Below are 55979 nucleotides of genomic sequence, written 5' to 3' on the forward strand. Positions count from 1 at the left end.
GGCGCCTCGTGGCCGCCCCGCTGCCGGCGCGGCCGCCGGCAGCGCTCCCCGGCCCGCCGCTGCTCTCGCTGCGCGGGCTGTGCCGGCGCCCGGGCGGCGGCGGGGCGCTGCATGGCGTTTCGCTCGATCTTGCCGCCGGGGAATGCCTCGGCCTCACGGGGGAGAGCGGGGCGGGCAAGACCACCCTCGCCCGCGTGATCGCCCGGCTCGCCGATGCCGGGGCCGGCGAGATCCGCCTCGACGGTACCGATATCGGCCGCTGCCCGGCGCGGCGGTTTCACGCCCATCCGGCGCGCGGCGCGGTGCAGCTGGTGTTCCAGGACCCGCTCGACAGTCTCACCCCGCGCCGCCCTGTGGCGCAGGCCATCGCCGAGCCGCTGCGCCGGCTCTCCGGGCTGCGCGGCGCGGCGCTGGAGGCGCGGGTGGCGGCGCTCGCCGAGGCGGTGCAGCTTGCGCCCGCGCTGCTCGGGCGCCTGCCGCACCAGCTCTCGGGCGGGCAGCGCGCCCGGGCCGGGCTCGCCCGCGCCCTCGCGCCGGGGCCCCGGCTGCTGGTGCTCGACGAGCCCACGGCCGCGCTCGACAGCCATGTCCGGGCAGACGTGCTCGCCCTGCTCGCCCGGCTGCGCGCCGAGCGCGGCCTCACCTGCGTGCTGGTGAGCCACGATCTCGCGGTGATCCGGGCGCTGAGTGACCGGGTGGCGGTGATGCAGGCCGGGCGCATTGTCGAGGACGCCCCGGCGGAGCGGTTTTTCACCGCGCCGGAGCACCCGCACAGCCGGGCCCTGCTTGACGCCTCCGCGCTGTAGGGCCGGTGCGCCGGCCCCGGGGTGGGTGCTGCCACGCGCGTGGAGGGCGATGGATACCGAAGCCCCTGCGCACCACTGCATCATCTCGCCCCCGGCACCTGCGCCAGGCACGGAGGGCCGCGCCCGACCCTTGGGTGGGCGCGGCGCCGCTCGTGGTCAGCGGTTTATCTCAAAAGCTCCGGACGCGGGCTGTGCGGCGCAAGGCATCGCCGTCGCGCCCTCCCGGGGGGAGGGTCGGGCGCGGCCCGGGCTGGTCGCCCGGGCGCAAGGCTGGGGCCGGGCGCGCTTCGGGGCTCGCGACGGCCTCGCTCAGCGCAGGCGTGGCGGTTTCGAGGGGTCCATGCCGGGGGCGGCGCCGGGGATGGGCTTCAGCTCGGGCTCGGCGGGCGGCGCGGGGATCTCGAAGCCGATGCCATGGCGGCGGAAGGCGGCCAGCACCGGGGCGGCCTCGTCGAGGAACAGGATGTCGAGCACGGCGGTGTCCGGGCCTGAAAGCCGGTGCGTCTCGGCCAGTGCCTCGGCCACGGCGGCGCGCGCCGGCTCCGGCACGCCGGTGAGGGCAAGCACCGGAGCCTCGGCGCCACCGGGATAGACCGCGTTCGCGAGCCAGGCGCCGCCCACGATGCCGGCGAGCCCCGCGAGGCGTTCGTCGAGCGCCAGCACCCGCGCCTCGATCACCTTCGGGCGGCCGATGCGCTCGGGCGCGAGGCTCTCCTCGTCGAGGCCCGCGCCGAGCACCTCGCCCATCCAGCCCAGCGCCTCGGGCGGCAGCAGGATGGAAGAGGGCGCCACGCCGAGGTTCAGCCCCAGCGTCACCGCGCGCTGGGCGAGCAGGGCCGCCAGCCTGCGGCCGGAGAGCGCGGCATAGGGGGTGGGCGCGTCGACGAATCCGGCCATGCGGTCTTCCGTGTCGAAGGCGAGCGCCACGTCGCCCTCGGCCGTGGGCAGGATCATCGGGCTGAGGCTGGTGGCGCCGTCGGCCGGCTCCTCGTCGAGCAGCAGGAACAGCTCGGCCCCCGCCAGCCGCTCGTAGAAGCGCATCCGCGCCGCCACGTCCTCCGGGGCGGCCTCCATCGCCGCATGCGCCGCATCGAGTGCCGTCTGCCGCTCCGCGCTCATCGCCTGCCTCATCGCCTGTGGGACCGCACGCCGCGGCCGCTTCCCCGCCGGGATGACCCATTCCGCCGCCGGGAGCAACCCCCCTGCCCCCCGGCTGCGCGGGCGCCCGCAGCGGCCGGCGCCCGCGCAGCCGGGCGACAGCGGACGCGGCGGGGGCTTCCCGCGCGGTGGGCCCTGCCCGTCAGTCCCCGGCCTGTTCCAGCACCCAGTCCGCCACGTCCGCATGCACGGTGGCCGCGTCGAGGTCGCGCAGCAGCATGTGCCAGCCATCGGACATGAAGGCGAAGCGCTTCTCGCCCGGCAGCGCCGCGTAGGCGGCGCGCACGGGGTCTTCCGGCACCACTTCGTCATGGGCGCCGTAGACCATAAGCGTGGGCAGCGGGCTGGTGGGGGCGGCGGCGACTGCGCGGTCCATCAGCCGCACGAGCCCCATGAAATCCCGGCTGGCCGGGGCGTGGATGACGAGCGGGTCGGCGGCGAGGGCCTGGAGCATGGGGATGTTGTCGGAAGGCTGGATGCGCACCACGCCGTCACCGGTCCAGCGCTTGTCGGGCACCAGCTGCTCGACGATCCAGGCCGAGGCGCGGTAGGGCAGCGGCAGCGTGCTCCCGCCCCAGACGGCGGGCGCGAGCAGCACGAGGCCCGAAGCCTCCGGCAGCCGCCCCTCGCCCGCCGCCGCCAGCGCCACGCCGCCGCCCATGGAATGGCCGAGCACGAAGAGCGGCAGGCCGGGGTGGCGGGCGGCCACGGCGCGGGCCACCTCGGCGAGGTCGTCGATCAGGGCGCCGGGGCCGGGCCACTCACCGTGGTCGGCGTTGTGGCCGAAGCCGCGCTGGTCATAGGCATAGAGCTCGAGGCCGCGCGCCGCCCAGGCGGGCCCGGCCTGGGCGAAGGTGGAGGCGGCATAGTCGCCATAGCCGTGCAGCCCGAGGACGACCGCCCGCGGCGCGCCCTCCGCCGGCCAGTGGACCAGCGGCAGGGCCACGCCCTCGGCCTCCACCCGCTCGCCCGAGAGCCGCACCGGGCCGAGGGGGCCGGCCTCGGGCGGCGGCGCGCAGCCTGCCAACAGCGCCAGCAGGGCGGCCACCTTCAGGGCAACAGCCGGGAAATCTCGCCACGCAGCCACGGCACCACCTCCTCCTCGAACCAGGGGTTACGCTTCAGCCAACCCGTGTTGCGCCAGGATGGATGCGGCAACGGCAGAAGGTGCGGCAACCGGGCGCGCCAGTCCGCCACCGTCTCGGTGACCGGGCGGCGGCGACCCAGGTGCCAGGCCTGCGCATGCCCGCCGATCAGCAGCGTGAGCTGCACCTGCGGCATCACCGCGAGCGCCCGCGCCCGCCAGGTGGCCGCACAGATGGCGGGCGGCGGCAGGTCGGCGCCGCGGGCGTCGTAGCCGGGAAAGCACAGGCCCATGGGCAGGATGGCGAAGCGCGATCGGTCGTAGAAGGCGGCACGGTCCACCCCCAGCCAGCTGCGCAGCCGGTCGCCGGAGGCATCGTCGAAGGGCAGGCCCGAGGCATGCACCCGCGCGCCCGGCGCCTGGCCCGCGATCAGCACAGGCGCGGTGGCGGAGAGATGCGCCACCGGGCGGGGCGCATGCCGGGTGCGCGTGGCGGCAAAGCGCTCCGCGCAGATGCGGCAGGCGGCGATCTCCGCGCCGAGGCTCTCCACCGTGTCGCTCATGCAGCCCCGCCGAGGGCGCAGGCGGCGCGCAGGGTGACATCGGCCTCCACCGGCCCGGAGGTGACGGCGATGGCGCCGGAGGGAAAGCGGAAGGCGGCGAGCGTGCTGCCCGGGCCCCCACCCCCGTGCCCCTCGACAAGAACCGGGCCGCGGCCCGCATCGAGCGTGCCGGCCATCAGCCCCAGCCCGTAGGCGGGAGTGACCCAGGGCGGCGGTACCGCCATCTCCACCCGCGTGCCGTCGCGCATGGCGGCGAGGGAGGCGGGGCCGATCAGCCGGCCGTCAAAGAGCGCGCCCAGCGCCTGCGCCGCCTCCCCCACCGGGCCGATGAGCGTGCCGTGATAGACCCAGCCGGGGTGATAGGCCTGCCCGCCGGGAAAGGCGGTGCGCGCCATGTCCTGCCGGGTTTCGGCCAGCCGTGCGGTAAGGCCCAGCGGCGCGAAGAGCTCCGCCAGCAGGGTGCCGAGGCCCTTCCCCTCCGCGGCCTCGAGGTGCCGGCGCAGCAGCAGGTAGCCGACGTTGGAATAGGCGAAGGGCGCGGGCGCCGGCCCGGCGGGAGGGAGGCGCGCGAGCATCTCCTCGGCCGTCCAGGGCTCCTCGTTCGCGGCCACGGCGGCGGAATAGGCGGGCAGGCCGTAGTAATCCGGCAGGCCGGCGCGATGGGCGAGGATCTGGCGCGGGGTCGCGGCGTGGCCCGGCAGCGGCGCGTCGAGCGAAAGCCGCCCGGCTTCGGCCGCGCGCAGCACCAGCACGGCGATGAAGGTCTTGGTGAGGCTCCACCACGGCACCGGGCTGTCGGCCGCAAGCCCTTCGCCCGTGCAGCCGCGGCGCAGCGCGCCGTCCGGGCTGCGCAGGGCCCGGATAAGGCCGTCGGCCAGCGCTGTCACCGCTCGACCTCGAAACAGGCGGAGCGCTTCTCGGCCAGCAGGGTTTCCGCGCCGCGGGCGATGCTGTTGGCCCGGCGCTGCACGAAATCGGTGGCGCGGGCGGCGGAGCGGCCCTTCGGGTCGGGCAGGATGGCGGCGATGCGCGCCGCCTGGCCGAGGCTGAGCCCCACGGCGGAAGTGTCGAAGTAGCGCTGCGCCGCGGCCTCCACGCCGAAGACGCCCTCGTCCATCTCGGCGATGTTGAGATACACCTCCATGATGCGCGCCTTGGGCCAGGTGAGCTCGATGAGCACGGTGAAGCCCGCCTCCAGCCCCTTGCGCAGCCAGCTGCGCCCCTGCCAGAGGAAGGCGTTCTTCGCCACCTGCTGGGAGATGGTGGAGGCGCCGCGCAGCCGCGAGGTGTCGGCCATCGCATCGCGGATGGCGTCGAGGTCGAAACCCCAATGGGCGCAGAAATGCGCGTCCTCCGCGGCGGCGGCGGCGCGCGGCATCCAGGGGCTCATCTCCTCGAGGCTCACCCAGTCGCGGCGGATCTCGCCCAGCCGCACCCATTCCGAAACCTGGTAGGGTGTCACCGGCGGGTTCACGAAACGGTAGAGCAGCACCCAGAGCAGGCAGAGCACCGCGAGGCGGAGCGCCCAGCGGAAGGCGAAGCGCAGCACGAAGCGCAGCGGCCGGGGCAGGCGCAGGCGAAGCCGGGAGCGCTTCATCCGGCCGTCCCGCACCCGGGCAGGCAGTGGCCGGCACCCCCGGACAGGGGCGCCGGCCGGAACGTCATGTCGGCGTCACGCGCTGCGGGCCACGCCGGCATCCGAGAGCGGATGCGCGAGCCGGGCCAGCATCTCGCGCGGGCAGACCTGGCGGAACTTCGGCAGGGCGATGTCCCAGTTGCGCAGCATCTCCGCGCCGCGGGGCGAACCGGTCTCGGCCACGTGCTCCTCCACCAGGGCGCGAAGCACGCCTTCCCAGTGCTGGGAGGCAACGGGCTGGACGACGATGGTCTCGGCATTGATGCGGTCCTCGAAGCTGTCGTCCTCGTCATAGACGAAGGCCATGCCGCCTGTCATCCCGGCGCCGAAATTGTCGCCGGTCCGACCGAGGATCACCGTCATGCCGCCGGTCATGTACTCGCAGCCGTTCGAGCCGCAGCCCTCCACCACCACGGTCGCACCCGAGTTGCGCACGCAGAAGCGCTCGCCCGCCCGGCCGGAGGCAAACAGCCGCCCCGCCGTGGCGCCGTAGAGCACCGTGTTGCCGATGATCGTGTTCTCATGCTGCACCAGCGGGCTGCCCAGCGGCGGGCGCACCACGATGATGCCGCCCGAGAGCCCCTTGCCCACGTAGTCGTTCGCATCCCCCGACACCTCGATCTTGAGGCCGGGTGCGGCGAAGGCACCGAGCGACTGGCCGCAGGAGCCGGAGAGCTTCACGGTCAGGTGGTCGGGCTGCAACGGCGAGTTCCGCATGCCGAACTTGCGCACGATATGGCTCGAGACCCGGGTGCCGATGGTGCGATGCGTGTTCTGCACGGCGTAGGAGAGCTGCATCTTCTCCCCGTCCTTGAAGAACGGCTTCGCGTCATCGACGATCTGGGCGTCCAGCGTGTCGGGCACGACGTTGCGCGGACGCGAACGGTCATACACGTGCTGGCCGTCGTCGATCTTGATCAGCATCGGGTTGAGGTCGAGATCGTCGAGATGCTCGGCGCCCCGGCTCACCTGCGCGAGAAGGTCGGCGCGGCCGATCACCTCGTCGAGCGAGCGCGCGCCGAGCTGGGCCAGCAGTTCGCGCACCTCCTGGGCGTAGAAGGTGATGAGGTTCACCACCTTCTCGGCCGTGCCGGTGAACTTCTTGCGCAGCGCCTCGTCCTGCACGCAGACGCCGACCGGGCAGGTGTTGGACTGGCACTGGCGCACCATGATGCAGCCCATGGCGATGAGCGCCGCGGTGCCGATGCCGTACTCTTCCGCGCCCATCATCGCCGCGATGACGATGTCGCGGCCGGTGCGCAGCCCGCCATCGGTGCGCAGGGTCACCCGCTCGCGCAGGTTGTTCATCGCCAGCACCTGATGCGCCTCGGTGAGGCCCATCTCCCAGGGCAGGCCGGCGTACTTGATCGAGGTCTGCGGGCTGGCACCCGTGCCGCCGTTATGGCCCGAGATCAGGATGACATCGGCCTTCGCCTTCGCCACGCCGGCCGCGATGGTGCCGACGCCCGAGGAGCTCACCAGCTTCACGCAGACCTTGGCATCCGGGTTGATCTGCTTGAGGTCGTAGATGAGCTGCGCGAGGTCCTCGATCGAGTAGATGTCATGGTGCGGCGGCGGCGAGATCAGCGTCACGCCGGGGGTGGAGTGGCGCAGCTTGGCGATGAGCTCGGTCACCTTGAAGCCGGGCAGCTGGCCGCCCTCGCCGGGCTTGGCCCCCTGCGCCACCTTGATCTCCAGCTCCTGGCACTGGTTGAGATACTCCGCCGTGACGCCGAAGCGCCCGGAGGCCACCTGCTTGATCTTGGCGGACGGGTTGTCGCCGTTGGGCTCGGGCACGAAATGCTCCGGGCTCTCGCCGCCCTCGCCCGAGTCCGACTTCGCACCGATGCGGTTCATCGCGACGTTGAGCGTCTTGTGCGCCTCCGGCGACAGCGCGCCGAGCGACATGCCGGGCGTGACGAACCGCTTGCGGATGGCGGTGATGCTCTCCACCTCCTCCAGCGGCACGGGCTTGCCCAGCGGCTTGAAGTCGAGCAGGTCGCGCAGGTGGATCGGCGGGCGGGTGCGCATCGCGGCCGAGTATTTCTTCCAGGTCTCGAAGGAGCCCCGGTCGCAGGCCGATTGCAGCATGTGCATCATCTGCGCGCCCCAGGCATGCGCCTCGCCGGACTTGCGGGCCTTGTAGATGCCGCCGATGGGCAGCATGTCGACCCCCTCGCGCCAGGCGCGGGCATGCACGCCCGACACCTTCTGGAAGATGCCGGCGATGCCGATGCCGGAGATGCGCGAATGCATGCCGGGGAAGAACTCCGCCACCATGGCGCGCGACAGGCCCACGGCCTCGAAGTTGCGCCCGCCGCGGTAGGAGGAGATCACCGAGATGCCCATCTTCGACATGATCTTGAGCAGGCCCTGGTCGATGGCCGTGCGGTAGCGGGCCATGGCCTGCTTCAGGGTCATGTCGAGCAACCCGCGCTCGATGCGGTCGGCCAGGGTGTCCTGCGCGAGATAGGCGTTCACCGTGGTGGCACCGCAGCCGATGAGCACGGCGAAGTAATGGCTGTCGATGCACTCGGCCGAGCGCACGTTGAGCGAGCAGAAGGTGCGCAGCCCCTTGGACACCAGCCAGGAATGCACCGCCGAGGTGGCGAGGATCATCGGCAGGCCGATGCGCTCGCCGCCCTGGGCCTCGTCGGTGAGGATGATGTGCCCGGCGCCGGCGCGCACGGCCTCCTCCGCCTCCACGCGGATGCGGTCGAGCGCCTCGCGCATGTCGTGGTCGGAGCCGTCGGCGGGGAAGGTGCAGTCCACCGAGCGGGCGGTCTCACCGAAATAGGCGCGCATGCGCTCGAACTGGCCGTTGGTCACGAACGGGCTCTCGAGCGAGAGGATCTCGGTCTGCGAGCCGTCCTGGTCGAGCACGTTCTTGAGGTTGCCGAAGCGGGTCTTGAGCGACATCACCCGGTCTTCGCGCAGGCTGTCGATCGGCGGGTTGGTCACCTGGGAGAAGTTCTGGCGGAAGAAATGGCTCAGCGGGCGGTACTTGTCCGACAGCACGGCCGAGGGCGTGTCATCGCCCATCGAGCCGATGGCCTCCTTCGCGTCCTCGGCCATGGGCACGAGGATCATCTCCACCTCCTCGATGGAGTAGCCGGCGGCGATCTGGCGCTGGCGCAGCTCGGTGCCGGCGTGGATCGGGCTTTCCTGGTCCACCTCCACCAGCTCCTCGAGGTCGGTCACCGACTTCACCCACTCGGAGAAGGGCCGCGAGGCGGCGAGCTCGTCCTTGATCTGGGCGTCGCGCAGCAGCAGGCCGCGGCCCATGTCGACCGCGATCATCTGGCCGGGGCCGAGCGCCCCCTTCTCCTTCACCGTCGCCTCGTCGACCGGCACCATGCCGGCCTCGGAGCCGGCGATGACCAGCCCGTCACCGGTCACGACATAGCGCAGCGGGCGCAGGCCGTTGCGGTCGGTGCCGGCACACACCCAGCGGCCGTCGGTCATCGCCAGCGCCGCCGGGCCGTCCCAGGGCTCCATCACGGAGTTGGAGTAGGAATACATGTCGCGCCAGGCGTCGGGCATGGCGGTGGCATGCTTCGACCAGGCCTCGGGCACCAGCATGGTCTTGGCCATCGGCGCCGAGCGGCCGGCGCGCACCATCACCTCGAACACCGCGTCAAGCGCGGCCGAGTCGGACGAACCGGAGGTCACGATCGGCTTGATGTCCTCCGCGAGCTCGCCGAACGTGGCCGAGGCCATGCGGATCTCGTGGGAGCGCATCCAGTTCAGGTTGCCCTTGAGCGTGTTGATCTCGCCGTTGTGGGCGAGCATGCGGAAGGGCTGCGCCAGCCACCACTCCGGGAAGGTGTTGGTGGAGTAGCGCTGGTGGTAGATGGCGAAGGAGGAGACGAAGCGCTCGTCCTGCAGGTCGGGGTAGAACACCGCCACCTGCTCGGCCAGCATCATTCCCTTGTAGATCACCGAGCGGCAGGAGAGCGAGCACAGGTAGAGCCCGCGCACCTGGGCGGCCACGGCGGCCTTCTCGATGCGGCGGCGGATGACGTAGAGCTCGCGCTCGAAGGTCTCCTCGTCGACGCCCTTCACGTTGGAGATCAGGATCTGCTCGATCTCGGGCCGCGTGGCGTTGGCCTTCACCCCGAGGCAGGAGACATCCACCGGCACGTGGCGCCAGCCGTAGATGTAGTAGCCCATGCGCAGGACTTCCGTCTCCACGATGGTGCGGCAGGTCTCCTGGGCGGCGAAATCGTTGCGCGGCAGGAACACCATGCCGACGGCGATCAGCTCGTCGGAGGGCTCGTGTCCGGTGCGGCGGATCTGCTCGCGGAAGAACTCGGTGGGGATCTCCACGTGGATGCCGGCGCCGTCACCGGTCTTGCCGTCGGCGTCCACCGCGCCGCGGTGCCACAGCGCCTGCAGGGCGGCGATGCCGTTCTGGACGACCTGCCGGCGCGGCTTGCCGTCGATGGCCACCACGAGGCCCACGCCGCAGGAGGCGTGCTCGTCATCCTCGCGGTAGAGACCGGTCTCGGCGAGCAGCTTGCGCTTCGCGTCATACTCCGCGGCCCAGTCGGCGTCGGTGCGGGTCATGGCTGGTCTCCTCTCAGAAACGGGCGGCCCCTCTGGCGGGGCGTTGAAATCGGGGGCCGGCAGGGCCGGCGCGGTATCGGGGAGCCGGCACGGACCGGCGGGATCTTGGTGCCGGCACGGGCCGGCGGGTCTTCATGCCGGCGGGGCCGGCAGGATTTCATGCCGGCGGCGCCGGCGGGCAGTGCAGAAGCGGCCGGGGCTTTCCCCCGGCCCGGCGCCTGGCCGGCTCAGCCGAGGGTGGCGAAGAAGGCCTCGGCCTCGGCGGCGGTCATGCGCTTCAGCTCGCCGGCAAAGGCATAGGCCCCGGCGGTGCGGTCATGGAAGATTTCGCCGCCCAGCTTCAGCCCGTCGAGCGTGTCGAGCGTGCCCACCGCCACGTGCCACTCGCCGGCCAGCTTGCCGGCCTTGAGGCGGTAGAACAGGCTCGCGCCGCAGGTCGCGCAGAAGCCGCGCTGGCCCCAGTCGGAGGACTCGAACCATTTCAGCGCCTCGCCCGTCACGGTGAGGTCGTCCTTCGCCACGGTGAGCGCCATCATCACCGAGCCGGTCCAGTGGCGGCACTGGTCGCAGTGGCAGGCGCCGAACGTGTCGCCGCTCTGCGCGATCTCGTAGCTGACGGCCCCGCAGAGGCAGCGTCCGGTGCGGCTCATTGCGCCCCCTCCCCTACTCGGCGGCAACGCGCGCCGCGCAGGCCGCGAAGTGCTTGAGGATGCTCTGTGCCGCGTCGCGGCCGTCGCGGATCGCCCAGACCACCAGCGAGGCGCCGCGCACGATGTCGCCCACCGCGAACACGCCCTCGAGGCTGGTCTGGTGGGTCTGGAAATCGGCCTTCACCGTGCCCCAGCGCGTCACCTCCAGGCCGGGGGTGTTCCAGAGCGCCGGCAGGTCCTCGGGCTCGAAGCCGAGCGCCTTGACCACCAGCTCGGCATCCTCGGTGTAATCCGCGCCGGGGATCTCCTCGGGCGAGCGGCGGCCGGTGGCATCGGGCGAGCCGAGGCGCATCTTCGCCACCCGCACGCCGGAGACCGAGCCCTCGCCGGTGAAGCCGCGCGGGGCGGCGAGCCAGACGAACTCGACCCCCTCCTCCTCGGCGTTCTGCGTCTCGCGCTGGGAGCCGGGCATGTTCGCCCGGTCGCGGCGGTAGAGGCATTTCACCGAGGTGGCGCCCTGGCGGATGGCGGTGCGCACGCAGTCCATCGCCGTGTCGCCGCCGCCGATGACGACCACGCGCTTGCCGGCGGCGTTCAGCTCGCCGCTGTCGTATTCCGGCACCTCGTCGCCGAAGCCGACGCGGTTGGAGGCGGTGAGATAGTCGATGGCGCGCACGATGCCGCCCAGCCCCGCGCCGGGCCCGCCCAGGTCGCGCGACTTGTAGACGCCGGTGGCGATCAGCACCGCGTCATGCTTGCCGCGGATCTCGGCGAAGGAGATGTCCTCGCCCACGTTGCAGTTCATCACGAAGGTGACGCCCGCGGCCTCGAGCTGGGCGATGCGGCGCAGCACGATATCCTTTTCCAGCTTGAAGCCGGGGATGCCGTAGGTCATCAGCCCGCCGCCGCGGTCGTAGCGGTCATAGACGGTGACCTGCACGCCGCGCTTGCGCAGCTGCTCGGCCGCCGCCAGGCCGCCCGGGCCGGCGCCGATGATGCCCACGCTCTCCTCGCGCTCGGCGGCGGGGGCGATGGGCTTCACCCAGCCTTCCACCCAGGCGGTGTCGGTGAGGTATTTCTCCACCGAGCCGATGGTCACCGTGCCGTGGCCGGACTGCTCGATCACGCAGTTGCCCTCGCACAGCCGGTCCTGCGGGCAGATGCGGCCGCAGATCTCGGGGAAGGTGTTGGTGGCCTGCGACAGCTCGTAGGCCTCCTGCAGCCGGCCCTCGGCGGTGAGGCGGAGCCAGTCGGGGATGTTGTTGTGCAGCGGGCAATGCGTCTGGCAGTAGGGCACGCCGCATTGCGAGCAGCGGCCGGCCTGCTCGGCGGCCTTCTCTGCCGCGTATTCCTGGTAGATCTCGTCGAAATCCGCGGTGCGCTCGTCCGCGGTACGCTTCTCGGGCATGGACCGGGGGACGGTCACGAATTTCAACATACGGGTCTGGGCCATGGCCTTTGCCTCCCTGCCTGAAGATGCGCAGCCCGGAACCCGCCGCTGGCGGCGTTTCGGGCGCAGGAAGGAATATCCGCAGTCACGGAGAAATAAAAGTCAGCAATGCTGACCTATTCTCAATTATCGGCCACTTAACGGTCCATTGAGAGAGGATTATCGCGAAATTTAGGTCAGCACCGCTTACCTACCGTGCGATTCCCCGGGAAAACCGCCCTCACCCGACCACGATCAGCCCCACAAGTGCTGCCGTGCCAACAATGATTCGCCACCAGCCGAACACGCCGTAACCATGCCGCGAGACGAAGCCGAGCAGGGACTTTACCACGAAAATCGCCGCGATGAGAGCCGTCACGAAGCCCACCCCGATCACCGCCAGGTCGTCGGCGGCGAGGATGTCGCGGTTCTTCATCAGGTCGTAGGCGAAGGCCCCGGCCATGGTGGGCATCGAGAGGAAGAAGGAGAATTCCGCCGCCGAGCGCTTGTCGGCCCCCAGCAGCAGCGCGCCGACGATGGTCGAGCCCGAGCGCGACACGCCGGGGATCATCGCCAGGCACTGGATGACCCCGACCCAGAAGGCGAGGCCGAGGGGAAAGTCCATCACGTCGTGGTAGCGCGGGCGCAGCGGCATGCGGTCGACCACCACCAGCACGATGCCGCCCAGGATGAGCATGATCGCGATCAGCATGGGGGTTTCGAACAGCACCGTCTTGATGAAGTCATGCGCCAGCACGCCGATCACCACCGCGGGCAGGAAGGCGAGCAGCACCGCCACGATGAAGCGGCGCGACTTCGGGTCGCTCGGCGCCGTGGTGACGAGATGCCAGAGCTTCGCCGCGTAGACGCTGAGCACCGCCAGCACCGCGCCGAGCTGGATCAGAACCTCGAAGGCCTTGCCGGTGCTGTTGAAGCCGAGGAAGTGCCCGGCGAGGAGGAGATGCCCGGTGGAGGACACCGGGATGAATTCGGTCAGGCCTTCGAGCACACCGAGAATGGCTGCCTGAAGGAACGTCTGGTCAGCCATACGCGCTCCGGGGGCAAAAAAGTCTACGTTCTGAAATCGGCCCCGGGGTCAGTCCTGGATACGCAGGTCCCGGGCAGAATCGGTAATCTCCGTATACTGGCCCTGCGGACGGTAGGCGTAAAGGTAGCTTTCGAGAAAGATGCCCATGGGAACCGGGGCGATGCCGAGGTCGGCGAAGCCCTTCGCGCCCTCCGAGACCACGTTGTCATGGCCGAGCTGCTTCACCTGGTCCACCGTGAGCAGGGTGTTGGAGAACAGCCCGCCGGACAGGCCCTGGAGCATGTCGAGCGCCTTCGCCTGCAGCCGGGCGAGGCCCATGGGCAGGTTGACGAGCGCGCGGCGGCGGCGGACCACCTCGAGCATGCGCTGCATCAGCTCGCGGAAGGTGGCGACCTCCGGCCCGCCGAGCTCGTAGACGCCGCCGGGGGTGGCGGGGTCGACCGCCTTCTGCGCCGCGGCGGCGACATCGTCGACATAGACCGGCTGGAACTTCGTGTCCGCGCCCACCATCGGCACCACGGGCGAAAGGCGGGCCATGCCGGCGAAGCGGTTGAAGAACGAATCCTCCGGCCCCACCACGATGGAGGGGCGCAGGATGACCGCATCGGGGAAGACGCCGGTCACCGCGGCCTCGCCCGCCGCCTTGCTGCGGGCGTACTCGCTGTCGGAGTTCGCGTCGGCGCCGATGGCGGAGATGTGGATCATCCGGCGCGCGCCGGCTTCCTTCGCATGGCGGGCGATGCGCCCGGCGCCCTCGGCCTGAACGGCGCCGAAGCTCTGCCGCCCGATGGCCGCGAGGATGCCCACGCAGTTGATCACCACGTCCGCCCCGGCCACGGCACGGGCCACGGAGGCGTCGTCGCGGATGTTGGCCTGCACCGGCTCCACCTGGCCCACGTTGCCGTAGGTGCGCACGAAATGCGCCTGGTTCGGGCGGCGCACCGCAACGCGCACCCGCCAGCCGTCACGCGCGAGGCGCCGGGTGATGTAGCGGCCGACGAAGCCGGAACCGCCGAAGATGGTGACGAGGGGGACAGTTCTGGTCATGGGTCTCTCCATGCTTGTCCCCCGCAGGCAAGGGGGATCTGGCTCAACCGGGCTTAGCGCAAGGCGGGGGCCCGTTCAATATTCCTTTGCCGCGGCACGCCCGCGCCGCCCCGGCTTTGCCCAGCGCGGGCAACGGCTTGCGCCGCACCCCCCTCCCCGCCCGGGGGCGGAGAGGGAGGCCCGGCCCCTCAGGCGCCGGGCTGCTTCGTCTTGCGCAGATAGGGCAGAACCGTTTCGAATTCGCCAAAGCGCTCGCGCGCCTCCTCGTCGGACACGGCGGGGGTGATGATCACGTCCTCGCCCTGCTTCCACTGTGCCGGTGTCGCCACCTTGTGCTGCGCGGTGAGGCGGATCGAATCGAGCGCGCGCAGGATCTCGTCGAAATTGCGGCCCGTGGTCATCGGGTAGGTGAGGGTGAGCTTCACCTTCTTGTCCGGCCCGATCACGAAGACCGAGCGCACGGTGGCATTGTCGGCGGCCGTGCGCCCCGACGCATCGCCGGCCTCGGAGGCGGGCAGCATGTCGAAGAGCTTGGCCACCTTCAGCTCCGGGTCGCCGATCATCGGGTAGTCCACCGCGTGGCCGGTGGCCGCCTCGATATCGGCCTTCCAGACACGGTGGCTCTCCACCGGGTCGACCGAGATGCCGATGATCTGCGCCTCGCGCCTGGCGAACTCCTCGCGCAGCCCGGCCATGTAGCCCAGCTCGGTGGTGCACACCGGGGTGAAATCCTTCGGGTGGCTGAACAGCACCGCGTAGCCGTCGCCGATCCACTCGTGGAAGCGGATCTCGCCGGCGGTGGAGTCGGCGGTGAAATCGGGGGCGGTATCGTTGATTCTGAGGCTCATTCGCGCTCTCCTCGGTCTGTCGGGCCAGCCCGGCCCGCGGGCAAACCCTAGTCCCGGCAGGCATGCCGGACAAGCCGCCGGAAAAAGGTGAAAAAGGGCCGTTGACAACCCCCCCGCCCCCCTTTAGATACCCCGCCACGACACCTGCCCAGGTGGCGGAATTGGTAGACGCGCTGGCTTCAGGTGCCAGTGCCCTAACGGGCGTGGAAGTTCGAGTCTTCTCCTGGGCACCAACTCTCTCGCCGCATCGCGACGGCGAAGGAGAGGGGTAAAATGTCAGTTACTCTCTACCAGGGTGACATTCCCGACGACCTGGACCTCGGTCCGGTCGTGGCGATCGATACCGAGACGATGGGCCTCGTGCCCGGCCGCGACAGGCTCTGCCTGGTCCAGCTCTCCTCCGGAGACGGCAACGCGCATCTCGTCCAGGTCGCCCGCGGGCAGACCGATGCCCCGAACCTCACCCGCATGCTGGCCAACCCCGAGCAGCTCAAGCTGTTCCACTTCGGCCGATTCGACATCGCCATGCTGGAGCGCGCCTTCGGCGTGCGCGCGGGACCGGTGTACTGCACGAAGATCGCCTCGAAGCTGGTTCGCACCTATACTGACCGGCACGGGCTGAAGAATCTCACCCAGGAGCTGCTCGGGGTGGACATCTCCAAGGCCCAGCAGTCGAGCGACTGGGGCGCCGAGGAGCTCACCCGGGCCCAGCTCGACTATGCCGCGTCGGACGTGCTCTACCTGCACCGCCTGCGCGACGCCCTCGACATCCGGCTGGCGCGCGAAGGCCGGACCGGGCTGGCCCAGGCCGCATTCGGGTTCCTGCCTGCAAGGGCGGCGCTCGACCTCGCGGGCTGGGCGGAGTCCGACATCTTCGCGCATTGAAGAAGTGAGGCCCGCAGTGGACCAGCAGACCCTTCCCAAGGCCCCGGGCAAGCCCGGCCGGCTCGACACCGCCGGGCTGATGGCCGCCGGGCGCCGCGTGCTCACGCTCGAGGGCGAGGCCCTCACCCGCTTCGCCGGCACGCTCGACACGAGCTTCGCCGAGGCGGTGGGCCTGATGCTGGGCGCCCGCGGCCGGGTGATCGTGAGCGGCATGGGCAAGTCGGGCCACGTGGCGCGCAAGATCGCCGCCACCCTCGCCTCCACCGGCACGCCCTCGCAGTTCGTCCACCCGGCGGAGGCCAGCCACGGCGACCTCGGCATGGTCACCCGCTCCGACGTGGTGCTGCTGCTGTCGAACTCGGGCGAGACCACCGAGCTCGCCGATCTCATCGAGCATACCCGCCGCTTCCACATCCCGCTCATCGGGGTGGCGAGCCGGCCGGAGAGCACCCTGCTGCGCGCCGCCGACGTGGCCCTGCACCTGCCGCGCGCCGACGAGGCCTGCCCCAACGGCCTCGCCCCCACCACCTCCACCACCCTCACCATGGCACTGGGCGACGCGCTGGCCGTGGCGCTGATGGAGACGCGGGACTTCCGCTCGGAGCATTTCCACGTGTTCCACCCCGCCGGCCGGCTGGGCCAGCAGCTGGTGCGCGTCTCCAGCCTGATGCACTCGGGCGAGGAACTGCCCATCGTCACCCCCGACATGCCGATGTCCGAGGCGCTGATCGTGATGACGCAGAAGGGCTTCGGCGCGCTCGGCGTGGTCTCCGAGGGCCGGCTCGCGGGCGTGATCACCGATGGTGACCTGCGGCGCAACATGGCCGGGCTGCTCGAGCGGCGCACCGGCGACGTGATGAACCTCAGCCCCACCACCATCAGCCCGGAGAGCTTCGCCGCCGAGGCGATGGGCATCATGAACGCGCGCTCCATCACCACGCTCTTCGTGGTGGGCGACGACCGCGCGCCCATCGGCATCCTGCACGTGCACGACTGCCTGCGCGCCGGGCTGGGCTGAGGCATGGCGCGGCGGCGGCTGGGAAAATACTCGCGGACGGTCCGGTTCCTGCGCATCGGGCTGCCGCTGCTCGCCATCGCGATGATGAGCTCGGTCTTCCTGATCCAGGAGGATGATTTCGTGGGCGGAATCGAGTTTTCCGCCTCCGACATCCAGGCGCTCGGCGAAGGCCTGCGCCTCACCAACCCGAATTTCTCCGGCACAACCGACGCGGGCGAGCCCTACATGGTGCGCGCCGAATGGGCCCAGCCCGACAGCCCGGACCCCGAGAAGATCACCCTCCACGGCCTCTCCGCCGTCATCGACACCCGGGATGGCCGCAAGATCACCCTTTCGGCCACCGATGGCGAGATGCGCCCCGATGATCAGCGCGTGTCATTGACGGGAGAGGTGGAAATGACCACATCGGACGGATATGTGGCGAAAACGGGACATGCGGAGGCCGACATCCGCAGGCGTCTCGTGCGTGCGCCCGGTGCCGTTTCCGCCGAGGGGCCCATGGGCTCGATCGAGGCCGGAAGCATGGAGATCACCCGCCCCGGAGCCGAGGGGGAGGAAGAGCCCGCCTCCGGCAACGAGGTGGTTTTGTTTGGAAACGGTGTCCGGGTCGTATACCGTCCGGAACAACAGAAAACTCCGTCGGACAAGGAGTGAGGGAAGTGATTATGCCCGCTTTTCGCCAGGTGACGTTCATGGCCGCAGCACTTGCGGCCGGGCTTCTCGCCCAGGGCGCCGCCGCCCAGCAGTCCGGCGACGCGGCCCCCGCCCCGACGGAGCAATCCTCCGGCGGCAGCCCGGTGGGCGGGCCCGATTCGCCCTTCGGCTCGTTCAAGCATGATTCGACCCTGCCCATCGAGATCACCTCCGAGAGCCTCTCGGTGAACCAGGGCACCAGGGTCGCCACCTTCAAGGGCGAAGTCGTCGCCGGCCAGGGCACCATGCGCCTCACCGCGCAGCAGATGGAAATCTTCTACGACGGCACGCCCCAGTCCGGCACCGGCTCCGAGACCGGCTCCATCCGGCTGATGCGGGCGGAGGGGGACGTGTTCCTCTCCAACGGCGCGGAGGCCGCGAAGGGCAGTACCGCGGAATACGACGTCTCCAAGGGGGTGATCACCCTCGCCGGCGGCGTCGTGCTCACCCAGGGAGACAACGCGATCAGCGGCGAGAGCCTGTGGATCGACCTGAACTCCGGCGTGGGCGAGATCAAGGGCCGGGTGAAGACCGTCTTCCAGCCCGGCTCGCAGAACTGAAGCCGCCTGCGAGGCAGATACGCATGGACCAGACCACCCTCGAAAAGCCGGGCCCCAGGCTCGAGCTCGCCAGCGAGTCCTCCGGGCTGCGCGCGGTGGGCATCGGCAAGACCTACCGCCGGCGCCCGGTGCTGCGCGACGTGAGCCTGAGCCTGCAGCGCGGCGAGGTGGTGGGCCTGCTCGGCCCCAACGGTGCCGGCAAGACCACCTGCTTCTACGCCATCACCGGGCTGGTGACCCCCGAGGCCGGCACCATCACGGTGGACGGCCAGGATGTCACCATGCTGCCGATGTACCGCCGCGCCCAGCGCGGGCTGGGCTACCTGCCCCAGGAGGCCTCGATCTTCCGCGGCCTCACGGTGGAGGAAAACATCAACGCCGTGCTGGAGATGACCGAGCGCGACAGGGGCCGGCGGAAGAATCAGCTCGACGAGCTGCTCACCGAATTCGCCATCACCCACCTGCGCCGCACCCCGGCCTCCGCCCTCTCGGGCGGTGAGCGCCGGCGCGTGGAGATCGCGCGCTGCCTCGCCGGCCGGCCCTCCTACATCCTGCTCGACGAACCATTCGCCGGAGTGGACCCGATCGCGGTGGGCGACATCCGCGAACTTGTCTCGCATTTGAAGCACCGCGGAATTGGGGTCTTGATTACCGATCACAATGTGCGGGAAACTCTCGGGATTATCGACCGGGCATACATCTTGCATGGTGGCACCGTGCTGATGAGCGGCTCGCCCCGCGAAGTTGTCGACGACAGCAACGTGCGGCGGGTATATCTGGGCGAGAGTTTCCGCTTCTGAGCCGGGCCCCCGCCCGCGCGGAAGCGCAGGCGAAGGGGGGACGATGGGCCTCGGGCAGAGACTGGAACTGCGTCAGACGACACAGCTGGTCATGACGCCTCAGCTGCAGCAGGCCATCCGGCTGCTGCAGATGTCCAGCATCGACCTCGGCGCCTTCGTGGCCGAGGAGGTCGAGAAGAACCCCATCCTCGAAATGGACAGCGCCGAGGGCAGTGCCCCGGCAAGCGCCGAAGCCCCCGAACCCCGCCTCGAGGACCGGCTGCGTGACGCAGCCCCCGGCCAGGCCGAGGCCGATCTCGATACAACCCGCGAGTCCCTCTACGACGAGGCGGTGGCCGACGGCCAGGCCGCCTGGACCCGCAGCGCCGGGGCCGGCGGGGGCGGCGCGAGCTTCTCCGACGGCTCCGAGCCCGGCGACACGCTCTCCGGCACCCCCACCCTGCGTGACCATCTCGCCGCCCAGATCCGCCTCGCCCCCGGCGGGGCGGAGCGGCGGGCGGTGGCGCTGTTCCTCGTCGACGAGCTCGACGAGGCCGGCTACCTCGCCCGCCCCCTGCCCGAGATCAGCGACCAGCTCGGCGCGGGCGAGGCGCTGGTGGCGGAGGCCCTCGCCCTGCTGCAGGCCTGCGAGCCGGTGGGCGTGGGCGCCCGCAGCCTCGCCGAATGCCTCGCCCTGCAGCTGCGCGAGCGCGACCGGCTCGACCCCGCGATGCAGGCGGTTCTGGAGAACCTCGAGCTGCTCGCCGCCGGCAAGTTCGCCCGGCTGGCCGAGATCGCCGGGCTCGAGCCCGAGGACCTGCCGGAGATCATCGCCGAGATCCGCGCGCTCGACCCCCGGCCCGGCCACGCCTTCGGCCATCTCGACGTGCAGACCGTGGTGGCCGATGTCTTCGTGCGCCGCAACGGGCTGGGCGCCTGGGCGGTGGAGCTCAACTCCGACGCCCTGCCCCGGGTGCTGGTGAACAACACCTACGCCGCCCGGGTGGCCGCCAGCGGCGCCGAGGCCACCGCCTTCATCTCCGAGTGCCGCTCCTCCGCCTCCTGGCTGGTGAAGACGCTCGAGAGCCGGGCGCGCACCATCCTCAAGGTCGCCACCGAGATCACCCGCCACCAGGAAGCCTTCTTCGACATCGGCGTGGCCGGCCTGCGCCCGCTCACCCTGCGCGAGGTGGCCGAGGCGGTGGGCATGCACGAATCCACCATCTCCCGCGTGACGTCGGGTAAATATCTCTCATGTGAACGCGGCCTGTTCGAATTGCGCTATTTCTTCTCCCAGGGGCTCGCGTCCAGCGATGGCGGCGCGGCCCTCTCCGCCACCGCCATCCGGGAGCGTATCCGCCGGATGATCGAGCAGGAGGACCCCGCACGGATCCTGTCCGACGACACGCTCGTCGACCTGCTGCAGAAGGATGGCGTCGATATTGCGCGGCGCACCGTCGCGAAATATCGTGAAGGACTGAACATCCCGTCGTCGGTGAAACGACGACGGCTGAAAGCGGGGCTCATCGCAAGATGATCCCGTGTGCGGCGCTTCGGAGAGCCACTCCGTGGTTGCGGTTGACTCTCGGGGGGGCTGTCCTTAGGTTCCGCGCGCCGCGTGGGACCGCCACTCCGGCACCGGGGCATTCCCCGGACGCCGGTCAAGAAGGGAGAGATCATGCGCATTCAGATCCATGGGAAACAGCTCGACGTGGGCGACGCCCTGCGAACGCATGTCGAGGAAAACCTCACCGAGGCGGTGTCCAAGTACGCCGAGCGCCCGGTGGAGGCGGTTGTGACCTTCTCGCGTGATCGACACGAGTTCGTCTGCGACGCATCGGTGCACATCTCCACCGGTCTCACCTCGCAGGCCAAGAACCGGGCGACCGACATCTACGCCGCCTTCGATGGCTGCACCGACCGGATGGAGAAGCAGCTGCGCCGCTACAAGCGCCGGCTGAAGAACCACCACCCGGAGCGCAACGGCGATGCCCTGCCCGCGCTCGACGCCGCCTACAGCGTGCTGGCCGGCGGAGACGACGAGGGCGAGGAGCCCGATACCCTCCAGCCGATCATCGTGGCGGAGACGAAGACAACCATCCGCTCGCTCTCCGTGGGCGAAGCCGTTATGCAGATGGAAATCACGGATGCGCCGATGCTGGTGTTCCGCAACCACAAGCATGGCGGCGTGAACGTCGTCTACCGCCGCGATGACGGCAATATCGGCTGGATCGACCCCAGGAACCTGCCGACCGTCTGACCCCGCGCAAAGCGCCGGGCCGAAGCAAACGGAGCCGACATGGAGCTATCCGACCTCATCTCACCCGAAGCGGTGTTCGGCAATCTCAAGACCGCGAGCAAGAAGCGCGTGCTGCAGGAGCTCGGCTCCTTCGCGGCCGGCTTCTACGGCCTTGCCGAATCCGCCGTCTTCGCCGCCCTGCAGGAGCGCGAACAGCTCGGGCCCACCGGTATGGGCCAGGGCGTCGCCATCCCGCATGCGCGGCTGGAGGGTCTGAACAAGGTTGTCGGCGTGTTCGCGAAATTGGCCAAGCCCGTCGACTACGAGTCGGTCGACGGGCAGCCGGTCGACCTCGTGTTCATGCTGCTCGCCCCCGAGGATGCCGGCGCCGATCATCTCAAGGCGCTGGCCCGCGTCTCGCGCGTGATGCGCGCCGAGACCGTGCGCGAGAAGCTGCGCTCGACCGAGGACGCCTCGGCGCTCTACGCCATCCTCACCGAGCCGGCGGCCTCCCAGGCCGCCTGAGGCCGCGCCGGGGGCCCCCTGCGGGCCGCAGGGCGATGCTCCACCCCGGAAAGCCCCGCCGCCGCGCGGGGCTTTCTGCATTCCGGGCCCGCCCGCCGGGCATGCTCTCAGCCGCCGGCCTCCTGCCGGGCGATCCACCAGGTGGTGCCGTTCGCATCGCGCACGCCGCCGCGCCTGTCGCCGTCGGGCTTGAGCTCCTGCGGCGCCACCTCGGCGACCCCGGCGGCCAGGGCGCGGGCCTGCACCGCATCGGGATCGGCCACGTAGAGATGCAGATGCGCCTCCGGCCCGCCGGGCATCTGGCCCAGCATCACCACGCTGTCGCCGATGCGCAGCTCGGCATGGCGGATCACCCCTTCCTCGTCACGGAAGCAGCGCAGCAGCTCGGCGCCGAAGGCACGGGCGGCGAAATCGAGCGTCGCCTGCGCGTCCGCCACCACGAGGTAGGCGGAGAGGTCGGGGTATCCGTGGGGTTTGTACATCGCGGGCTCCTCCTTTCCCGGAGGGTGCCACGCGCGGCGGATTCGGAGAACCCGGGAGGGAGGCGCCGGCCCCGCCGCAGGGGGCCGGCGCCGGGTGTCAGGATTCGTAGCCGTTGCGCTGGTGCCAGCCGTAGGCGTCGCGGATCATGTGCTCCAGCGTCGAGCGGTCCGGCGACCAGCCGAGCATCTCGCCCGCCTTCACCGAGCCGCTCACCAGCGTCACCGCGTCACCGATGCGGCGCGGGCCGGTGTTGGCGGGCACTTCGCGCTCCAGCACCTTCTCCGCCGCCTCGATCACCTCGCGCACCGAGTAGCCGGAGCCGGTGCCGAGGTTGAACACCTCGCTCTCCTTGCCGGCCAGCAGCCAGTCCATGCCGCGCAGGTGGGCGTCCACCAGGTCCATCACGTGCACGTAGTCACGGATGCAGGTGCCGTCCCGCGTGGGGTAGTCGTCGCCGTGCACGGTGAGGGCGGCGCGCCGGCCGAGGGCGGCGAAGATCACCAGCGGGATGAGATGGGTCTCGGGGTTGTGGAACTCCCCGATCTCCGACTCGGGGTCGGCGCCCGCCACGTTGAAGTAGCGGAAGCGCACGGATTTCAGCCCGTGCGCCATCTCGTAGTCGCGCAGCATGTCCTCCACGGCGCGCTTGGACGCGCCGTAGGAGTTGAGCGGCATCTGCTGGCTCTCCTCGGTGAGCACCACGCCGTCCTGCTCGCCATAGGTGGCGCAGGTGGAGGAGAAGACGATCTTGTCCACCCCCGCGGCCAGCATGGCGTCGAGCAGGTTCATCGAGCCCATCACGTTGTTGTGCCAGTAGCGGCCCGGGTGCGAGGTGGCCTCGCCCACGCTCGACAGCGCGCCGAAATGCATCACCGCGTCCGGCTTGTGCTCGGCGAACACCTCGTCGAGCCGCCCCCTGTCGTTGAGATCGCCGATCTCCAGTGGTCCGAACTTCACCGCATCGCGCCAGCCCGTCACCAGGCTGTCATAGGTAATCGGGGTGTGCCCAGCGCGGTGAAGCGCCTTGCAGGCGTGCGAGCCGATATAGCCAGCACCGCCGGTCACAAGAACTTTGGCCATGTAGATAGCGTCTCCGGTCTTTTCAGGGGTCGGTCGGGAAGGTCAGGCGCGCTTGGCAGAGCTGGTGGCCGCCAGCACGTCCCGCAGGAAGGAAGCGAATTCGGAGGAGAGATCGGGACGCTCGAGCGCGAAGGCGACCGTGGCCTGAAGGAAACCGGACTTCGAGCCGCAGTCGTAGCGCTGGCCGCGGAAGCGGAAGCCGCGCACCTTGTCGCCGGTGGCGATCTCGGTGGCGATGGCGTCGGTGAGCTGAACCTCGCCGCCGGCCCCGGTCTTCATCTCGTGCAGGTGGTTCATCACGTTCGGCGCCAGGATGTAGCGCCCGATCACCGCGAGGCGCGAGGGCGCCTGCTCCGGGTCCGGCTTCTCGACCATGCCGCGGGCGGTGACGAGGTTGCCCTCCTCGGACTCCACGTCGAGCACGCCGTAGGACGAGACCTTCTCGCGCGCGACTTCCATGGTGGCCACCATGGAGCCGCCGTCGCCCTCGTTGTAGGCGTCGATCATCTGGGCGAGACAGCCGCGCTCGGCGGAGATCACGTCATCGGGCAGCAGCACGGCGAAGGGCTCGTCGCCGATCAGCCGGCGGGCGCACCACACGGCATGGCCCAGGCCCAGCGGCTCCTTCTGGCGCACGTAGGCGATGGCGCCGCTGTCCATGTCGGTCTGCTTGAGGGCGTTGAGCAGGTCGGTCTTGCCCTTGGCCTTCAGGCTCTTCTCCAGCTCGGGCGCGCTGTCGAAATAATCCTCCAGCGCGGACTTGCCGCGCGAGGTGACGAAGATGAATTCCTTGATGCCGGCCTCGCGCGCCTCGTCGATCGCGTACTGGATCAGCGGCCGGTCGACCAGGGTGAGGATTTCCTTCGGAATGGACTTGGTGGCCGGAAGGAACCGGGTGCCGAGCCCTGCGACGGGGAATACCGCCTTGGTAACCTTAGGGGTCATTTCACTTTCTCTTTCTCTCTGCCGGCGCCGTCCGCTTCCCCGCGGGAAGGCGGACGCCGCCTTGCGTGCCGGTATCCGCCGCTGCGCATCTGTCGGCGCACCAGACAGGATACAGGCTAAAAAACACTCAACTTCAGCGTACTATACTTGTCCCGATCCACCAATCCGGGGTCATCACGCGCTGCAACAGGATGTCTCGACGGATCCTGCCCACAGCCCGCAGACCGCCCGGTACCGGGTCGCTTCTGCTTCATTTCCGTCCTTTCCCCCCGGCCCTGGCCTTCTTCGCGTGCCCGGACCCTGCTTGTGTGTGAACCGTCCGCCGCTGCGCACGGTTCCCTGGTCATCCCCCGCGCCGGGCGAGGATCGCCTCCAGCCGCGCCACGTCGACCGGGTTGTTCAGCTCCCAGAACTCGGCCCCGCGGGCCTCGACCTCGACACAGGCCACCTTCACGCCGCGCTCCATGAAGCGCAGCTGCTCCAGTCCTTCCCAGCGCTCGAGCTCGCCTTCCGGCCAGCCGGAATAGGCAAAGAGCGCGGCCGGGCGGTAGGCATAGACGCCCACGTGGTGAAACACCGGCACCAGCTCGCCCTCGGCGAAGTCGCGCCCGGTGTAGGGCAGCACCTCCTTGGAGAAGTAGAGCGCATCGCCCGAGGCATCGAACACCGCGGTGGTGCCGCCCACCCGGCCGGCGCGCCGGTCCTCGCGGAAGCTCTCGAGCGTGGCGCGGTCGCAGCGCAGCACCGGGGTGGCCACCTCGGCGCCGGGCCGGGTTGCCATCGCCTCCACCAGCGCCTCGACGAACCAGGGCGGCGTGAGGGGCGCATCGCCCTGCAGGTTCACCACCACGTCCCAGTCCGTGCCGAGGGTCTCGAGCGCCGCGGCGCAGCGCTCGGTGCCGTTGCGGCAGGTCTCGGGGGTCATCACCACCTCGGCGCCGAAGCCCTCCGCCGCGTCGCGGATGCGCGCGTCATCGGTGGCCACCACCACGCGGGTGATGCCGGAGACGGAGCGCGCCGCCTCCCAGCTGCGCTGCACCAGGCTCTTCTCCACCCCGTCGGGCCCCTTCAGCCCCACCAGGGGCTTGCCGGGATAGCGGGTGGAGGCGTAGCGCGCCGGGATGACGATGAGGCTCTTCACGCTGTCAGCCCTGCGCGAGGGTCACGCCCGGGGCATAGGCGATGAAGAACGGGTTCTCGTAGATCGGCTTGCCGTAGGTGAGCGGGGTGTGATCGTCGAAGCGCACCACCTGGCCACCGGCGCCGAGCAGCACCGCGTGGGCGGCACCCGTGTCCCATTCCATCGTCCGGCCGAGGCGCGGGTAGAGATCGGCCTCGCCCGCCGCGATCAGGCAGAACTTCAGCGACGAGCCGGCGGAGAGGAAATCGCCCACCGGGTATTTCGCGATATAGGTGTCGGTCGCGGCATCGCGGTGCGACTTGGAGGCGACCACGCGCAGCTGCGCGCCGGGGGTGGCAACCTTCAGCGGCTTGGTCTCGCCCACGGTGGCGGGGTCGAGCGCGCCGGTCTCCTCCACGGTCTGGCCGGAGGCATCGGTCCAGAACATCCGGCCCTTGGCCGGGGCATAGACCACGCCGCGGGTCGGCACGCCGTCCTCGATCAGGGCGATGTTCACAGTGAAATCGCCGCGGCGCTGCACGAATTCCTTGGTGCCGTCGAGCGGGTCGATGAGGAAGAAGGTCTTCAGCCCGGTCTGGGCGTGGCTGGCCGCCTGCTCCTCGGTCACGAGCGGGATGTCGGGGAAGGCTTCGGCGAGACCGGCGGAAATCAGCTTGTCGGCGGCCTCGTCGGCCGCAGTCACCGGGCTGTCGTCGCTCTTGGCGCGCACGTCGAAATCGGGCGAATGGTAGACCTCCATGATGGCCGCGCCGGCCTCCAGCGCGAGGCGGCGGCTGATCTCGCAGATCTTCTCGTAGTCCATTCGACGGTCCTTTCTCGTGTGGGACGCCGCCTGCGCGCGCGCCCCGGGGGAATCGACTGCGGCGGGGAGAACGCGCCCCCGGCCTGAAAATGTTCATGTCCGGCCCGTCCGGCGGCGGCGCGTGCGGCGCGTCTTCGCGCCTGCAGCGAACCGGACCCGGCGCAGACTAGTCCGACAATCGTACTGGTTGCAACGGAAGCTTTCGACTCGCTCGCTGCGACATTACTCCGCGCGCGTCCGGCAGCTCGACCAGCCATCGGCGGCGATGCCACGGAAGCGCTCGGACAGAAAATCGATGAACGCCCGCAGCTTGGGCTGCGGAAACCGGCCCGGCGGGTAGATGGCGTAGATGCCCAGCTGCTGGGCCGGCATGTCCGGCAGCAGCCGCACCAGGCCGTTCTCCTCCGGCGTGCCGTCGAGGAAGAAATTCGGAACCATCACGATCCCGAGACCGCGCCGGGCGGCGGCGAGCAGCGCATCGCCGTTGTTGGCCGAGAGGCGGCCGCCGGCCCGGATGTCGCGGTCCTCGCCATTGCCGTTGGTCACGCGCCAGAAGTTGCCGGTGGCGAGATTGGAGTAATGCAGCAGCATGTGACCGGAGAGGTCGTCGATCGTGGCCGGATTGCCCACCCGCTCGATATACTCCGGCGAGGCCAGGAGCATCCTGTCGGTCTCCGCGAGCTTCTTGGCGCGCAGCGAGCTGTCCGGCAGGCTGCCGATGCGGATCGCCACGTCGAACCCTTCGGCGACCAGCTCGACGAAGCGGTCGTCGAGCACCATGTGCACCGAGACATCCGGGTACTCGGCGAGGAAATCCGCCACCACGGGGCTGAGATGGTGCACGCCGAAGCTCACCGGAGCGGAGACGCGCAGCTCGCCCTTCGGCTCGGACTGCATGGAGGAGACCATGGAATCCGCCTCCGTCGCGTCGGCGAGCACGCGGCTGGCGCGGTCGTAATAGGCAAGGCCGATCTCGGTGGGGCTCACCCTCCGGGTGGTGCGGTTGAGCAGCCGCGCCCCCAGCCGGGCCTCCAGCGCCGAGACATGTTTCGAGACGGCGGATTTCGAGAGGCCCATCTTGCGCGCGGCCTCGGTGAAGCCTCCCTGGTCGACCACCCGCAGAAAGGCTTCCATTTCGGTCAGTCGGTCCACTGGGCGGGCTCCCGGCGCATTGTTTCCAGAGAGTGTATACACATGCCAGCAGGGCGGGCACTGTCAATAGCACCCGTGGCCCGGGGCCCGGGTTTCGCGCCGGTCAGCGGCCGCAGCGGGCGAGCTGGCTGCGGTAGCGGGCGGCCTGGCCGTTCACCTGGGCGGCGACGTCGCGCAGCCATTTCTTGTCGCGCCAGCGGCCGCGCTGATAGCCGGCATGGCCCTCGTGGTAGGCGAGGTAATGGCTGTAGGCGTCCGAGGGGCTGAGGCCGATCACCCGGGTGGAGCGGTTGGTGTACCAGCCGACGAAATCCGCCGCGTCGCGGAAATCGTCGCGGTCGGCCCAGGAATTGCCGGTCGACTCGCGGTACCAGTCCCAGGTGCCGTCGATGGCCTGGGCATAGCCGTAGGCGCTGCTCACCCGGCCGGTGGGCACGCCGAGGAAATAGGTGCGCGGGGTGCGGGCATCGGCGCGGAAGCTCGATTCGCGCCAGATGATGGCGAAGAGCACTTCCGGCGGCGTGCCCCAGCGCTGCTCGGTGCGCTTGGCGGCCTGGTACCAGTCCGGCTGTTCGCGGATGATGACGCAGGCGTCTTCGGTGTTGCTCACCCCCGGGTCGGAGGTCGAGGAACACGAGCCCAGTGCCACGGCCACCAGGAGATACAGGATACGCCGGATTCCCGGTCTGCCGAACTGCCTCAACATGCGGCGCACGATAGCCGATTTTTCTGGCCTTGTAACCTCTTCCGAGCAGGTCTTCACAACAGGAAGGCGAGCATCACCGGAATGGCCGGCACCGAGAGCAGCGTGGAGACCACGACAAGCCCCGCCACCGCGTCGGGATGGGTGTTGTAGCGCGCCGCGAGCAGGTAGGAGGAGACCGCGACCGGCATGGTCATCTGCAGCAGGAAGGCGCCGCCCGCCGCCCCCCAGCCCAGCCCGAAGGCGAGCACGAGCACCACGCTCACCCCCGCTCCGACGGCGAGCTTGAGCGCCGAGACCCCCAGCGCCAGCCCCACGTCGCGCGCCGAGAGCCGGGCGATGGCCACGCCCAGGGTGATGAGCATCAGCGGGATGGAGATCTGCCCCAGCAGGGTGAGCGTGTTCATCGCCCAGTCGGGAGGATCGTAGTCGAAGTAGAGCGCGAAGCCGCCGAGGATGGCGCCATAGACCATCGGCTGGCGCAGCATCTCGCGCGAGCCCTCGCCGGAGACCAGCCACACCCCGAGGCTGAAGTTGAGGATGATCATCACCGCGAAGACCACCAGCGCATAGGCAAGCCCGGTGTCGCCATAGGCGAACAGGATCACCGGCAGGCCGATGTTTCCGGTGTTGCCGAAGATGATCGGCGAGAGCATGGCGCGGATGTCGAGGCGGAACAGCCGGCACATGCCGTAGCTGAGCACCGCGATGGCGGCGTAGCCGGCCAGCGCCGCGAAGGCGAGGTCGCGCATCGCGGCATGGTCGACCTCGGCGCGGGCGAGGGCGGTGAAGATCAGGCAGGGCATGCCCAGCGTCATCGCGAGGCGCGAGACGAAGGCGAGGTCGTAGCCGAGCCGCATGCGCACCCAGACATAGCCGCAGCCGGCAAGAATGAATACCGGGGCGACCACGCCCAGCACCTTGACGAGAATATCCATGAGGCCCTCCTGCCCGCAGCGCTAGCACTTGCGCGGGCAGATGTCAGCCGCTACGATCAAAGGGTTGTTTACGGCCCCGGCGACCCTTGTTGCCGGGGCCATTTCGGTTTAGATGGGAAGCATGTTACGCGCAGCAGCCAAATTCTCGATCGGCCAGGTGGTCCGCCACCGGTTCCACCCCTTCCGGGGGGTGATCTTCGACGTGGACCCCGTGTTCGACAACACGGAGGAATGGTGGCTGTCCATCCCCGAGCAGCACCGCCCGGACCGTGACCAGCCCTTCTATCACCTGCTCGCGGAGAACGAGACCAGCTACTACGTGGCCTATGTCTCCGAGCAGAACCTGATGGAGGACGACAGCGGCGAGCCGGTGGACCACCCGGAGGTCACCGAGATGTTCGGCGCCCTCGTGGGCAGCCAGTACGAGGTGGAAGTGCCGCGGCACTGACCCCCCCCCTCCCCTTGCGACGACGCGCACCCCGGCCGGAGACGGCGCGGGGTGTTTTCGTATGCGCGAGGCCCCCGGCCGGGCCAGCGCCTCGGGGGGCATCGAGCCCCCGCTCGGCGCTCGCCGGCCCGGGGCGGGCCGGCGGGGCACGTCGCGGGCCGCGCGGGGTGTTGCCCGGGTCGGGGCTCAGAAGCCCAGGGCGCAGCCGTCCTTGCGGGGGTCGGAGGCGCCGAAGAGCAGGCCGCGCTCGCGGTCGATCAGGATGGCCTGCGCGCCGCCCAGCGGCGTGTCGGGGATGCCGACCGCGTGGCCCATGCCGGTGAGCGTGCCGCGCACCGCGTCGGAATAGCCGCGCTCGAGGCCGAGCACGCCGTCATCGGTGAAGCTGCGCGGGCCGTCGATGGCCTGCTGCGGGTGCATGCCGAAATCCACCATGTTGGAGAGCACGCGCACGTGGCCGGCGGGCTGGTAGGCGCCGCCCATCACGCCGAAGGGCATCAGCACCTCGCCGTCCTTGCGCAGCATGGCGGGGATGATGGTGTGCATCGGGCGCTTGCCGCCGGCGAGCTCGTTCGGGTGGCCCTCCATCAGGCTGAAGCCGGCGCCGCGGTTCTGGAAGTTCACCCCGAAGCGGGTGGAGGCGAGGCCGGAGCCGAAGCTGTGGTAGACGGAGTAGATGAGCGAGACCACCATGCGGTCGGCGTCAACCACGGTGAGGTAGACCGTGTCCTTGTGGACCTGCTCGGCGAGGGCGGCGGGGGCCGCCATGGCGCGGGCGGGGTCGATCAGCGCGGCGAGCCGGGCGGCAGTGTCGTCCGAGAGCATGTGGGCGAGGCGCAGCTTGACATGGCCGGGGTCGGCGATGAAGCGGTTGCGCGCGTCATAGGCGAGCTTGGCCGCCTCGGTCTCGAGATGGGCGCGGGCGGCGCCGAAGGGCTCGAGCGCCGCGATGTCGAAATTCGACAGGATCTTGGCCATCAGGATGGCGGTGGCGCCCTGCCCGTTCGGCGGCAGCTCCAGCAGCTCCATGCCGCGGTAGAGCCCCGAGACCGGGGTGACGTAATCGCAGGCGGTGGCGGCGAAATCCTCCGCCGTGTGCACCCCGCCGAGCGCGCGCAGGGAGGCGACCATGTCCTCGGCCACCTCGCCCTCGTAGAAGCCGGCGCGGCCCTCGGCGGCGACGCGGCGCAGCACCTCGGCCTGGCCGGGGGCGCGGAAGATGTCGCCCGGGCGCGGGGCACGGCCGTCCGTCAGGAAGAAGCGGCGTGCCTCGCCGGAGAGGTTGCCCGCGTCCATCTCCCAGTCGCGCGCCACGCGGGGGGCGACGGGCACGCCTTCCTCGGCATAGCGGATGGCGGGGGCGAGCACGGTGTCGAGCCCGAGGCGGCCGTGATCGGCGGAGAGGCGGCAGAACCCGTCGATGGCGCCCGGCACGGTGACGGCATCGGCGCTGTGCAGCGGCATCACCGACAGGCCGCGGGCGCGCAGTTCCGCCGCGGACTGGGCGGCCGGCGCGCGGCCGGAGGCGTTGAGCCCGATCACCTCGCGCCCCGGCCCGGGCTGGACCAGCGCGAAGCAATCGCCGCCGATGCCGGTCATCTGCGGCTCGCAGATGCCCAGCAGCACCGCGGCGCCGATGGCGGCATCCACCGCGTTGCCGCCCTGCTCCATCAGCTTCACCGCCGTGGCGGCGGCGAGCGGGTGCGAGGTGGCACACATGCCGCCGGTGGAAATGACCGTCGAGCGGCCGGGCATCTGGAAATCGCGCGTGGTCATGGGCCCTCCCCCGGGAACCTGTTGCGGGACCGTCTTAAACCGCGTGTAAGGGGGTTAATCCAGTGAATTCCTCCTCCGCCCCGGCCCCCGCGGGGCGGCCCGGGCGTTTAGCCCTTGTCAGCCGGGCCGCGGCACACCATTCTCGATGCATGAACATCGTGAACGGCACGGCCTTCGGCGCAGACCGTCGGAGCTACGATCAGGTGACCTTCCACCGCACCGAGCTCAGTGTCATCCTGCAGCTCTACGGGCGCATGGTGGCGGCGGGTGTCTGCAAGGATTACGGCATCTCGCACCTGCGCGACTGCGCGATCTTCTGCATGTTCCGCCGCACCGCCGAAACCCCGCTCTACCGCATCGAGAAACACCCCCGCCTGTCGGACAAGCAGGGCATGTACCGGGTGCTGGGCATGGACGGGCGCATCCTCAAGCGCGGGCATGACCTGAAGGCGGCGCTGCAGGTGGTGGAGCGCAAGCTCATCCGCGTGGTGAAGGACTGAAGCCTCAGCCCCCGGGCCGCGGCGGCTCGGGCATCGGGCCGCGGCCGAGGCCGGCGAGCATCGCGTCGAGCGCCTCGCCGAAGTCGATGCCCACGGCCACGCGCTCCCCCCGCCATTCCGTCATCGCCGAGACCAGCCCCGCGAGGCCGGGCCGCCCCTCGCCGGTCACGAACACCGGGGAGCCGGAGGCGCCGAAGTTCACGTCGCAACTCAGCAGCAGCAGGTGGTCATCGCGCGAGAGCACGTGGCAGGGCTCCTGGATGGAGGCCACCTCGGAGCGGGCGCGCGCGTAGGACACCAGCGCCACCGGCTCGGAGATCCGCGGACAGGGCGCGCGGTCGAAGGGCACGGCGGCGCTCTCCGCGATCGGCTCCTCCAGCACGAGCAGGGCGAAATCCGAGCCGAGGCGGCGCTGCTGGTCGGTGTCATCCGGGTGGTAACCGGGGGCGAGCGCATAGTCGCGCACCCGGGCGTGGGCGCGCGTCTCGCCCTTGCGCCAGCCGGCGAGGAAATGCACGTCCGAGGCCGGCACCGGCCGGCCGGTGCGCGGGAAGAACAGGCAATGCGCCGCGGTCACCACCAGGTCGGGCGCGATGAGCGTGCCGGTGCAGAAGCCGCTGCCGGCCACGTTCACCCGGCCCACGGCGGCCCAGGGGCGGGCCTCCTCGGCGGTGAGCAGCCGGTGCAGGCCGGCGTCGGCGCCGGGAGGGGCAGCCTCCGCGCTGGCAGCCTGGGCGGAGAGCGGGCGTGCCTGCTGGCTCACGGCGGGCGTGGCCGCGGCCGTGGCGAGCAGAAGCGCGGGCCCGAGGGCCCGGAGGCGGAGAATCAGCTTGCGCATGGGCCGAGTATGCGCGGTTGCGGCCGCGCTGCCTATGTCCCCGGCCTATTCCGCCGCGACGGCAGGCGGCACCACCGCCTCGAGCCCCGCGGGCACCGGGCCGCCGGTGGCCCAGTCGAGCAGCTGCGCGGTGTGCACCACGGGCGTGCCGGTGCCCGAGCGCAGCTGCATCATGCAGCCGATGTTGCCGGCCGCGATCACCTGCGGCTGCGTGGCCGCGAGCGTGGCGAGCTTGCGCTCCTTCAGCTTTCCCGAGATCTCGGGCTGCATGAGGTTGTAGGTGCCGGCCGAGCCGCAGCACAGGTGCGCGTCCGCCGGCTCCACCACCTCGAAGCCCGCTGCCTTCAGCAGCTGCTTGGGCGCGGCCGTCACCTTCTGGCCGTGCTGCAGCGAACAGGCGGCGTGGTAGGCCACGCGCAGGCGCGGCGCCGCGCCGCCGATCCCGAGCTGAGCCGCGAGCTCGGTCACGTCGCGCGCCAGGGCCGCCACCTCGGCCGCGTCCGACGCGAGGTCGGTGCCGGCGAACATGTGGCCGTAATCCTTCACCGTGGTGCCGCAGCCGGAGGTGTTGATCACCACGGCGTCGAGGCCGCCGGCGCGCTTCTCGGCCATCCAGGCGCGGATGTTGCGCGCGGCCTGGGCGTGGCTGTCATCGGTCTTGCCCATGTGATGGGTGAGCGCGCCGCAGCAGCCCATGCCGCGGGCGATCACCACCTCGACCCCCGCCCGGGTGAGCAGGCGGATGGTGGCGGCGTTGATCTCGGTGTCGAGCGCGCGCTGCGCGCAGCCGGTGAGCAGCGCCACCCGGGCGCGGCGCGTGCCTTGCGCCGGGAACACCTGGGGGTCGTCGAGCCGCGAGACCGGGGGCACCTCGCGCGGGGCGAAGCGCACCATGGCGCCCAGCGTGCCGGGCAGGAGCCCCGCGATGGGCCGCGCCAGCTTCGCCCCGAACAGCGCGAGGCGGAAGCGCCCCGGGTAGGGCAGCACCTTCGCCAGCGTCCAGCGGATGGCGCGGTCCATGAAAGGGCGGCGGTAGGTCTTCTCGATATGCTCGCGCGCGTGGTCGACCAGGTGCATGTAGTGCACGCCCGAGGGGCAGGTGGTCATGCAGGCGAGGCAGGAGAGGCAGCGGTCGATGTGCTTCACGGTCTTCTCGTCGGCGGGGCGGCCGCTCTCGAGCATGTCCTTGATGAGGTAGATGCGGCCGCGCGGGCTGTCGAGCTCGTCGCCCAGCACCTGGTAGGTGGGGCAGGTGGCGGTGCAGAAGCCGCAATGCACGCAGGAGCGCAGGATGCGGTTCGAGCGGGCGATCGCGGGGTCCGCGAGCTGGGTCTCGGTGAAACTGGTCTGCATCAGCCCATCCGTCCGGGGTTGAGAATGCCGCGCGGGTCGAAGCGCGCGCGCAAGGCTTGGGAAATGGCGGCGATGGCCGGGGCCTCGGGCTGGAAGGCGCCGAGGGCGCGGCGGGTCTCCGGGCCCGCGCGCACCAGCGTGGCGTGGCCGGGGCCGGCAAGGGCGGGGCGCAGGTCGGTGCCCTCGGGCGCCAGCGCCCAGACGAGGCCGCCGCCCCAGTCGAACACGATCTCCCCTGCCCCGGCGGCACGCAGCCGCGCGGCCAGCGCCGGGCCGGCGGAGGGCGCGACGGAGACGCGCCAGAGATCCCCCGGCTGGCCCGCCGCCCAGGCGAGGTCGCGAAACCCCTCGAAGGCGGCGCGGGCGGGCTCGGCCTCGATGATTTCGGCCGACACCCCGCAGCGGGCGGAGAGCAGCGCGGCGAGCTTGCCCGCGCGCACCTTCAGCGCGTCGGCGAAGCCCTCGAGGCGCATCCAGGTCTCGGCCGGGCCGGACAGGTGGACGAGCCCGTTCGCCTCGCAGGGCGAGCCGAGCGCCACGGTCATCGCCGCCACGGCGCCCGCATCGTCGAGCCCGTCGATACGCAGGGCGAGGCAGGTCTCCGGCCGGGGCAGCACCTTGAAGGCCACCTCGGTGAGCACGCCCAGCGTGCCGTGGCTGCCGGCGAGCAGCTTCACCAGGTCGTAGCCGGTGACGTTCTTCATCACCCGCCCGCCGTTGCGCACCACCTCGCCGCCGCCGTTCACGAAGCGGATGCCGATCAGGCTGTCGCGGCAGGCACCCGCCTGGATGCGCCGCGGCCCGGAGACATTGCAGGCCACCATGCCGCCCGCGGTGGGCGTGCCGGAGGTGCCCAGCACCGCGCGGTGGTCCATCGGCTCGAAGGGCAGCATCTGGCCCTCGGCGGCCAGCGCCGCCTCCACCTCCGCCAGCGGCGTGCCGGCCTGCGCCACGAGGGTGAGCGCGCCGGGGTCGTAGAGCGTGATGCCCGAGAGCCCCGCCACCGAGAGCAGCTCGCCGGTGACCGGGTTTCCCAGCCCCTGCCGCGTGCCGCCGCCGGAGATGCACAGCGGCCCGCGCGCGTCGCGCACCGCCTCGGCCAGCTCCTGTTCCGTGCCCGGCCGCATCACGAGGCGCGCCGCGCTTCGGAGGCCGCGAGGGGGAAGACCTTCGCCGGGTTCAGCAGCCAGCCGGGGTCGAACACGTCCTTCACGTCCATCTGGGCCGAGAGGTCGACGGGGGAGAACTGCACGCTCATCAGGTCGCGCTTCTCCACCCCCACGCCGTGCTCGCCGGTGAGGCAGCCGCCGGCCTCCACGCACAGGCACAGGATGTCGGCGCCCAGCGCCTCGCATTTCTCCAGCTCGCCCGGCACGTTGGCGTTGAAGAGGATGAGCGGGTGCATGTTGCCGTCACCGGCGTGGAACACGTTGGCCACCTCCAGCCCGTACTGCGCCGAAAGCTCCTCGATGCGGCGCAGCACCATGGGCAGCGCGCTCACCGGGATGGTGCCGTCGAGGCACATGTAGTCGTTGATCTGGCCCATGGCGCCGAAGGCCGCCTTGCGCCCCTTCCAGATCAGCGCCGACTGCTCGGCGCTCTCGCTCTCGCGCAGCTCGGAGGGGGAGTGCCGCTCGGCGATGGTGCGGATGCGGGCGAGCTGGGAGGCGATCTCCTCCTCCGAGCCCTCGACCTCGACGATCAGCAGCGCCTCCACGTCCGGGTAGCCGGCGTGCACGAAGGCCTCGCAGGCGCGGATGCAAGGGCGGTCCATGAACTCGATCGCCACCGGCAGCACGCCGGCGCGGATGATGTCGGCCACGCAGGCGCCGGCGACCTCGTTGGAATCGAAGCCCAGCATGATGGGCCGCGCGCCCTCGGGCCTGGGCAGGATGCGCAGGGTGGCTTCCGTCACCACGCCGAGCTGCCCCTCCGAGCCGCAGACCACGCCGAGGAGGTCGTAGCCCGCCGCGTCGAGATGCGCGCCGCCGAGCTCGACCACTTCGCCGTCCATCATCACCATGGTGACGCCGAGCAGGTTGTTGGTGGTCACGCCGTATTTCAGGCAATGCGCCCCGCCGGAGTTCATGCCGATGTTGCCGGCGATGGCGCAGGCGAGCTGGCTCGAGGGGTCGGGGGCGTAGAAGAACCCGTCCGCCTCCACCGCGCCGGTGACCGAGAGGTTGGTGCGCCCGGTCTGCACGCGGATGTAACGGTCGTCATAGGATGTCTCGAGCACGGCGTTGAGGCGCGCGACACCGAGGATCACGCTGTCGGCCGTCGGCATGGCCCCGCCGGCGAGCGAGGTGCCCGAGCCGCGCGGCACCACCGGCACCCGCTCCTCGTGGCAGATGCGCAGCACGGCGGCCACCTCCTCGGTGCTCGCGGGCAGCACGGCGGCCAGCGGCTGGCAGCGATAGGCGGTGAGCCCGTCGCATTCATAGGCGCGGGTTTCCATCGGGTCGGAGATCACCGCGCCGGGGGGAAGCACGGCCTCCAGCCGCGCCACGATCTGCGGCTTGCGGGCCAGGATGCTGGCATCGGGGGTTGGCATTTCCATGGCTGTCCTCCCTTGTGGCGGCCGCGGCCGTGGCGGCGGGTCTGGCGATATTGGTGACTTCATATTACCAATTCATGGTTTTGCAAAGCCACCGGGCCACGGTATCAGTGCTGCATGATGCCCGAAATCTTCACACTGAGCAGTTTTTTCACCCTGCGGGATGCCTTTGCCGGGGCGTTCCTGCTGCTGGCCTGGGCGATTTCGGGCTACGTGATCGAGCACGCGCCGAAGCGCCGGCCGTCGATGCACATGCTCATGCAGTCCTACCGGCTTTCGTGGATGCAGGAGATGTGCCTGCGCGACGTGCGCATCTTCGACACCAACATCCTCAACACCCTGCGCCAGGGGCCGAGCTTCTTCGGCTCGGCCTGCATGATCGCCATCGGCGGCGGGCTGGCGCTGCTGGGGCAGACGGACCGGCTGGTTTCCGTCGCGCAGGACCTGAACGTGGACGGCGCCTCGCTGCGGGTGGTCTGGGAGGCGAAGATCCTGCTGGTGGTGATCATCCTCGCCTCGGCCTTCCTGAAATTCGTCTGGTCGCACCGGCTGTTCGGCTACTGCGCCGTGGTGATGGCCTCGGTGCCGAACCTCGGTCCGGAAGGGGTGACGGAGGAGATGCACGAGATCGCGCGCAAGGCGGGCTATCTCAACATCTACGCGGCGCGCAGCTTCAACCGCGGGCTGCGGGCGGTGTATTTCGCCCTCGCCGGTCTCTCCTGGCTGCTGGGGCCGGAGGCGCTGGTGGTGGCCACGCTCTTCACGCTGTTCACGCTCTACCGGCGGGAATTCAACTCTCAGTCCCGGGCCGTGGTGCTCGGGCTGCGCTGAAGCTGACGGGGTCAGGCACCGCGGCGCCGCGCTCGGGAGCAAGCTCGGCGATAAGCGAGGAAAACTCCGCCTGCACCGAGAGCGTGTGCGAGCGCAGCCGCTCGAGCGCCGCGAGCACCTGCGCCTGGCTCACGGCATTTCCGCCGTCAAGCACCTCGTCGAGCAGGTAGTTGAGGTTGGCGATCGGCAGGTAGAAGCGCTCCAGCGCCCGGTCGGCCAGCGCCTCGAACTCACGCTCGATGCTGCCCGAGGGCAGGAACCCGTCCCTGAGCAGCGACACCAGCGTGCCCTCGGCCGAGCGCGCGGTGAGCATGATGCGCTGGCGCCGCCCCGGGCGGCGCAGCATGCGCAGCGTCACGCCCTCGAGCCGCAGGCCCGGCGTGCGCAGGCTCTCGGCCGGAAAGGAGATGTCCGGCCCGCCCTCGCGCCCGGCAAGCTGGCGGCACTCCTCCTCCAGCCGCTCGGCGATGGAGGCGCGCAGCACCCGCCGCACGGGCTCGGCCCGGGGCAGGCTGAGCACGAGTTGCGCGGGGCCCAGCGCGGCGGCGATGCGGCGCACGCGCAGGCCCATGTCCACCCCCAGTTCGAGCACGACGGAAAGCCCCGGAGCCTCCGGGTCGGCGGTCGACCTTATCAGGGTATGCATCATATCCGTGACCCCCCGGGGTCCAGCACGAGCTCGACAGAGGCGAACGCGACCCGCGACCTGGCTGATCAGGCATTCTCCGCCGCGCACGGCGGGAAGCCTCCTGGCAGCCCCGGATCCGACTGATTCACCCCGACATCATACATCCATTGCGTACGTTTCCCGCAACGTCGTTACATCGGCCGTCGTTTCAGCGACATGCTGCCGCAGCGGCAGCCCGCCCGGCCCGGCTCAGCGCCCCTCCAGACGCCAGGCGCCGAGGGTGAGTGCCGCCGCGAGCGCGAGCATCAGCCAGCCCGGCGCGAGCGGGGTGAGGCTGATGTCGCGCACCGTGTAGGCCTCGCGCTCGGCGAGCCCGATCCAGCCTCGGCCGGCGGCCACCCTGTCCTCGCGCACGCGGCGGATCTCGGGCACGCCGGTCTCGGCCAGCCGCAGGATGCCGCCGTCGGTGGCGGTGACCAGCGGGGCGAGGATGTCACCGGTGGAGATCGGGTTCTCGAACTCGCGCGGCGAGGGCGGGCCGACGGCCACCACGATCTCGTGCGCCTCGTCCGACAGCCGGTAGAGCCCCTGCTCCTGCGCGGTGAAGGTGGTGGTCCAGCGGCCGGGGCGCTGCAGGGTGAAGGGCACGACGCTTTCCTCGCCCGAGGGGCTGACCACGGTGAGGTCGGAGGTGAGGTCCTCGAGCGAGCGGCGGTTCACCTGCACCTGCGCGCCCGACACCGAGGCGGTGAGCGCCTCCTCCTCCAGCTCGGGCTCCTTCATCAGCCAGTGCGCGAGCCGGCGCAGGAGCTCGGCCTGCGGCCCGCCCCCCTCGTAGCCGCGCGACCAGAGCCAGGCATGGTCGGAGGCGAGCATCGCCACGCGCCCCTCGCCCGGCCGGTCGAGCACCAGCAGCGGCCGGTCGCCCGGGCCCTCCATCACCGTCTCGCCGCGCTCGGCCTGCATCTCGATGAGGCGGAACCAGCGGCCCCAGGTCGGGCCGCTCTCGTCGGCCGAGACCGCGCCCTCCAGCCCCTCGGTCACCGGGTGGCGGAAGCCGAGCCGCGAGACATGCGGGCGGAACCCCTCCTCGAGGATGCGCGCCGTGGGCTCGGCCGGCAGCACGTCGCGGATCGGGGTGCGGTGCAGGCTCTCGATGCCGGCATAGGCCGGGCCCGAAGCCACCAGCACCGCGCCGCCCTCCTCCACGTAGCGGGCCACGTTGGCGAGATAGGCGCGCGGCAGCACGCCCCGGCGGCGGTAACGGTCGAAGATGATGAGGTCGAACTCGTCGATCTTGTCCATGAACAGCTCGCGCGTGGGGAAGGCGATGAGCGAGAGCTCGAACACCGGCACGCCGTCCTGCTTCTCCGGCGGGCGCAGGATGGTGAAATGCACGAGGTCGACCGAGGGGTCGGCCTTGAGCAGGTTGCGCCAGGTGCGCTCGCCGGGGTGCGGCTCGCCGGAGACGAGCAGCACGCGCAGACGGTCGCGCACGCCGTTCACCGAGATGACGGCGGAATTGTTGCGCTCGGTCAGCTCGCCCTCGCGCACCGGGGTGGTGAGCTGGATGACGTTCGCGCCGCCATGGGCGATGTTCACCGGGATGTCGACCGTGCGGCCCACCGGCACGGGGATGCGCGCGGTCTCCTCGCCATCCACCGCCACGCGGATCTCGGCGTCCTGCGCGGCGGAGGCGGGCGGGCGGCCCAGCGCCTCCACCGAGACGCGCAGGGTGACATCCTCGCCCACGATGCCGAAGGCCGGCGCGGTCTCCACCTTCAGGCGACGGTCCCATTCATCGGCGCGGCCGGTGAGAAGCACGTGCACCGGGGCGGGAAACTCGGAGAGCACGTCGGGGTCATGCACCTCGCCGTCGGTCACGAGGATGGCGCCGGCGATCCGGTCCGGCGCCACTTCGGCGGCGGCGTCGGAGAGGGCTGTCATCAGCCGCGTGCCGGGGTCGTCGGACACGCCGTCGGGGGGGGCGAGATGCACCACGCGGGTCTCGACCGGCGCCTCGCCCGGGCGGGCCTCGGAGAGGCGGCGCAGCTCGGCCTCGATCTGCTCTGCGGTTTCGGCCGAGACCTGCGACCGGTCCTCGATGTCCTGGCTCGCACTCTCGTCGATCACCAGGAAGGCGATGTCGGCGAGCCCGTCGCGCTCCTCGCTCTGCAGCGAGGGGCCGGCGAGGGCGGCGAGCAGGCAGAGGAAGGCGAGCCCGCGCAGCCACCAGCCGCGCCCGCGCCGCCAGGCCGCCACCAGCGTGAGGAGCAGGGCCAGCGCCGCCAGCACCGCCAGCAGCGCCAGCGGCACGAGAGGGTCGAATCCGAGGCTCGCGTTGAGATCCATCGTCACTGTCCCAGTCGTTCGAGGAGGGCGGGCACGTGCACCTGGTCGGATTTGTAGTTGCCGGTCATCACGTGCATCACGAGGTTGATGCCGAAGCGCCAGGCCATCTCGCGCTGGCGCTCGCCGCCGAGCGCGCGGCCGACGGGGAACATGGTGCGGCCGTTCTCGTCGAGCGCCCAGGCGGCGGCCCAGTCGTTCGAGCCGATCACCACGGGGGTCACGCCGTCATTGAGGTTTCGGAAGGGCATGCCGTCGACCGTGTTGGGGTCCTGTGCGGCCTCCACCCAGACCGGGCCCTCGGCGTAGCGGCCGGGGAAGCTCTGCAGCAGGTAGAAGGCGCGGGTGAGCACATGGTCGTCCGGCACCTGCTCGAGCGGCGGAATGTCGAGCTGGGCGGCGATGCGCTGCAGGGCCTTGCCGTTGGGCGTGCCGGTGCCGAGGCCGGCGCCGAGATCGGCGTCACGCGTGTCGAACACGATCATGCCGCCGCCGCGCAGGTACGCGTTGAGCTTCGCCACCGCCTGCGGGCTCGGCATGGGCTGCAGCTCGGAGATCGGCCAGTAGAGCATGGGGAAGAAGGCGAGCTCGTCGCTCTCGATGTTCACCGCCATCGGCTCGCCCGGCTCGATGGCGGTGCGGGCGGCGAGCATGCGCGAGAGGCCGGAGAGGCCGGCGGCACTCACCCGGTCCACCCGCTGGTCGCCGGTCAGCACATAGGCGAGCACGGTCTCGGTGGTGGCAGTGACGGCGCGGTCGTCGCCCTCCTTCGGCGGGTCCTCGAAGGGCACCACCTGCGGGCCGGCCTGCGCCGGCTGCTGCGCTTGCTGCTGGGCCTGAGCCTGCGCCGCCTGCGGTGCGGCGAGGGCCAGCAGCCCGGCGAGCCCGGCGGCGAGCGTGAGCCCGGCCACATGCCCGGCATGGGTGGGCCGCCCGCCGCGCAGCCGGCCGCCGAGCCAGAGCGTGGCGAGAAGATCGGCGGCAAGCAGCAGGATGGCCATGATGAGGAACCATTGTTTGAGCCCGGTCTCGGCCGTGGCGCCGAGCTGCTCCACCCGCGCGCCGGCGGGGGGCGCGGCGGCGGCCGCGAGCGTGCTCTCCTCGCCGAGCAGGTTGATCGCCACCGTGCGGTCGGAGGCGGAATAGATGCCCGGAGGCGCGTCGGGGCCCGGCCGGCCCTCGGCCAGCCGCGCGCCGCTCACGCCCGCCACGGCGCTGGCGTCGATCGGGCGGCCGTAGCCGTCGATCACCAGCTCCGGTGTCCAGACCGTGCCCTCGAGCGCGCCCGCGTCCGGCGCGCCGGCGCGGGCACTCACCGCGAGGCGCTCGAGCATCTGCACGAAAAGGCCGGAGAGCGGCAGGCTCGACCATTCGGCATTGGCGGTGACGTGGAACAGCACCACCCGGCCCTCGCCCTCCTCGCGGGAGGTGACGAGGGGCGTGCCGTCCTCCAGCGCCGCCCAGATGCGGTCCGGCAGGTCGGGGTCGGGCTGGGCCATCACCTGGCGGGTGATGGTGACCTCCCCGGGCGTGGGCAGGCCGGCGAAGGGGCCGGAGCGCGGGAAGGCGCGCAGGGTGCGCGGCGCGCCCCAGGACATGGCGCCCCCCACCGAGCGGCCACCCTCGCGCAGGCGCACGGGCAGGAGCGGGTCGAGCTCCTGCGTGCCCTGGCTGGAGGCGGCGAGGCGCGGGCCGGCGAAGCGGATCAGCAGCCCGCCCGCGTCGACCCAGGACTGCAGCGCCTCGTGCTCGGCGGGCGCGAGCACGCCCACGTCGGCCAGCACCAGCACATCGGGGCTGGCGGCGAGCATCTCGGAGAGCGGCGCCTCGATCACCTCGGCCGTGGGCGCGAGGGCCTGGCGCAGGTAGTGCAGCGGCGAGACCAGCTGCTGGCCCTCCTGCGCCTGGGCGCCGGCCATAAGCCCCACCTTGCGCCGGCGGATCGCCTCGTCGGTGAGGGTGACGGCGCCGGCCGAGGCCTCGGCGGGAATGGTGAGCCTCGTGATGCGGTTGCGCAACTCCAGCGGCAGGTCGAAATCCACCGTGGCGGAGGTGTCCCCCTCCGCGAGATCGGCGGAGGCGAGGGCGAGCCTGCGCTCCTGCCCGCCGGGGTCGGTGCCGATGGCGGCGACCTGCACGCTGCGCGGCCCCTGCCCGGGGGCGCGGGCGATATCGGCGCGCAACAGCCCGTCCTCCAGCCGCGCGGGCTTCAGGCCGATGGCGAGGCGCTCGGGCCCGATGACGGTGAGCGGGCCGAAGCCGGCGAGCGTGTCGGTGAAGCCTTCCTCGTCGCCGTCGGCCAGCCCGTCACGCAGGTACCAGGTGTCGACCTGCCCGGCCTCGGCCACGGCGGCCTGCAGCGTTTCGGCCCAGCCGGCGCGGTCCGGCGCCCAGGCGCGCGGGCGCAGGCCGGAGAGCCGGCCCAGCCAGTCGGAGGCCGGGCGCAGGTCGAGCCGCGGCTCGGCCGGCACGGGGTCGGCGAGGGAGACGAGGGCCACCGGGCGCTCGGCCCGGCCGGCCTGCTCGAGGAGCTCGCGCACGCGGGCCTGGCGGTCTGCCCAGTCCGGCGCCGAGGCCCAGCCGCCGTCGAGCACCACCAGCACCGGGCCGGAGCCGGTGATGGGCTGGCGCGGGTTCAGCACCGGGTCGGAGAAGCCGAGGATGGCGGCGGCCACCGCGAGGATGCGCAGCAGCAGCAGCCACCAGGGCGTGCGCTCGGGCTGCTTTTCCGGGTCGCGCAGGCCGAGGAGCAGGCGCACGCCGGGAAAGGCGAGGCGCCGCGGCCCCGGAGGCGTGGCCTTGAGCAGGAAATACAGCGCCGGCAGCGCCGCGAGGGCCACCAGCAGCCAGGGGTTGAGAAAGGCGAAGGCTCCGAGACTCAGCATCGGCTATTCCCTGTCCGGCATCCGGACCGCGCCCGTTCGGCCGGCCCTGCCGCCCCGGCGCGGAGGCGGATCGCAGTCTGTGCGCGCCCCAAGGCGCCCGGCTGTTGGCGGCGCCCCAAGGCGCCCGACTGTTCTTGGCGCGCGGGTGCGCCCGGCTTTTCGTGGCGCCCGAAGGCGCCGGGATTTGCATGGCGGCCGGAGGCGCCTGGCTTTGCGTGGCGCCCGGAGGCGGCCACCCGCCGGCGGCCCGCAGACACGCCCTCCTTGCGTTGGTCGCGCTCGGGCGCGCCCGCCGTGCCGGCCCCGCGGGCCGTCACCGGTCTCCCCCGACGGCCATGTAGAGCCAGAGCAGCGCCTTGCGCGGGCTCTCGGAGGTGCGGTGCTGGAGGAACTGCCAGCCCGAGCGCAGCGCGCGTTCGGCCAGCATCTCGCGCCGCTCGGCAAGGCGGGAGACATAGGCCTCGCGCAGGGCGCGGGCGCGCTGGGTCTCGAAATCGACCACGCCGGCCATGGAGCGGAAGATCAGCCGGCCGTCGAAGGGGAAGCTCTCCTCCGCCGGGTCGAGGATCTGCACCAGCGCGCCGGAGACGCCGGATTCCGCCGCCCGGGCGATGGCGTCGAACAGGTCGGCGCTCGGGCCCATGAAATCGGAGAGGAAGACGGCCCGGCCGCCGCGGGTGAGGGGGTCGGCCGGCGGCGCGCCGTAATCGGGGCGCTCCTCGCGGCCGCGGGAGAGCTCGAGCGCGATGCGGGTGAGCTGGTTCTCGCCCGGCCGCGGGCGCGACTGGGCCGAGCCCATCAGCCCCACGCGCTCGCCGCCGCGCACCAGCAGCACCGAAAGGGCGAGGGCCAGCAGCGCCGCGCGGTCGGCCTTGGAACGGGGGGCGGCGTCGGAGCGGTAGTCCATCGCCTGGGCGTCATCGGCCCAGATCTGCACGCTCTGGGCCGATTCCCACTCCATCTCGCGGATGTAGTAGGAATCCGAGCGCGCGGAGTGCCGCCAGTCGATCGCGGCGGCGCTGTCGCCCGGCACGGCGTGGCGGTATTGCCAGAAGCTCTCGCCCGGCCCCGCGCGCCTGCGGCCGTGCACGCCCGCCACCACCGTATGCGCCAGCCGCTCGGCCTCGGCCATCAGCGGCGGCAGCGCACCGGAGATGCGCTCCGCGTCGCGGCGCAGCCATTCCGCGGTGCCGCCGGGGCGAGACGCGCCTGCGCTCATGCCGCCTCGGCCCGGCGGGTCACGGTGTCGACCAGCTCGTCGATCACGCTCTCCAGCGTCTGGCCCTCGGCGCGGGCGGCAAAGCCCAGCGCCATGCGGTGCTTGAGCGCCGGGCGGGCCAGCGCCACCACATCCTCCAGCGAGGGCGCGAGCCGGCCCTGCAGCAGGGCGCGGGCGCGCACCGCGAGCATCAGCGCCTGGGCGGCGCGGGGGCCGGGGCCCCAGCTCACCGCGCGGTTCACCCGCTCGGAGGCGCCCTCCTCGCCCGGGCGGGCGGAGCGCACGAGGTCGAGGATCGCGTCGACCACCGCCTCGCCCACCGGCAGGCGCCGCACCAGCTGCTGGGCGGCCATCAGGCTCGCCGGGTCGAAGACCGCACTCGGCGTGCTCTCGGCGAGGCCGGTGGTGGCGAGCACGATCTCGCGCTCGGCGGCGCGGTCGGGGTAGGTCACGTCGACCTGCAGCAGGAAACGGTCGAGCTGGGCCTCGGGCAGCGGGTAGGTGCCCTCCTGCTCGATCGGGTTCTGGGTGGCGAGCACGTGGAAGGGCACCGGCAGGTCGCGCCGCGCGCCGGCCACGGTGACATGGCGCTCCTGCATCGCCTGCAGCAGGGCGGACTGGGTGCGCGGGCTGGCGCGGTTGATCTCGTCGGCCATCAGCAGCTGGCAGAAGATCGGGCCCTGAATGAAGCGGAAGGCGCGGGAGCCGTCCTGCGCCGTCTCCAGCACCTCGGCGCCGAGGATGTCGGCCGGCATGAGGTCCGGCGTGAACTGGATGCGCGCGCCGTCGAGCCCGGTGACGGTGCCCAGCGTCTCCACCAGCCGGGTCTTCGCGAGGCCGGGGGCGCCGACGAGCAGGCAGTGCCCGCCCGAGAGCAGGGTGATGAGCGTGAGGTCCACGACCTCCTGTTGGCCGATGACGCGGAGCGCGATCTCCTCGCGCGCCCGCGCCAGCCGCGCTCCGGTGGCCTCGATCTCGCCGAGCAGTGCCGCGCCGTCTTCCACGCCGTCCTGCGCGCCGGTCTTCGCCCCGAATTCGCTCATGCCGTAAAACTCCCGCTGGGGCCCGTGGAGGGCAGGGCCACAAGATGCCGTGCGGCATGGGAATGCCGCTCCGTTCAGACTACGTTGAATCGGGGGCGTGTCCAGTCCGCCCCTGACGCAGATTGGAGGGGAAGCGATGCCGACCGATCAAAAACCCGCGACGAAGCCTGGCACGCCCAGCGCCGAAGGGCTTGCCGAAACCGTGCGCGCCGCGGCCCGCAAGGGCCCGCCCCCGGTGCACCTGTGGGATCCGCCCTGGTGCGGCGACCTCGACATCCGCATCGCGCGGGACGGCACGTGGTTCTACCTCGGCACGCCGATCGGGCGCGAAGCGCTCGTCCGCCTCTTCGCCTCGGTGCTCAAGCTGGAGAATCATCGTTACTACCTGGTTACCCCGGTGGAGAAGATCGGCATCACGGTGGAGGATGCGCCCTTCGTCGCGGTCGATTTCCGCATCGAGGGCGCGGGCCATCACCAGCGCATCACCTTCACCACCAACGTGGGCGACGAGACGGTGGCCGGCCCGGAAAACCCCATCCGGGTGGAGCGCGACCCCGAGACGGACGAGCCCGCACCCTACGTGCACGTGCGGCGCGGGCTGGAGGCGCTGATCGACCGCAAGAGCTTCTACCGGCTGGTGGAGGCGGGGGCGCATCACGCGGGCTGGTTCGGCCTCTGGTCGGACGGGGCGTTCTTCCCGGTCATCCTCTCGGAGGAGATGCAGGAGAGCTGAGCGGGCGCCGGAGCCGGTTTCCCCGAGGCCCTTCCCGTGCGAGACTGGCCGGGTTTTCGACCAGAGTCATTCTTGCAGATATTTTCGGGAGGTGCCGATGGCGTCCTGTCCCAGGTGCCACGGGGGCGGCTCCGTCCAGGGCGATCACCCGCCCTGCGGCCGCTGCGGCGGCAGGGGTTTCACCGGCTCGGATACCACGCAGCGCTGCGGCAGCTGCGCCGGTACGGGCCGGATGGCCTCACGCGAATGGGTGACCTGCCCCCATTGTTCCGGCACGGGGACCGACCCCTTCGCCCCGCGCCCCGCGGCCGCGCGGAAGGCCTCGGGCGAGCCGCGCCCGCCGGCCGGCAGGACGCGGCAGGACGCGGCGGCAGCGCAGGACAGCCCGGCCTGGCTCACCCTCGTCACGGCGGGGGTCACCGCAGGCTGGGCGCTGTTCTTCCTCGCCCCGGGCTTCGGGCCCGGACCGATCGACGACTGGGCACCGCTGGCGCTGGCCGGGCTCGCCGGACTGGCCGGGGCGCTGCTGTGGCGGCTCGCGGCGCGGGTGGTGCTGTTCTGCGGCGTGTTCCTGCTCGCATGGGGCTGGCTCCGGGCGGAAGCCGGCTTCGACGCGGCCTGGGTGGCGCCGGCGCTCGGCCTCGTCGCGGCGCTGGTGGCGCTGCGTGCCTGGCAGGTGGCGGCGATGCTGATGCTGGCCGCGGCCGGGTTCGTGCTGCTCCTCGCCACGCAGGACGGGCTGAGCCCGGAGCAGGTGCGGGGCATGGCGGCCGGGCTGGTCGACAGGCTGCTGCGGCCTCTCGGGGGCGGCTGACCCGGCCCGGGCGGGCTCACGCCCCGCCGAAGAGCCGCCGCAGGCGCTTCACCCGCTTGCGCACCGAGCGGGCCAGCCGCTCGGGCAGGCTGCGCGGGCGGCGCGGCTTCGTGGGGTCGTCGACATGGCGCTCCCAGCCGATGTGGCGCACGGCCGGGTTTCCCAGCACGGCGTAGCGGAAGCCGCGCTTGCGGAACCAGTAGGAGATGTCCTCCTCGCCGCCGATCGCCTCGATGGGCGCGGCGGCGCGGAAATCGGAGAGCCGCCGCAGGCCGGGGTTGAAGGAATAGCCGAAATATTCCGGGTGCAGCCGGGTGTCGAGCGGGTAGCAGGGCACGCCGCCCACCTCCTCCAGTTCCGAGCCGCGCACCAGCGGGTTCAGCTCCTGCAGGTCGCGCAGGCTCACCATGGAGATGTCCGGCCGCGCCTCGAGGATGCGCGCGCTCTCGGCGATGAAGCCCTTGCGGAAGAACTCCCAGTCATCCTCGCAATGGAAGACGTAAGGGGTTTCGATGGAGGCGTAGAGCCGGTCGATGGAGGCCATCTGGCCCAGCCGCTCGCCGTTGACCATCACCCGCACCGGCACCGACTGGCGCGCCGCCACCTCGCGCACCCGCTCGTCGCCGCCGTCCTCGATCACCACGATCTCCGCCGGGGGCACGTCGAGATGGTCGATGAGCGAGCGCAGCGTGGCGTCGAGCAGGTCGAAGCGGCCGCAGCTGGTCAGGGCCACGGTGTAGACAACCCCGCCCGCCTCCGGTACACCGCCCATTGTCATCAAGAAGCCCCCTTTCGGCCCGAATGCGGACCCCTATTAGATGGTTCACTCCCCCGCAGGCAAGGCTCCGCTGAGCTGCTACATCCGCACGCTCAACGAGGAACGCCGCATTGCCGACGTGGTCCGCGCGGCGCTGCGCGTGGCCGACGAGGTGATCGTGGTCGACTCCGGCTCCACCGACCGCACGCTGGAACTTGCCGTGGCCGAGGGCGCGCGCATCGTCGACCAGCCCTTTCTCGGCCAGGGTTTCCAGAAACGCGTGGGCGAGGACGCCGCCCGGCATGACTGGCTGCTCGACCTCGACGCGGACGAGGTGGTGCCCCCTGCCCTGGCCGACGAGATCGCCGCGCTGTTCGCGCAGGGCGAGCCCTCCGGCCCGGTCTACGCGCTGCCGATGATCATCTGCCCGCCCGACGGCCCGGCCTGGGAAGGCTTCTCCATTTCCTGGCGCAACAAGCTCTACGACCGCCGGCGCCTGCGCATGCCCGAGCACAGGCGCTACGACCAGCTCGAGCTGCCCGCCGATGTTGCACCGCAGCGAATGGCCAACCCGATCCATCATTTCGCCTTCCGCGACATCGCCAACCTGGTCGCCAAGATGAACGGTTCCAGCACGCGCGGCGCGGAGGGCTCGAAGCGCAAGGGCCGGGCGGTGCTGGCCCTGCGCATCCTGTTCGGCATGCCGGCCTACATGCTTCAGCACGTGGTGATGCGCGGCAGATGGCGCGGCGGTCTCTATGGAGTGGCCGTGGGTACGGTACTCGCCTGGGGCCGATGGCTGCGCGACGTGAAGATGTACGAACTCCACCGACGCGAGCAATGGCACCGCCGGAATCCGCCGAAATAGCCAATGATCACAAGGGGTGCGCAGCCATCCTTCACCTGCCCAAATTTTGGACACTCGCGCGTCGGGGTATGTCGTTTTGTCGCGGAGCACCGGTTTTTCGGGTAGTCAGTGATTGTGTTTTGCTGCAATGCAGTCCAAAAGCCAAAAGAAACTTTTTCCCCCCAGGCGCATCCGCGAGGAGCGCGCCGCCAGAAGAAGCGAGAGCCTCATGACCACGCCGAATGTAGCGCCGATTCCGGAGCTGTATGTGTCCTACGACAGCGCCGCTAAGCTGAAGCTGGAAGCCGCGGAGCTTTTCTCCATCGACCTGACGCCGCGCCAGCTTTGCGACCTCGAGCTGCTGATGAACGGCGGGTTCTACCCTCTCAAGGGCTTCCTCTCGGAGGCGGACTACAACGGTGTCGTGAAGGACATGCGCCTGGCGGACGGCACGCTCTGGCCGATGCCCATCACCCTCGACGTGTCCGAGGAGCTGGCCGGCAAGGTCGAGCCCGGCCAGGACGTGGCGCTGCGTGACCAGGAAGGCGTGATCCTCGCCATCATGTCGGTCTCCGACAAGTGGGAGCCGAACAAGGCCCTCGAGGCCGAGAAGGTCTTCGGCGCCGACGACCTCGCCCACCCGGCGGTGAACTACCTGCACAACACCGCGGGCAAGATCTACCTCGGCGGCCCGATCACCGGCATCCAGCAGCCGATCCACTACGATTTCCGCGCCCGCCGCGACACGCCGAACGAGCTGCGCGCCTATTTCCGCAAGATGGGCTGGCGCAAGATCGTCGCCTTCCAGACCCGCAACCCGCTGCACCGCGCGCACCAGGAACTCACCTTCCGCGCCGCGAAGGACGCGCAGGCCAACCTGCTCATCCACCCGGTGGTGGGCATGACCAAGGCCGGCGACATCGACCACTTCACCCGCGTGCGCTGCTACGAGGCCGTGCTCGACAAGTACCCGGCCGCGACCACCCACATGTCGCTGCTGAACCTCGCCATGCGCATGGCGGGCCCCCGCGAGGCCGTGTGGCACGGCATCATCCGCCGCAACCACGGCTGCACGCACATGATCGTCGGCCGTGATCACGCCGGCCCGGGCAAGAACTCCGCCGGCGAGGATTTCTACGGCCCCTACGACGCGCAGGAGCTGTTCCGCACCTACCAGGACGAGATCGGCTGCGAGATGGTCGACTTCAAGCACATGGTCTACGTGCAGGAGCGCGCCCAGTACGAGCCGGCCGACGAGATCGAGGAAGGCGTCACCGTCCTCAACATCTCCGGCACCGAGCTGCGCCGCCGCCTGATGGAAGGTCTCGAGATCCCCGAGTGGTTCTCCTTCCCCGAGGTGGTGAACGAGCTGCGCAAGACCAAGCCGCCGCGGGCCCAGCAGGGCTTCACCGTGTTCCTCACCGGCCTCTCCGGCTCGGGCAAGTCCACGATCGCGAACGCGCTGATGGTCAAGCTGATGGAGATGGGCGGCCGCCCCACCACGCTGCTCGACGGCGACGTGGTGCGCAAGCATCTCTCCTCCGAGCTCGGCTTCTCCAAGGAGCACCGCGACATCAACATCCGCCGCATCGGCTATGTCGCCTCCGAGATCACCAAGAACGGCGGTATCGCGATCTGTGCGCCGATCGCGCCCTACACCGCGACCCGCCGCTCGGTGCGCGAGATGATCGAGGCCTACGGCGCCTTCGTCGAGGTGCATGTCGCCACCCCGCTCGAGGAGTGCGAGAAGCGTGACCGCAAGGGCCTCTACAAGCTCGCGCGCGAAGGCAAGATCAAGGAGTTCACCGGCATCTCGGACCCCTACGAGGAGCCCGCGAAGCCCGAGCTGCGCATCGACACCCAGGGCACGGATGTCGACTTCTGCGCCCAGCAGGTGATCCTGAAGCTCGAGCAGATGGGCCTGATCGGCTCCGAGCGCTGATCGCCCTCGACTGACGCCACCCCGGCCCCGGCCGGAACAGGCCCGCGCAGCCCCGCTGCGCGGGCCTTGCTTTTGCGCCGGCCCCCGGCAATGCTCGGTGGTCAACGGGGGGTAAGTGTACATGACAACGGGCAGAACCATCGTCGGCGGAAGCCGGGACGATACGCTTGCGGGCGGCAGCGGAGACGACACGATCGCGGGCTGGGGTGGAAACGACGTTCTCACCGGCAAGGCGGGAGACGACATCCTCGTCGGCGGCTTCGGCAACGACATCCTGTTCGGCGGTATCGGGGACGACCTGCTCTACGGCGACGAGGGACTGGACACGATCCACGGCGGCGACGGCGATGACGTGCTCCTCGGCGGCCCGGGCGGCGACGCGCTCTACGGCGGAGCCGGAAACGACATCTTCGTCGCCCACGAGACATATGGCGTCGGCCCGAACACCATCGACGGCGGGGCCGGTTTCGACGTGCTCTCCTGGCAGGACGCCGTGGAAAGCCTGGCCTTCCGGGTCGATCTCGGCGCCGGCCTGCTCATCGGCCCGCGCACCCGCGACACGTTCACCGGCATCGAGGCGGTGGTCGGCACCCAGGGTGACGACGTGTTCATCGGCGGCACCGATCTCAGCGTCTTCTACGGCGGCGGCGGCAACGACACGATGGTCTGGCGCGGCGGCGACAGCTACTTCTACGCCGACGAGGAGCTGGGCCCCTACCACGACCCCGACACCGCGGATTTCTCCGCCGTCACGACCTCGCTGCGCTACGACCCGAGCCGGGGCTACATCAGCATCGCCGGCCATGCCGGCGCCGTGGTGATGCAGGGCATCGACGCGGTCATCGGCTCGGCCACCGGGCGAAACCACTACACCTCGACCGGCATGTCCTCGCAGTTCCACGGCGGCGCCGCTGCCGATCTCTTCGCCACCCGCGGGGCGTCCGACACGCTGTACGGCGGGGCGGGGAATGACCGGTTCATCACCCGCGAGATCGGGCTCAGTGCCTTCCATGGCGATGACGGCGACGATTACTTCCGTGTCGACCGCGGCACGCATGCCCTCGTCTACGGCGGCACCGGGGATGACCGGGTCGTGGCCGGGCTGCACACGCTCGACGCCGATCTCGGTGCCGGGAACGACACTCTGATCGTGCTCGCCGCCCAGCACGTCACCGCCGACGGCGGCGCGGGCCGCGACAGGGTGGTGATCCACAAGGGTGGCATCGACCTGCTCAGCAACTTCGAGGAGATCGTCACCCGGATGCCCTTCTACCGCATGACGGTGGAAGGCGATCACCGGGTGCACCTCACCCTCGCGGACGCGCGCAACGATTTCCGGCTGGACGCGGACGCGACCGTGGTGATGGGCGAGGTGCGCAACACCATCAGCTTCAGCGGGGGCGACCTTGTCCTGCGCGGCCGCTCGGCCGACGACCAGGTGTACGACGGGCTCCACGGCGAAGGCCCGCGCGGCGATACGGTGCATTTCTACGGCGGCGGCGGCAACGACGGGCTCAGCCTCGCCCGCCACACCGGCAGGGCCTACGGCGGCGACGGGGACGACGGCCTGCGCCTCGGTGGCACCGAGGCGGCGCCGGCTTTCCTCGCCGGCGGCGCGGGCGACGACCAGCTGCGGCTCGACTGGGGCGAGGTGCATGGCCAGGCCGGCGATGACCGGATCATCGGCGGCTCCGGCCCGCTCTACGGCGAGATCGGCAACGACCGCATCGTCGGCTCCGGCCACATGTATGGCGGCGCCGGCAACGACACTCTCGAGACACCCTGGCGCCCGCAGCAGCAGGAGCTCGGCCTCACCGCCTGGCTCTACGGCGGCAGCGGCAACGACAGGCTGCTCAACGCCGGCCACCAGTACGGCGGCGCGGGCAACGATTACCTGACCCTGCGCATCGACGGCACCTATGCCGAGGGCGGCACCGGGGCCGACCGGTTCGAGATCCACGTCGACGCGGGCGCCGCCACACCCGCCATCACCATCGGGGATTTCGACGCGGGCGCGGACAGCCTGCGGTTGCGCGGCGACCATGGCACGCCCTGGCGCGTCACCTCCTTCGACGAGGCGCAGTGGATACAGCAGGTCGGCGATGACACGGTGATCCGGTTCCGCGCCCCGGAGGGCTATGCCCAGCCCGGCGGCATGGTCATCACCCTGCAGGATTTCGACATGTCGCTCCTCACCGACGACCTCCTGTTCTGATCCTGCCCTCCGGGCCCCGCGCGGCCGCGCCCCGGAGAGGGCGCGGCCAGCGCCGAGCGGGGGCTCGATGCCCCCCGAGGCGCTTGCTTCTTCAGGGGGGATACGCCCGGGGGATCAGCTCTCCGGATGGCCGTCCCAGGGGCGCAGGGGGGTGCCGGGTTCCGCGTCGTCGGCGCCGGCCAGCATGCCCATCGCGGCACCGCCCGAAGTGGCGGCGGAGCCGGTCACGAACACCACCTTGCCGCCGGCCTCGGCCGCGGCCGTGAGCGCTTCCATCTCGTTGATCGAGGTGAAGAATTTCAGCCCCGCGTCAGGCCCCAGCCCGGTCTCGCCGCTGAACAGCTTCAGCGCCTCGGCGTTGCCCTCGGCCACGATCTTGCGGAAGCGGGCATAGGCCTCGCCCTTGATCTGCAGCGCCTCGCCGTCGGCATTGGCGCGGGCCACCATGCGGATGCGCTCGGCCTCGGCCTCGTTGGTCGCCGCCTCGCGCAGCCGCTCGGAGGAGATCACCCGGTCGAAGGCCGCGCGCAGGTCTTCCGAGGGCTGGGGATCGTCCACCAGCACGTTCTCGATGTGGTAGCCGAACTCGGCCATCCGCTCGGTGAGCGTGCGCTCGATCTCGCTCTCGAAGAAGTCGCGCGACTGGAACAGCGCGTTGAACGGCTGGGAGGAGGCCGAGGAGCGCACCTGGTTCACCACGTAGGAGCGGATCTGCCCGGCCGGGCTCTCGAGCAGGTAGTAGGCGTCGCGCTCGGCGCCCTGCTTCACCCGGTACTGCACCCGGATCGGCACCACGACGAAGGCGTTGTCGGAGCTCTTCACCTCCACCTCCTCGCCGATCTCGCGCAGCTTGGTGGAGAAATTCGCCGTGGCGTTCTGGATCGGCCAGGGCAGCTTGAGCGACAGCCCGGCCCTCCGCACGCTGGTGAACTTGCCGAAGGTCTCGATCATCCGGACATGCCGCTCGCGGGTGATGACGATCATCGACGCCCCCAGCGCCAGCACGAGGATGACGACGACGACCAGGATGGGGAGATTCTCGGCAAGCATGACGCGGGTCCTTTCGGAAACGGATACGAGGGGGGCGGATCATCGCGAAGCGGGCCGGGGCACGCAAGCGGAAAGCCCCCCGGGGCGGGGGCGGCGCATGCGGCTGCCGGGCGTGGCAACCACCGGCCGGTGGCCGGCCGGTCACGGGAGAGGCCGCGGGGGGGGGTGAGGCAGTTTCCCTCCCGCGCCGGCGGCGCGCTGCCCTTCCGCGCCGGCGGCGCGCCGTCCCTCAGCGCGCCTCGGCGAGCGAGGCGCCGCCGGAGGGTTCCTCGCCCTCGATGGCCCGGCGCGCGGCGCCGGCGGCGGCCTGTTTCTCCTCCTCGGTGAGGGTCTTGTCGCCCACCCGGTCGGGAATGTGCACGGTGACCTCGCGATGGGCGAACTTGATGCCGTTCTCGGCGAAGACCTCGCGGATACGCTGGTAGACCAGCTTGCGCGTGGTCCACTGGTCGCCCGGGCGGGTCATGAACTTCACCCGCACGATCATCGCGCTGTCCTCCATCATGTAGACCCCCTGGCTCTTGAGCGGCTGCACGAACTTGTGGCCCTCGGTGGGGTGTTCCAGCAGCTCCTGGCCGAGCTTCTTGATCACCTTGCGCAGCTTGTCCACGTCGGTGTCGTAGGTGAGGCGCAGCGGCAGCTTCATCATCACCCAGTCGCGCGAATAGTTCGTGAGGTGGCGGATCTCGCCGAAGGGGATGGTGTTGAGCGCGCCGAGGTGGTGGCGCAGCTGGAAGGAGCGCAGCGAGATCTTCTCCACCGTGCCCTTCACCTCGCCCACGTCGATGTACTCGCCCTTGCGGAAGGCGTCGTCGAGCAGGAAGAACATGCCCGAGAGGATGTCGCGCACCAGCGTCTGGCTGCCGAAGCCGATGGCGAGCCCGACCACGCCCGCACCGGCGAAGAGCGGCGCCACGTTCACCCCGAGCTGTGCCGCCACGATCAGCGCAACCGCGGCGAAGACGCAGATCAGCACGAAGCTGCGCACCAGCGGCAGCAGCGTGCCCAGCCGGCTGGCGGCACTGCCGGCCCCGCCCTCGTCGCCGGGCTCGAGCGCGGGCGTGTCGTACACGCCTTCGTCGCGGATCTTGCGATCCATCCAGATGCGCACGGCGTGGAAGAAGATGTAGCCGAGGAAAACCGTGTCGACGATGTCCCCCGCGAGGTTCCAGAACGAGCCCTCCTCCATGACCTCGGTGCCGACCCAGAGCCGCACCAGCAGCCAGGCCGAGATGCCCAGCGCCAGCAGCGAGGCGGCGCGGCGGGCGAGGTCCTCGAAGGTGGTCATGCCGTGGCGGAAGCCCGGCATCGTCTCCTGGGAGAGCGGCCGCGAGACCACCGTGCCGCCGCCCTCCTCGTCGCCGTCGCCGTCCATGTCGCTCTCGTCGCCCTCCCAGGCGGCGGTGGCGAGGGCCTCGGTCTCGCGCTCGGCCCGGGCGCGGCGCGCCTCGGCGGCGGCGCGGTTGAGCTGTGCCGCGCGGCGGGTGTGGATGAACACCCGCTCCACCGCGAACATGATGATGGCGTAGACGATGAGCGAGATGAGGAAGATCCAGAAGCCCGAGACGATGCCCGGCACCCCCGGCAGGCCCATGATCTCGCGGTAGCTCGCCATCACCCAGGAGAAGGCGAGGTAGAGCACCGCCACCGGCGCCCAGAGCCGCGAGGCCACCACCACCAGCCAGCCCGAGTCGCGCCGCGGCCGGCCGGCGAGGATGGCCGCCGTGACCGCGTCGCGGTTGGTGAGCAGCAGCACGATGAGCAGCAGGGTGCTGATCAGCCCGAAGCCCACCCGCACCAGGCTGAGCACCTCGGCGCTCACCCCGACCATCTCGAGCCAGAGCTGGATGCCGATCATCACCACCACCGCGGCCGAGGTGCCGGAGAGCCAGAAATACATCCGCACCGCCTGCGCGTCGGACATCCGGGGAATGCGGTAGCGCGGCAGGTAGGGCGAAACGATCATCCGCCAGGTGGTGTCGACCGAGACCATCACCGCGTAGCTGCCCAGCAGCACCAGCGCGGTGCGCAGGGTCACGTGCTGGCGGTCGAAGAAGAACACCCCGAGCCCCAGGGTGACCAGCAGCACGATGGCGAGCCCCAGGAGGGTGAGCGCGACCCGCAGCGCGAGCACCGGCAGCTTCTCCACGATGCCCTCCGGCGCCGGGCGCTGCACGCTCACCATGATCGGCCGGGCCACGTAGGCGGCGTAGAGCGAGCTCACCGCGCGGCCGATCACCAGCAGGATGGCGATGAACACCAGCAGGCCCACGAAGAACAGCGGGTCGCCCCCCGGGGCCGAGCTGCGGATGGCGCGCAGGATCTCGCTGCCCGCCCCCGGCGCGGCGGAGAGCACCCGTTCGGCGCGCTGGCGGAACACGTCCACCCGCTCGGAGGCGGCGTCGATCATCAC

The 55979-nt window shown here is 70.9% G+C and carries 49 protein-coding genes and 1 tRNA gene (1 of these 50 running past the window's edge); 18 read left to right on the forward strand and 32 right to left on the reverse strand.

All coding sequences use genetic code 11. The annotated features are described in order from the left end of the window. On the forward strand, positions 1 to 806 hold an 806-nt coding region (locus D3P35_RS03895; protein ID WP_157982025.1), incomplete at its 5' end, for an ABC transporter ATP-binding protein. 309 nt (positions 807 to 1115) lie between these two features. On the opposite strand, the gene D3P35_RS03900 is transcribed toward D3P35_RS03895, so the two are convergent. The 11 genes from D3P35_RS03900 to D3P35_RS03950 form a co-directional block, all read right to left on the reverse strand. After that, positions 1116 to 1925 (reverse strand): SseB family protein, encoded by an 810-nt coding sequence (locus D3P35_RS03900; RefSeq protein ID WP_157982026.1) that lies wholly within the window; start codon positions 1923 to 1925, stop codon positions 1116 to 1118. Positions 1926 to 2106: 181 nt separating this feature from the next. Beyond that, on the reverse strand, positions 2107 to 3051 hold the full coding sequence (locus D3P35_RS03905; RefSeq protein ID WP_157982027.1) for an alpha/beta fold hydrolase: 945 nt from the start codon (positions 3049 to 3051) through the stop codon (positions 2107 to 2109). Beyond that, entirely contained in the window at positions 3015 to 3611 is a 597-nt protein-coding gene (locus tag D3P35_RS03910) for a uracil-DNA glycosylase family protein (RefSeq protein ID WP_118133164.1), read from the reverse strand. Before D3P35_RS03910 ends, D3P35_RS03905 begins: the two co-directional genes overlap by 37 nt. Next, positions 3608 to 4498, reverse strand: coding sequence for a serine hydrolase (locus tag D3P35_RS03915; protein ID WP_157982028.1), 891 nt, complete (start codon positions 4496 to 4498; stop codon positions 3608 to 3610). The genes D3P35_RS03910 and D3P35_RS03915 overlap by 4 nt, the downstream gene beginning before the upstream one ends. Further along, complete coding sequence (mtgA, locus tag D3P35_RS03920) at positions 4495 to 5208, reverse strand: monofunctional biosynthetic peptidoglycan transglycosylase (protein ID WP_118133165.1); 714 nt, start codon at positions 5206 to 5208, stop codon at positions 4495 to 4497. The genes D3P35_RS03915 and mtgA overlap by 4 nt, the downstream gene beginning before the upstream one ends. A 75-nt stretch (positions 5209 to 5283) precedes the next feature. Beyond that, complete coding sequence (gene gltB / locus D3P35_RS03925) at positions 5284 to 9816, reverse strand: glutamate synthase large subunit (protein WP_118133166.1); 4533 nt, start codon at positions 9814 to 9816, stop codon at positions 5284 to 5286. Between the two features lie 227 nt (positions 9817 to 10043). After that, positions 10044 to 10466: a GFA family protein gene (locus D3P35_RS03930; protein ID WP_118133167.1), complete on the reverse strand. Its 423-nt coding sequence runs from the start codon at positions 10464 to 10466 to the stop codon at positions 10044 to 10046. A 13-nt stretch (positions 10467 to 10479) separates the two neighbouring features. Continuing rightward, positions 10480 to 11919, reverse strand: coding sequence for an NAD(P)-dependent oxidoreductase (locus D3P35_RS03935; RefSeq protein ID WP_118133168.1), 1440 nt, complete (start codon positions 11917 to 11919; stop codon positions 10480 to 10482). A gap of 217 nt (positions 11920 to 12136) precedes the next feature. Beyond that, positions 12137 to 12943 carry an undecaprenyl-diphosphate phosphatase gene (locus D3P35_RS03940; protein ID WP_118133169.1) on the reverse strand — a complete coding sequence of 269 codons (807 nt, stop codon included), beginning with the start codon at positions 12941 to 12943 and terminating at the stop codon, positions 12137 to 12139. Between the two features lie 48 nt (positions 12944 to 12991). Next, positions 12992 to 13990 (reverse strand): complex I NDUFA9 subunit family protein, encoded by a 999-nt coding sequence (locus D3P35_RS03945; protein WP_118133170.1) that lies wholly within the window; start codon positions 13988 to 13990, stop codon positions 12992 to 12994. 188 nt (positions 13991 to 14178) lie between these two features. Beyond that, positions 14179 to 14838, reverse strand: coding sequence for a peroxiredoxin (locus tag D3P35_RS03950; protein ID WP_118133171.1), 660 nt, complete (start codon positions 14836 to 14838; stop codon positions 14179 to 14181). Between the two features lie 146 nt (positions 14839 to 14984). Between D3P35_RS03950 and D3P35_RS03955 the strand changes: the two genes are divergently transcribed. From D3P35_RS03955 to ptsN, 9 genes are all read left to right on the forward strand, one after another. Next, positions 14985 to 15071, forward strand: a tRNA-Leu gene (locus tag D3P35_RS03955). A 40-nt stretch (positions 15072 to 15111) separates the two neighbouring features. Beyond that, positions 15112 to 15723, forward strand: coding sequence for a ribonuclease D (locus D3P35_RS03960; RefSeq protein WP_118133172.1), 612 nt, complete (start codon positions 15112 to 15114; stop codon positions 15721 to 15723). Positions 15724 to 15802: 79 nt separating this feature from the next. After that, positions 15803 to 16741 (forward strand): SIS domain-containing protein, encoded by a 939-nt coding sequence (locus D3P35_RS03965; protein ID WP_118133410.1) that lies wholly within the window; start codon positions 15803 to 15805, stop codon positions 16739 to 16741. A 3-nt stretch (positions 16742 to 16744) separates the two neighbouring features. Continuing rightward, positions 16745 to 17395 (forward strand): LPS export ABC transporter periplasmic protein LptC, encoded by a 651-nt coding sequence (gene lptC / locus D3P35_RS03970; RefSeq protein ID WP_118133173.1) that lies wholly within the window; start codon positions 16745 to 16747, stop codon positions 17393 to 17395. 11 nt (positions 17396 to 17406) lie between these two features. After that, complete coding sequence (locus D3P35_RS03975) at positions 17407 to 17994, forward strand: LptA/OstA family protein (RefSeq protein ID WP_118133174.1); 588 nt, start codon at positions 17407 to 17409, stop codon at positions 17992 to 17994. A gap of 23 nt (positions 17995 to 18017) precedes the next feature. Further along, positions 18018 to 18794 carry an LPS export ABC transporter ATP-binding protein gene (gene lptB, locus D3P35_RS03980; protein ID WP_118133175.1) on the forward strand — a complete coding sequence of 259 codons (777 nt, stop codon included), beginning with the start codon at positions 18018 to 18020 and terminating at the stop codon, positions 18792 to 18794. A gap of 43 nt (positions 18795 to 18837) precedes the next feature. Continuing rightward, the gene (gene rpoN / locus D3P35_RS03985; RefSeq protein WP_118133176.1) at positions 18838 to 20310 is read left to right on the forward strand and encodes an RNA polymerase factor sigma-54; all 1473 of its coding nucleotides are present in this window, start codon (positions 18838 to 18840) and stop codon (positions 20308 to 20310) included. A 141-nt stretch (positions 20311 to 20451) separates the two neighbouring features. After that, positions 20452 to 21033, forward strand: a complete 582-nt coding sequence (hpf, locus tag D3P35_RS03990; protein ID WP_118133177.1) for a ribosome hibernation-promoting factor, HPF/YfiA family — start codon at positions 20452 to 20454, stop codon at positions 21031 to 21033. Between the two features lie 39 nt (positions 21034 to 21072). After that, positions 21073 to 21537 (forward strand): PTS IIA-like nitrogen regulatory protein PtsN, encoded by a 465-nt coding sequence (ptsN, locus tag D3P35_RS03995; RefSeq protein ID WP_118133178.1) that lies wholly within the window; start codon positions 21073 to 21075, stop codon positions 21535 to 21537. A 107-nt stretch (positions 21538 to 21644) separates the two neighbouring features. Here ptsN and D3P35_RS04000 read toward each other — a convergent pair whose 3' ends face one another. The 8 genes from D3P35_RS04000 to D3P35_RS04035 all read right to left on the reverse strand — a co-directional run bounded on the left by D3P35_RS04000 (position 21645) and on the right by D3P35_RS04035 (position 28781). Next, positions 21645 to 22019, reverse strand: a complete 375-nt coding sequence (locus D3P35_RS04000; protein WP_118133179.1) for a VOC family protein — start codon at positions 22017 to 22019, stop codon at positions 21645 to 21647. Positions 22020 to 22116: 97 nt separating this feature from the next. Further along, on the reverse strand, positions 22117 to 23100 hold the full coding sequence (gene galE, locus D3P35_RS04005; RefSeq protein WP_118133180.1) for a UDP-glucose 4-epimerase GalE: 984 nt from the start codon (positions 23098 to 23100) through the stop codon (positions 22117 to 22119). A gap of 42 nt (positions 23101 to 23142) precedes the next feature. Further along, positions 23143 to 24045, reverse strand: coding sequence for a UTP--glucose-1-phosphate uridylyltransferase GalU (galU, locus tag D3P35_RS04010; protein WP_118133181.1), 903 nt, complete (start codon positions 24043 to 24045; stop codon positions 23143 to 23145). Positions 24046 to 24388: 343 nt separating this feature from the next. Continuing rightward, positions 24389 to 25186, reverse strand: a complete 798-nt coding sequence (locus tag D3P35_RS04015; protein ID WP_118133182.1) for a 3-deoxy-manno-octulosonate cytidylyltransferase — start codon at positions 25184 to 25186, stop codon at positions 24389 to 24391. A 4-nt stretch (positions 25187 to 25190) separates the two neighbouring features. Then, positions 25191 to 25988 (reverse strand): 3'(2'),5'-bisphosphate nucleotidase CysQ, encoded by a 798-nt coding sequence (gene cysQ, locus D3P35_RS04020; RefSeq protein ID WP_118133183.1) that lies wholly within the window; start codon positions 25986 to 25988, stop codon positions 25191 to 25193. Positions 25989 to 26210: 222 nt separating this feature from the next. Further along, positions 26211 to 27140 carry a LysR family transcriptional regulator gene (locus D3P35_RS04025; protein ID WP_118133184.1) on the reverse strand — a complete coding sequence of 310 codons (930 nt, stop codon included), beginning with the start codon at positions 27138 to 27140 and terminating at the stop codon, positions 26211 to 26213. 103 nt (positions 27141 to 27243) lie between these two features. After that, on the reverse strand, positions 27244 to 27846 hold the full coding sequence (locus D3P35_RS04030) for a transglycosylase SLT domain-containing protein (RefSeq protein ID WP_118133185.1): 603 nt from the start codon (positions 27844 to 27846) through the stop codon (positions 27244 to 27246). Between the two features lie 53 nt (positions 27847 to 27899). Beyond that, positions 27900 to 28781, reverse strand: a complete 882-nt coding sequence (locus D3P35_RS04035; RefSeq protein ID WP_118133186.1) for an AEC family transporter — start codon at positions 28779 to 28781, stop codon at positions 27900 to 27902. 121 nt (positions 28782 to 28902) lie between these two features. On the opposite strand from D3P35_RS04035, the gene hspQ reads away from it, so the two are divergent. After that, positions 28903 to 29229 (forward strand): heat shock protein HspQ, encoded by a 327-nt coding sequence (gene hspQ / locus D3P35_RS04040; protein ID WP_118133187.1) that lies wholly within the window; start codon positions 28903 to 28905, stop codon positions 29227 to 29229. 186 nt (positions 29230 to 29415) lie between these two features. Here the strand turns inward: hspQ and D3P35_RS04045 are convergent, their stop codons facing one another. Next, the gene (locus D3P35_RS04045) at positions 29416 to 31005 is read right to left on the reverse strand and encodes a gamma-glutamyltransferase family protein (protein ID WP_118133188.1); all 1590 of its coding nucleotides are present in this window, start codon (positions 31003 to 31005) and stop codon (positions 29416 to 29418) included. A 149-nt stretch (positions 31006 to 31154) separates the two neighbouring features. Here D3P35_RS04045 and D3P35_RS04050 point away from each other — a divergent pair, with 149 nt between their 5' ends. Next, positions 31155 to 31505, forward strand: coding sequence for a DUF2794 domain-containing protein (locus tag D3P35_RS04050; RefSeq protein WP_118133189.1), 351 nt, complete (start codon positions 31155 to 31157; stop codon positions 31503 to 31505). A 4-nt stretch (positions 31506 to 31509) separates the two neighbouring features. Here D3P35_RS04050 and D3P35_RS04055 read toward each other — a convergent pair whose 3' ends face one another. From D3P35_RS04055 to D3P35_RS04070, 4 genes are read right to left on the reverse strand one after another with little or no spacing between them, the layout of a single operon-like run. Next, a complete protein-coding gene (locus tag D3P35_RS04055; RefSeq protein ID WP_118133190.1) occupies positions 31510 to 32343 on the reverse strand; it encodes a serine protease in 834 nt (277 codons plus the stop codon). 45 nt (positions 32344 to 32388) lie between these two features. Then, positions 32389 to 33696, reverse strand: a complete 1308-nt coding sequence (gene glcF, locus D3P35_RS04060) for a glycolate oxidase subunit GlcF (RefSeq protein WP_118133191.1) — start codon at positions 33694 to 33696, stop codon at positions 32389 to 32391. Beyond that, positions 33696 to 34823: an FAD-binding protein gene (locus D3P35_RS04065; protein WP_118133192.1), complete on the reverse strand. Its 1128-nt coding sequence runs from the start codon at positions 34821 to 34823 to the stop codon at positions 33696 to 33698. Before D3P35_RS04065 ends, glcF begins: the two co-directional genes overlap by 1 nt. Next, positions 34823 to 36256 carry an FAD-linked oxidase C-terminal domain-containing protein gene (locus tag D3P35_RS04070; protein ID WP_118133193.1) on the reverse strand — a complete coding sequence of 478 codons (1434 nt, stop codon included), beginning with the start codon at positions 36254 to 36256 and terminating at the stop codon, positions 34823 to 34825. Before D3P35_RS04070 ends, D3P35_RS04065 begins: the two co-directional genes overlap by 1 nt. Before the next feature lie 114 nt (positions 36257 to 36370). On the opposite strand from D3P35_RS04070, the gene D3P35_RS04075 reads away from it, so the two are divergent. Continuing rightward, positions 36371 to 37084 carry a DUF599 domain-containing protein gene (locus D3P35_RS04075; RefSeq protein ID WP_232830373.1) on the forward strand — a complete coding sequence of 238 codons (714 nt, stop codon included), beginning with the start codon at positions 36371 to 36373 and terminating at the stop codon, positions 37082 to 37084. Here D3P35_RS04075 and D3P35_RS04080 read toward each other — a convergent pair. The 5 genes from D3P35_RS04080 to D3P35_RS04100 all read right to left on the reverse strand — a co-directional run bounded on the left by D3P35_RS04080 (position 37044) and on the right by D3P35_RS04100 (position 45169). Beyond that, a complete protein-coding gene (locus D3P35_RS04080; protein WP_157982029.1) occupies positions 37044 to 37733 on the reverse strand; it encodes a hypothetical protein in 690 nt (229 codons plus the stop codon). The two genes, D3P35_RS04075 and D3P35_RS04080, sit on opposite strands and share 41 nt — an antisense overlap. A gap of 228 nt (positions 37734 to 37961) precedes the next feature. Beyond that, on the reverse strand, positions 37962 to 40064 hold the full coding sequence (locus D3P35_RS04085; RefSeq protein WP_118133195.1) for a hypothetical protein: 2103 nt from the start codon (positions 40062 to 40064) through the stop codon (positions 37962 to 37964). Positions 40065 to 40066: 2 nt separating this feature from the next. Continuing rightward, on the reverse strand, positions 40067 to 42946 hold the full coding sequence (locus D3P35_RS04090) for a DUF4159 domain-containing protein (RefSeq protein ID WP_118133196.1): 2880 nt from the start codon (positions 42944 to 42946) through the stop codon (positions 40067 to 40069). A 313-nt stretch (positions 42947 to 43259) separates the two neighbouring features. After that, positions 43260 to 44165: a DUF58 domain-containing protein gene (locus D3P35_RS04095; RefSeq protein ID WP_118133197.1), complete on the reverse strand. Its 906-nt coding sequence runs from the start codon at positions 44163 to 44165 to the stop codon at positions 43260 to 43262. After that, positions 44162 to 45169 carry an AAA family ATPase gene (locus D3P35_RS04100; RefSeq protein ID WP_370030206.1) on the reverse strand — a complete coding sequence of 336 codons (1008 nt, stop codon included), beginning with the start codon at positions 45167 to 45169 and terminating at the stop codon, positions 44162 to 44164. The genes D3P35_RS04095 and D3P35_RS04100 overlap by 4 nt, the downstream gene beginning before the upstream one ends. A 175-nt stretch (positions 45170 to 45344) precedes the next feature. Between D3P35_RS04100 and D3P35_RS04105 the strand changes: the two genes are divergently transcribed. Continuing rightward, positions 45345 to 45941: a DUF1285 domain-containing protein gene (locus D3P35_RS04105; RefSeq protein WP_118133199.1), complete on the forward strand. Its 597-nt coding sequence runs from the start codon at positions 45345 to 45347 to the stop codon at positions 45939 to 45941. A gap of 232 nt (positions 45942 to 46173) precedes the next feature. Next, entirely contained in the window at positions 46174 to 46755 is a 582-nt protein-coding gene (locus D3P35_RS04110) for a hypothetical protein (protein ID WP_118133200.1), read from the forward strand. 16 nt (positions 46756 to 46771) lie between these two features. Here the strand turns inward: D3P35_RS04110 and D3P35_RS04115 are convergent, their stop codons facing one another. Further along, positions 46772 to 47533: a glycosyltransferase family 2 protein gene (locus D3P35_RS04115; protein ID WP_118133201.1), complete on the reverse strand. Its 762-nt coding sequence runs from the start codon at positions 47531 to 47533 to the stop codon at positions 46772 to 46774. Between the two features lie 40 nt (positions 47534 to 47573). Between D3P35_RS04115 and D3P35_RS04120 the strand changes: the two genes are divergently transcribed. From D3P35_RS04120 to D3P35_RS04130, 3 genes are all read left to right on the forward strand, one after another. Continuing rightward, complete coding sequence (locus D3P35_RS04120) at positions 47574 to 48380, forward strand: glycosyltransferase family 2 protein (RefSeq protein ID WP_118133202.1); 807 nt, start codon at positions 47574 to 47576, stop codon at positions 48378 to 48380. A 208-nt stretch (positions 48381 to 48588) separates the two neighbouring features. Continuing rightward, complete coding sequence (locus tag D3P35_RS04125) at positions 48589 to 50301, forward strand: bifunctional sulfate adenylyltransferase/adenylylsulfate kinase (protein ID WP_118133203.1); 1713 nt, start codon at positions 48589 to 48591, stop codon at positions 50299 to 50301. A 121-nt stretch (positions 50302 to 50422) separates the two neighbouring features. Further along, positions 50423 to 52516, forward strand: a complete 2094-nt coding sequence (locus D3P35_RS04130) for a calcium-binding protein (protein WP_118133204.1) — start codon at positions 50423 to 50425, stop codon at positions 52514 to 52516. 114 nt (positions 52517 to 52630) lie between these two features. On the opposite strand, the gene D3P35_RS04135 is transcribed toward D3P35_RS04130, so the two are convergent. Both D3P35_RS04135 and D3P35_RS04140 read right to left on the reverse strand, forming a co-directional pair. Then, positions 52631 to 53566: an SPFH domain-containing protein gene (locus tag D3P35_RS04135; protein ID WP_118133205.1), complete on the reverse strand. Its 936-nt coding sequence runs from the start codon at positions 53564 to 53566 to the stop codon at positions 52631 to 52633. Between the two features lie 229 nt (positions 53567 to 53795). After that, a protein-coding gene (locus D3P35_RS04140; RefSeq protein WP_232830374.1) for a mechanosensitive ion channel family protein crosses the window boundary here: on the reverse strand, positions 53796 to 55979 show its 3' portion. 264 nt of this gene lie beyond the right edge of the window; only the last 2184 of its 2448 coding nucleotides appear in the window; the start codon falls outside the window, past its right edge; the stop codon is at positions 53796 to 53798.

The organism is Oceanicella sp. SM1341, assembly GCF_003448965.1.
In the GTDB taxonomy this organism is placed as follows: Bacteria; Pseudomonadota; Alphaproteobacteria; order Rhodobacterales; family Rhodobacteraceae; genus Paroceanicella.

Bases quoted from the DNA above. Each gene is read 5' to 3' on its own strand.
- gltB (WP_118133166.1), bottom strand. From the start codon at position 9,816: ATGACCCGCACCGACGCCGACTGGGCCGCGGAGTATGACGCGAAGCGC.
- D3P35_RS04080 (WP_157982029.1), bottom strand. From the start codon at position 37,733: ATGATGCATACCCTGATAAGGTCGACCGCCGACCCGGAGGCTCCGGGG.
- D3P35_RS04050 (WP_118133189.1), top strand. From the start codon at position 31,155: ATGAACATCGTGAACGGCACGGCCTTCGGCGCAGACCGTCGGAGCTAC.
- D3P35_RS04135 (WP_118133205.1), bottom strand. From the start codon at position 53,566: ATGCTTGCCGAGAATCTCCCCATCCTGGTCGTCGTCGTCATCCTCGTG.
- D3P35_RS03945 (WP_118133170.1), bottom strand. From the start codon at position 13,990: ATGACCAGAACTGTCCCCCTCGTCACCATCTTCGGCGGTTCCGGCTTC.
- D3P35_RS04065 (WP_118133192.1), bottom strand. From the start codon at position 34,823: ATGCGGCCGGGCACGGAACAGGAGCTGGCCGAGGCGGTGCGCGACGCG.
- cysQ (WP_118133183.1), bottom strand. From the start codon at position 25,988: ATGGACTACGAGAAGATCTGCGAGATCAGCCGCCGCCTCGCGCTGGAG.
- D3P35_RS04070 (WP_118133193.1), bottom strand. From the start codon at position 36,256: ATGGAAATGCCAACCCCCGATGCCAGCATCCTGGCCCGCAAGCCGCAG.
- D3P35_RS03935 (WP_118133168.1), bottom strand. From the start codon at position 11,919: ATGGCCCAGACCCGTATGTTGAAATTCGTGACCGTCCCCCGGTCCATG.
- galE (WP_118133180.1), bottom strand. From the start codon at position 23,100: ATGGCCAAAGTTCTTGTGACCGGCGGTGCTGGCTATATCGGCTCGCAC.
- D3P35_RS03960 (WP_118133172.1), top strand. From the start codon at position 15,112: ATGTCAGTTACTCTCTACCAGGGTGACATTCCCGACGACCTGGACCTC.
- D3P35_RS04110 (WP_118133200.1), top strand. From the start codon at position 46,174: ATGGCCTCACGCGAATGGGTGACCTGCCCCCATTGTTCCGGCACGGGG.
- ptsN (WP_118133178.1), top strand. From the start codon at position 21,073: ATGGAGCTATCCGACCTCATCTCACCCGAAGCGGTGTTCGGCAATCTC.
- D3P35_RS04115 (WP_118133201.1), bottom strand. From the start codon at position 47,533: ATGACAATGGGCGGTGTACCGGAGGCGGGCGGGGTTGTCTACACCGTG.
- D3P35_RS03950 (WP_118133171.1), bottom strand. From the start codon at position 14,838: ATGAGCCTCAGAATCAACGATACCGCCCCCGATTTCACCGCCGACTCC.
- D3P35_RS04035 (WP_118133186.1), bottom strand. From the start codon at position 28,781: ATGGATATTCTCGTCAAGGTGCTGGGCGTGGTCGCCCCGGTATTCATT.
- D3P35_RS04055 (WP_118133190.1), bottom strand. From the start codon at position 32,343: ATGCGCAAGCTGATTCTCCGCCTCCGGGCCCTCGGGCCCGCGCTTCTG.
- lptB (WP_118133175.1), top strand. From the start codon at position 18,018: ATGGACCAGACCACCCTCGAAAAGCCGGGCCCCAGGCTCGAGCTCGCC.
- D3P35_RS04125 (WP_118133203.1), top strand. From the start codon at position 48,589: ATGACCACGCCGAATGTAGCGCCGATTCCGGAGCTGTATGTGTCCTAC.
- D3P35_RS03965 (WP_118133410.1), top strand. From the start codon at position 15,803: ATGGCCGCCGGGCGCCGCGTGCTCACGCTCGAGGGCGAGGCCCTCACC.
- mtgA (WP_118133165.1), bottom strand. From the start codon at position 5,208: ATGAAGCGCTCCCGGCTTCGCCTGCGCCTGCCCCGGCCGCTGCGCTTC.
- D3P35_RS03940 (WP_118133169.1), bottom strand. From the start codon at position 12,943: ATGGCTGACCAGACGTTCCTTCAGGCAGCCATTCTCGGTGTGCTCGAA.
- glcF (WP_118133191.1), bottom strand. From the start codon at position 33,696: ATGCAGACCAGTTTCACCGAGACCCAGCTCGCGGACCCCGCGATCGCC.
- D3P35_RS04000 (WP_118133179.1), bottom strand. From the start codon at position 22,019: ATGTACAAACCCCACGGATACCCCGACCTCTCCGCCTACCTCGTGGTG.
- D3P35_RS04105 (WP_118133199.1), top strand. From the start codon at position 45,345: ATGCCGACCGATCAAAAACCCGCGACGAAGCCTGGCACGCCCAGCGCC.
- D3P35_RS04120 (WP_118133202.1), top strand. From the start codon at position 47,574: ATGGTTCACTCCCCCGCAGGCAAGGCTCCGCTGAGCTGCTACATCCGC.
- lptC (WP_118133173.1), top strand. From the start codon at position 16,745: ATGGCGCGGCGGCGGCTGGGAAAATACTCGCGGACGGTCCGGTTCCTG.
- D3P35_RS03910 (WP_118133164.1), bottom strand. From the start codon at position 3,611: ATGAGCGACACGGTGGAGAGCCTCGGCGCGGAGATCGCCGCCTGCCGC.
- rpoN (WP_118133176.1), top strand. From the start codon at position 18,838: ATGGGCCTCGGGCAGAGACTGGAACTGCGTCAGACGACACAGCTGGTC.
- D3P35_RS04045 (WP_118133188.1), bottom strand. From the start codon at position 31,005: ATGACCACGCGCGATTTCCAGATGCCCGGCCGCTCGACGGTCATTTCC.
- D3P35_RS04095 (WP_118133197.1), bottom strand. From the start codon at position 44,165: ATGAGCGCAGGCGCGTCTCGCCCCGGCGGCACCGCGGAATGGCTGCGC.
- hpf (WP_118133177.1), top strand. From the start codon at position 20,452: ATGCGCATTCAGATCCATGGGAAACAGCTCGACGTGGGCGACGCCCTG.
- D3P35_RS04130 (WP_118133204.1), top strand. From the start codon at position 50,423: ATGACAACGGGCAGAACCATCGTCGGCGGAAGCCGGGACGATACGCTT.
- D3P35_RS03975 (WP_118133174.1), top strand. From the start codon at position 17,407: ATGCCCGCTTTTCGCCAGGTGACGTTCATGGCCGCAGCACTTGCGGCC.
- D3P35_RS04090 (WP_118133196.1), bottom strand. From the start codon at position 42,946: ATGCTGAGTCTCGGAGCCTTCGCCTTTCTCAACCCCTGGCTGCTGGTG.
- D3P35_RS04085 (WP_118133195.1), bottom strand. From the start codon at position 40,064: ATGGATCTCAACGCGAGCCTCGGATTCGACCCTCTCGTGCCGCTGGCG.
- D3P35_RS04030 (WP_118133185.1), bottom strand. From the start codon at position 27,846: ATGTTGAGGCAGTTCGGCAGACCGGGAATCCGGCGTATCCTGTATCTC.
- hspQ (WP_118133187.1), top strand. From the start codon at position 28,903: ATGTTACGCGCAGCAGCCAAATTCTCGATCGGCCAGGTGGTCCGCCAC.
- D3P35_RS03930 (WP_118133167.1), bottom strand. From the start codon at position 10,466: ATGAGCCGCACCGGACGCTGCCTCTGCGGGGCCGTCAGCTACGAGATC.
- D3P35_RS03900 (WP_157982026.1), bottom strand. From the start codon at position 1,925: ATGAGCGCGGAGCGGCAGACGGCACTCGATGCGGCGCATGCGGCGATG.
- galU (WP_118133181.1), bottom strand. From the start codon at position 24,045: ATGACCCCTAAGGTTACCAAGGCGGTATTCCCCGTCGCAGGGCTCGGC.
- D3P35_RS04075 (WP_232830373.1), top strand. From the start codon at position 36,371: ATGATGCCCGAAATCTTCACACTGAGCAGTTTTTTCACCCTGCGGGAT.